Origin of the sequence: Pleurocapsa sp. CCALA 161, from assembly GCF_003003995.1 — a bacterium.
Classification (GTDB): Bacteria; Cyanobacteriota; Cyanobacteriia; order Cyanobacteriales; family Xenococcaceae; genus Waterburya.
The window spans coordinates 1-57,671 of the sequence record NZ_PVWF01000007.1; the positions used below are offsets into that span (position 1 = coordinate 1).

Consider the following 57,671-nt stretch of genomic DNA (forward strand, 5'->3'; position numbering starts at 1 on the left):
TTAGAGCTATATTATTTGCTACTTGCGAACTATACCTTTGGTATTGATTTTTGAGCAAAATCTTCGAGTCACAATATTACTTATGACAGAAGTTGCTAGAGTAAATTTCTCATAACATGTTTAATGTAATCATAAACTAAATATCTTACTGGATGGGGGTTGTACCGTTGTGACCCATTGCCGAAAACCGAAGGAGAGCGAACTGGCAGGTTTTTAGACAGTTTAGACAGTTAAGTTGAGTTAGTTAGGTGTGGAGTTTTTATCGCTTCCTCCACTTAGTTACTACCGAGGGAAGGCGCAACCCTTCATCAAAACGGTCTTAGGTAGTAAACGTACTCTAACTCATATGATCTTACGATCAACAAATACAGATTACATCATGCTTATTCCCTTAGCCTATTCTTGCAAGTAGCCCGAGGTTCTTTTGGGCTACTTGCGCTATTCATTGATTGTTATCTATCGTCTTTAGCACCATCTAAATTAATATCTTTAACATTCCTGGCAATCCGAGAAAGTTCACTTTTCTCATTGATCGAAACACGAGATGGTGAACCACTAATAATTCCCTCATAATTACGAAAGGATTCTTTAATGTAAGGAATTTCTGGAGCATCAGAACTAATTACATATTCTCGAATTCCCTTGTCATGCCATGAACCACGCATTTTAAATACGTTCATTGCCCGTGACATTTCTCCGCGAATTTCGACATACTGCAAGAGAATAATAGTGTCGGTAATGGTGGAAATATGAGATTCCGTAATGGAATTAGCTCCCAAAAATTGATCGGTAGTGTTGGTGAAAAAGCCTGTAATTTCTTCCTGTTTGGCATAACCCGTAACTCCAATCACAAACTGACGAAAGGCATTATTGGTAACCCCTCTAGCCAAGGCAGAAAGAGAATCGATCGCAATTCGTGAGGGTTTAAAATCCGTAATCTCTGACTTAATCATTTGCAGGTGATCTTCTAAACCTGCTGATTCTGGATAGCAGCAGAGCAATTTTAATAGTCCTTTGCGCTCCATTTCCTCAAAATCTACGCCCCAGGAAGAAGCATTACGGGATAGCTGCGCTCTTGATTCTTCATAGGCAAATAATACTGCTTTTTCTCCCTGACGACAGCCTTCTTCTAAAAATTTACTGACCAATAGAGTTTTGCCTGTTCCTGTTGCCCCTGTCGCCAAGATAATCGAATCTTTAAAGAAACCTCCTCCACATAGTTTATCCAGGGTTTTGACCCCAGAAGAACGACGCACGTTAGAAGAGCGCTGAGTAAGACGCATTGCCCCTAAGGGGAAAATATTAATTCCATCATTAGTAATAGTAAAGGGATATTCTCCCTTCATGTGAGTTGTTCCTCGTAGCTTAAGAATCTCAATCGTACGACGGCGACGCTCCCCTTCTAAAACATTACGAATAATAATTACATTGTCGGAAACAAATTCTTCTACGCCAAAACGCGCGATCGCTCCATATTCTTCGACTCTTTCGGTGGTCAAAATCGAGGTGACATCTAGCTGCTTGAGCCTTGCTACCAAACGAAATATTTCGCGTCTTACCACTGAAGCAGCATCGTACTGCTGGAATACTGCTGTGACTGAGTCGATAGAAACCAGCTTGGCTTTATATTTACGGATGGCATATTGAATACGTTCAATTAGCGCAGAAAGATCAAAATTACCAACCACTTCTTGTCCTTCAGGATCGGGAGAAGCATCAAGAATAAATAGCTTACCGCAATCAATTAAATTCTGTAAGTCCCAACCAAAACTAAAGGCGTTCTCAATGATGTCTTTCGGTGATTCTTCGAAGGTAACAAAAATTCCTGGACAATCAAAAAAATCAATGCCGAGATAGAGAAACTGCACCGCCAGCAAAGTTTTTCCTGTACCTGAAGTTCCACTGACCAAAGTAGTTCGCCCAATAGGCAAACCACCATGGGTAATTTCATCAAACCCTTCAATCATCGTACGGGTCTTGCGCACTCCTTGGAAAGCAAGTTCTTCTGGCTGAGGTTGATCGGTGGAATTTGGTGCGTTCATCTAAAACAGGACTAATGATGTTCCATGTTTAAAATTAATTAATAATAACTAATTTTAAACAATATTTAATAATTAGTATAATATTTTACATGTAATCAACCATTTGATTTTACAATCTTTGTTCGCGGATTTCTTCGTAGAGTAAATCTAAACCAATTAGCACTTTTTCGCGATCGCTTAAGTCACCAATAATTTTCCGTACAGGAGGAGGCAAAACCTTTGATAAGGTGGGAGTGGCTAAAATCTTGTCTTCTTCGGCTAATTGAGGATTTTTTAACACATCAATCACTTTGAGAGCGTATACGCCCTGAAAATCTTTCTCTAAAATGTTTTTGAGCATTTTCAAAGCTTTGACTGAATTCGGAGTGTTTCCTGCTACATAGAGCTTCAGTACGTAGGTTTTTCTAAATTGATCCATAATACCTAACAATTTATCAACTATTATCCTAGAGTGATAAATTGAAAAATTTGCTTAAGAAACACTAAAATATTTTAAATAATTAATTTAGCTTAAAATTGAACACTTATTCTACTGTAAATAGCAAATTCATTGAGGCATCCGATTCAGGAATCGAGCGCCGATACATTTCGCATAGATGAGAGATGATATCAATTAAAGGTAAGCGATAGTCTAGCAGAATATCATCATTTCGCCCCTCTATTTTTAACTGGTGTGCAAAGTCATCCATCAAATCCATGTGTATTTCGAGAATTTGCGAAGTGGAAATGTCGGCAAAAAAAGCGCGATCGACAAACTCGTCGATTAATTTATTGATTTCTGTATCATGAGTAAAATAAATTAGTAATATGTGGCGATAGCTTTGACTGATTTTAGCTGCTAATTCTTTTTGCTCTAGTTTAGATAAATTAGGCCAAAATGAATCAGGATTGCGCTTGTAAAAGAAACCTAAATAACCCAGTCTTTCTTTCAACTTGTCCGTTAAACGTCGTTGCTGGGCAATTAAAGATCTTTGTACTTCTGCTTCTTGATGTGGTTTGCAAGCAGAAAGTATTTCAGTTTTACTACCAGGGGTAAGGCTAATAAATTTATTAATCGCCAGATTTATGTAAGAGTTTATTTCTTTAAGCTGTTTGGGATAAAGCTTAATCTCTGCTTGATGGTAAATGTTGCTAGTTTCTAAATCTATCATGCATGCAGCTAAATCATCAGCTTCGGTTTCCCAACTACCCGCTTCTGCTTCTATAACAATTGTCGGTAGCAAAATTTCTGCTTGCCAAAGCCGATTAATTACCAAATCGAGATGCTCATTGAAACTCAACACAAGACAGTCAATCTGCTCGTTATGATCGATCACAAAGTCAGCCAAATCTTCCATCAGATCAATACACTTCAGCTCGTAGCGATCGCCATTCAACAATTTACTAACCCAATCCTGTAGTGGCTGCTGAGTCGCAAACAAGCAGACTTGTAACTTAGTTGGTGTAGTTTCGAGCGAAACATAATTATCTTGATGGTCTAACATTGTAGAAGGCAAAGGTTAATACTTATAAACAAAAAAATTTAATTTGATGCTGAAGTCTAGCAGTAGTCATTGTAGGACAAGCGTTGCGTAAGATGCTTAGGCACGACGACGTAAAAATCAGAACGAAATAACTTTAAAATTTCATTCTTTAATAAAAATTTAACATTTAATGCTAATTTTTGCAGATTGTAATAAAACATTACCAAAGACGAATGCATTTTATTGACAAAAAACACTATTATGTTTCGTATCAACTCAATTTTTGATTAAAGCGAAGTTTAATTTTTAAGAAAATGTTGATTTAAATTAAACAGAATGCTAAATCAAGATGCCAGTTTTTTGTTACTTGAAGCTGTGACTTAAGTTTGAGAGATAAGATAATAAGTGGGAAAAATATTGTCATAAAAGCTTATTAATCATTTCAAAGCTGGCTAAATATAGAATTTTTTTAAATTTGAGCGAATCAATTAAGTTTAAATTCAAGTGAATGCTTATTTAAAGAATTGAACTTGTATTCAAATAATATAAACAATATGTTTTAAGTTTAATTACTTATGTCTAATCATTCTTGCTCTCTAAAAGAATTTATCGATCCGCTGCCGATTTGTCAACCAGATACAGATTTGGGCAATATATTGAGTATTTTTCAGCATTCAAATTGTAAAATGCTGGCAATTTCTCAGGGTAAATTAGGTTGGGGGATAATTAACTCTGAGGATTTATTATCTTTAGTTGCTGAAGTTTGGCTAGGCGGTCGCTTGAGAGTAACTAGTCATCCTCGAAATTATATGCATCAGCAAAACAAGAGCTATCGATTGATTCCAGAGGTAAAAACCTTGATCAAGCCAGCAATGGTATACCAAGCTGATACCAAACTAAACGAGTTTCTGGGTTATTTAAAATACAGCTGTTTACTCACCCAAGAGCAAGTTTGTTTAATTGTTAATCAACAAGGAGAGTTACAGGGAAGACTCAACAAAGACAAAATTATTGAATACTTAGCATCGGCATCTTGGGCAGTGGAGGATAGACAATTATCTCCAAGTCTAGATTACCTAACTACTTTGCTGGAGGCGATCGCTCTACCCAGCAAGATCGAGACACCAGAAGGGCAAGTAATTTATACTAATCGACTTTGGCAACGGTTAATGATAGAGAATCAATCAGCATCCTCTGAAGTTGAGCTAAACGAGATGACACAATGGTTGATCGATAGACAAGAAGACTCCGTAGCAGCCGATCCACAAAATAGTCGATCTAGTTCGATTCGCTTAGATGTGAGTGAAGAATTAGAATCAGACCAAGATTCTTTGAATATTGAAATTACCCAGATATCAAGCTGGAATTACTTAAATATACCTTTGATTAGCGATCGCCCTAAACAACTCCTCAAGGAGAATACTGCTGCGCGAGGTGCAACTAGTCCTTTAGGGCAGATAACTTCGTTTCCTCAAGAATTAACTGGCGCGTCTGGCGAAACAGATCCGCAGGATAGTCACCAGCAGACAGCAACAGAAAAGTCACACAATTTAGTCTTAGCCACTCCTAAGATCAAGTTTGCCTCAACGGCTAATGATTCCACATCTACTCCAGAAATATCTGTATATCAGCTTTTAGCTAACGTGAGTCATGAGCTTAAATCACCGTTAACGGGCATCATAGGTTTGATCGGCTTACTTCAAGGAGAAAAACTCGGCAATCTCAATCAGCGTCAGGCTCGCTATGCAGAATTAATTTACCGTAGTGGCAAAAAAATGATCGGGGTGGTTGATGATCTATTGCAGTTAACCGCTTTAATTACTGATCAGCCAAGAGACTTAGAATTAATTGACTTAGAATCTCTCTGTCGCCAGCTTCACCAAGAAGTTTTAACCAAAGTTCACTCAATGCAGGCAAGATTGAACTCGGCAGTTGATCTTCCTCAACTCAAGTTGAGTATTGAGCTGGGTAGTGAAATAGCGATCCCGAAGGGTACGCGGAGCGTAATCGCCAATAAATTGCTTTTATCCTCTGTACTGTCTCATTTGATGCTGGAAGCAGTGGATGGTAGCGCAACTATTAAGCCATTAAAGATTCAGGTTAAAAGCTTATCCAAACTCACGGCAGTAATGATTACTGGGGAAGCAATTTCCACCACAGCAAACCCAGGTTTAAACTTGATGATTGCCAAATGCTTATCCAAACCACTGGAAGCGAAAGTGACTCATGCTTGCTCGACGACAAGTTGCCAATTTACCTTACTGTTGCCCAAAAAGAAAATTCAACTCTCAGACGAATCTGCTGCCAACAGCACAACAAATCTAACTATTCTCTGTCTTTATCCTGATTTAGAAGTTATCGATTCTCAAGCAAGCCAGAGCTGTAGCTCAAACTTCAATCTCAAGAGTTGGTCAGATAATTATGTAGAGCAAACTGGTTATCAACATCGCATTATTGAAGCCGATAGCTTAGAACAAGCTCATAATCTAGCTCGTATTTGGCAACTTGACGCTATCATTTTAAATGGTTATCAGATTGCACAACCAAGTCTTTACTTGCGATCGCTCCAAAAATCTGAACACCTTGCTAATCTTCCTTTGATCACCCTGGATACGAAAACTACGGAAGCTGCCAACCAAATAAAAGGTCTAAATGTCTATCCTTGTTTAATTTCTGCTCAACAGTGTAATGTTGACGACTTAATCCAGGTCATTCAGATTGCGAGCAAATCTAGATAATGAGAATGAGCAATCAGCAGGGATTAGTCAGCTATGGAGGGTAAAAACTGTAATTTCTGGGCGACTGCCAATTCGCATCGGTAAATTAGTCATACCCAAACCACGATTAGTATAGGTGATAGTATCTTCAACTTGATTTAATCCTACAAAGTATTTTCGACCGCCATAGGGTAATACTAAAGGAGCGAAAAAAGGAATTCTAATCTGTCCTCCATGAGAATGACCCGATAGTTGTAGAGCAAATTTATGAGTCTTGGCACTTGTTTCAATATAATCTGGTTCATGAACTAGAAAGATCGTAGGGACTTGCTCAGGTAGATGGTCGAGAATCTTGTTTAAATTTGGTTTACCCCAATAAGGATCGTCTATTCCTGCAAAAGCTAGTTTTTTTGACCCGCGCTCGACAATATAAACCTGATTATCTAAATTATCGATTTTACTTTGCACCAGAATTCGTTTGAGCAATTTTATTTTTTCAGAATGATCGTGATTTCCCAAAACCGCTACTATGACTGTTTTTGCTTGAAGCTGACTTAACTGCTGCTGTAGCTTCTCTGCCTGAAAACGGCTATGTTTGCTCACAATATCTCCCGTAATAGCGATCGCATCAGGCTGCTGCTGGTTAACTAACTGGATAATTCTGGCAAACCGAGATTCGGGCATATATCTACCACTGTGCAGATCGCTGATTTGAACTACTTTAAATTGGTCAAATGCTGGATCTAAATGAGGAATTGTTAGTTGAATTGGCACAACTTCGATCCAATTAGGCTCTATTTTTATGCCGTAAATGTAGCAGCAAAGAAATAAAATAACGGTTATTAATGCTGATTGTTTAAGCCATCTTTTAATTTTGCGTCGAAATTGAAGATGTTTCATATTCAGCATAATCAAAATATTTAAATATTTTTGAATAAGAGAAAAAGCTCTTCTATAGTATTCTTTCTTTACAAGTTTTGAATTGTAGTAATATTACTGAGCAAACAATCATTGAGTAACTAAGCATAATTATTTGTATATTTTTTGAGAAACTTTATCGGGCGATCGCGAAAGTTCCAAATATAGCAAATACTAGAAAATGTTAGGATGTTTTGTTTAACTGATACCTACTACCTATTTGCGAAGCTTCTTGAAGCAGTCGCTATACTTGGGCAAAGCCCAAGACCGCGCGTGACCGAAGGGAATCCTTTAGGGCTTCGCTTATCCTTTAGGACTACCTTCGAGCGGCTCACCCTGATTATCTATCGCTAATTTTGTACGGCTATAGAAGAATAAGCTTTTTATGATGCATCTCTACTGAGTAATACTACAGTCTGGCAGAGGTTTAAGATCCCTTTCTCGACAGGTTTTGCCGTGACAACTACTTAAATTAATCATGCGTTTAGCATATTCTTTAATTACTTGAGGCTGAATTACATTAGCCAAGTTTTCTAGTTGATAAGGATCTTGTCTGAGGTTGTAGAGTTCTTGCTCACTAGTAGCATATTGAACATAGGTACAGTTTGAACTTCTCAGACCTTTATAGTCAGGGATTATAGGAATCGTTTGACGATTTAATTTATGCTGTAGGAAAAAAACCTGTCGCCATTGAGCAGGTATCGGTATATGGCGGCGAAGCAAGGGAACAAGAGAGCGCCCATCAATAAAATTTGGGGTGTCTGCCCCTGCCAGTTCGGCAAAAGTAGGAGCTAAATCGAGATTTCCCACAATTTGATCTCTAGTTTCCCCCATAGGAACATCTGGCCCTGTGACATATAAAGGTAAATGAATATCCTCTTCATAAGCCGTTTCTTTGTTGGGAGGCAGTCGGTGTTGCCCCAGATGATACCCGTTATCTGAGGTAAAAATAATATAGGTATTATCTAATTGACCGTTGGCTTTAAGCGTGTTTACTAGAGTCACTAATCCTTCATCTACCGCCTGTAGCGATCGCAATCTTTTTTGATAGAGTCGATCAATCCGATTTTTTTGTGCCTGGCTTAATAAAGGAAGTTCGCGGATATATTTGGGCTTATCCTCAACGTCTGCTTCATTAAAGGAGGGCGTGCGCGGAGCAAAAACATCAGGAAATAGCTCACTGTGACGTGGTGCGGGAATTGCTGGTTGGTGAGGGGCGAAATAGGCAAGATAGAGAAAAAAGGGTTGCCGATCCTTGGCTGCTTGATTGATAAACTCTTGAGCTTTACTAGTATAAACATCAGCACTGTAGTCTTCAGGGCGATCGCCATATTCAACGAAAGAGCCATTTTCATTTAAAGTATATTTGTAGCCCATATAGCCACTATCATAAATGGGACTAGACCATTCATCCCAACCCGCAGGTACATAATTTTTCGGGGCTTGGCGAGGATAACCATTAAAGTATTTGCCGATATAAGCATTACGATAGCCTTTTTGCTGTAGCCAAGTGGCTATTGTCGATTTTTCTAACCCATGGCGATAAAAATAGATAAAGCTGCCGTCGCTCTTTTTGTTGCTATAAACCCCTGTATTGTGGGCGTATTGACCACGCAGAATAGTTGCTCTAGAGGGACAGCAAAGGGAAACATTGACAAAATAGTTGTTAAAGCTAACTCCTCCATCAACCATCAACGATTTTACCTGGGGCATATAGTCAACCTCAGCATTATCAAGATCGTCCGTTAGGATCAAGACAATGTTAGGTGAATTGTTTGCCTTAGTAGCAGTTATGTCCCAAGGCATACTAGCAATGAAAATCACAATTATCAAACTGAGACTCAGACTAAGCGAATACTTAAACTTTAATAATTTGGTCAAGATTTTCGTACATGCTCCTTATTCACAAGATGATGTTCAAATAACTGAAAAAATTGCTCATTAAGAAACAATCTTCAGAAATAACTAGTCGAGTAATCAATTTTGCCGAAACATTGTAAAGAACTGGAATTTATGGGGATTAATTTTTATCATTAAAATATTAATGTTCTTCCAAACTTTTAGGTTATCTCACCGCTCTGGCAACTAGAATTCCTATGTAGAGACAAAGAAAACCTAAAATGGCACTTCCTAACCAATAAGCAATTGCCTTTAGTACCCAAAATAGTTTCATTTGCGTTTGCCAGCTAGATCCTCGCAAAAGATTCATAGCATCGAGTTCGTAACTTGAAAAAGTAGTGTAAGAGCCTAAAAAACCAACAGTAATTAATAAACCAATTTCGGGAGAAATCAACAGTGTTCTTTCTGAAATTAATGTTGTGATTAACCCCATCAAGAATGAGCCGGTTAAATTAACCAACATAGTAGCGTAGGGAAAAGCTGTACCCAGAGTTTTAGCTACCCAAATACTTAAATAGTAACGACTTAAAGCCCCTGCAATTGCCCCTAAACTAACGGCAAGTGAATTACGAATTGATGGTTTTTGAAACACTTTGAGAATTGGTATTAGCTACAATTATGAGAAAATTTATGGGCTTTAATAATTAAAATAAGCTTTAATAAGTAGCTGGGGGGAATTAAATATAAAATAACGGATTCTTATTTTTCTCCCCTATCTCCACTACTCCACTACTCCACTACCTCACCTCAGTCTTTAAATTAATCATGCCTGACTACTTATCTATTTTATAATTGTGTATTCGCCATAAAATACCCAAAGTAATTTGTTTGGTTAGCCAATAAAGTACAGTCAAAATAATAAAAGTAATAATTATTACCAGTAAAGGTTTTTTAGTAGTTAAATTGTCGATCGCCGAAACCAAGACAATATCAGGCTTAATCACAAAATCCCAACTATTGAAGCGGAGAAATCTACCTAGATAGATTCCTACAGCACACAGAGCATGAACTAGGATTTCGCTGGCTAAAACAAATTTTTTAGCACCTTGTTTTTCAAGATAACGACTTTGATTGAGCAAAGAAATTACGTAAGCTTCCCAGCCGATAAATATGGCAAATAAATGTAAGGGAATAAAAATCAAAGTAGTGACCCAAATTGAGTAACCTGCGCGAATTGCCTCAATCAAATGTATGATATCAGTCAGCAAATAAGCAGCGTTAGGCAGAAAAGCAATAAAAATAATCAACCCCACCCACCAAAGAGGAGATCGCCGAGCTGTTCTCGCCCCACGTCTGGGAAATCTAGTAAATAACCACAAGCTAAGAGCTAGAGGAATAAAAGCTAAGAATAAGTTCCAAACAATCCAGCCACTATGTTGATTAAATGCTTCAAAGGCATTGGCAAGTATGGATTTCATTTTAATCTTGGGCGAAAAAATAAATTATTCTAGTGTAATACCTTATTTAATTTTAGTAATGTTAATAACTGGTTTTGGGGACGATCAACAATCAGGAATTTTTTTAACCGATCCAGCCTAATAGATTAGGACTTACGCAGTGAAACGAAAAATCAAGTCTTGACAGGGGTAAAGGTTAAAGGACAAAGGGAAAAATAAATCCTTTAACCTTTACCCCTTAACCTTTTCCCAGTCTCAAACGAAAACTGGGTGCGTAAGTCCTATAGATGTAAAATAACCGCGATCGCTCCTCCAGCAATTACTAGCCAGACGGAGTTCATTTTAAAGCGAAATACGGCGATCGCACTGAAAATTGCCAACAATACAGTCAACCAGTCTATAAGTGCAGCGCGTCCTAAAATATAGGTAACTCCAACCATTAATCCCCAGGATGCAGCATTGATACCATCTAAAAATCCTCCAGTCCAAGGAGATTGACGTAATCGACTCACCCAAGGGTTGATTATGCCCACCAGCAAAAAAGCAGGTAAAAAAATTCCTACTGTTCCAGCGATCGCTCCTGCATTTCCTGCTAGTAAATAGCCGACAAAAGTTGCCGTAGTGAATACAGGCCCTGGTGTAATTTGTCCAATCGCCACGGCATCCAAAAGCTGTTGAGATGTGAGCCAATGATTGCGTTCCACTAAATCTTGTTGCAAAAATGCCAGTAAAACATAGCCACTGCCGTAAAGAATACTGCCAATTTTCAGAAAAAACCAAAAAACGCTGCCCCAGCCAATAATTGTCCCTTTTCCTGCTGCCAACATTCCTAAAGGAAGTAATAGTCCGTTGTTTGTCCCCCGATCATAGCGCCAGTTCTTAATTAGCATCACGGCAATGGCGATCGAGAGCAAGCATAAAATTTCGTTAAATCCAGCAAAATAGCTAGCGATCGCGACAATTCCCGCAATTCTAGTGGGATTATCTTTGGCAGCTTTTTTACCCAGTTTCCATAATGCCTGAAGCACGATCGCAATAATTACTGGTTTAATTCCGTAAAGCAACCATTCTACTTGAGGTACAGTTTGATAGCGAACATAAACTATTGCTAGTAACCAGACTAAAGCCGTTGCGGGGAGAATAAAGCAACTTCCTGCCACCAGCAAACCTGCCCAACCTGCGCGTTCGTAGCCAATATGAATTGCTAATTCTGTGGAGTTAGGGCCAGGAAGTAAGTTAGTTACCCCAATTAAATCTAGTAAATTCTCTCGACTCATCCACTGTCGCCGTTTGACCACCTCATCATCCATCATAGCGATATGTGCAGCAGGGCCGCCAAAGGCGATCGCGCCTAGGCGAAGAAACACCTGAGCGAGTTCTTTTAATCGTTGATTTTGTTGATGACGACTCATTATGGGTTACACAGAGAGTTAATTTTTTCCCATAAAATTACTCTATTTCAGCCATCATTTTTTTTCAAGACGATCATCGGATACTGAAAATACTGAACAAAGAAATTAGGAAACTTTTCCTCAAGATTGTATAAAAGAGTAAACATTTTTTCCCCCAGTTTATTATTGGGAATTAAAATTTTTTGGTGATGGGAGTAAAAAGAACGCCAGGGAAATATCTTAACTTCAGCTTCATCCTCAAAGCGATTCCACCAGCTAATTGGATGAGTAAAGCCATATAGTTCTTCTTCTTTAATAGTGGTATTACTTAACTTTTTCCAGATTCGCTTCAGTTGACGCAAGGGGGACACAAAATACTCAATTAAAGTGTGGGGATTTCTATAGACAATAATTATTGGTTGACCTGGTTTGGTGACCGCAATTAGCTTTCTGACCGCTTCTTCTTGCTTTTGTTTGTCTATATGATAGATGGTGTGAAGACTAATAGCACAATCAAATAGGTTCTCTGCTAATTCAAGCTCAAAAAAGCTACCGTGTAAAAATACCCCGCGATCGCCAATTTTTCGTTCTGCATCAGCTAAAGCTTGCGCTGATAAATCTACACAATATCTTTGCTGGAAATTTTGCGAATAATCTAAATATTCTTGATAGGGAATAGGTCCAGATGCCATATCCAGCATCTTATCTCCTTGAGGAGGAATGTGCCTTGCTACTCTTAGTCGGCATTTGTCGTTATATTCTTGAGCTAGTTCGCGCAGATCTTCATATCTTTTGGTGTCTTCGTATATATCTCCTTCTGATTGCCAACCAACCGTGTTGTAAAAATCAGATATGTTCTTTTCGGCACTATTCATGACCAAACCTACACTTTTAACTGAGAAATTTAGTAATTTATTATAGGTTATGTGTCAACCTTGAAGAGTCCTTGACACTCTTCAAGACATAAACTGTATTAAATTTGAAGTACAAAAAGGGTTTAGATGACGTTATTAGTACTTTAGTTAGATTCACTTGGCAGGGCTAACAGATATGTTGCTATAAACGTATAAACAAAGCAGCTTGAAATATTTACTGGTAATTATGAGTGAACAACAAGATCATCAAACATTTGAAGAAGACGGTACTCGTCCAATTGCTAGTGGAGAGATTGAAATAGCCGAGACGTTCGAAGAAGATGGAGTTCGTCCGATCGCCCAAAGCCCAGATTTCTTGCTCACCAACAGCCAAAATGAGGAAGCGCTTTCCACACCTAATAGTAGTTTAGATGCAGATGGAGTAATTGAAGTAGATGGAAAACGCCCTGTTGATAATAGTGAGGTTAAGGTTGTCGATACTTTTGAAGCAGATGGCACTCGTCCCATTATGGCTAATAAATATCAGATAGTTGATACTTTAGATATTGACGGAAATCGTCCTATCACCTCTGAATCAAATTTAAATACATAAACCCAAAGCGATCGCTTCTTAAAAAGGGCGATCGCATAAGTATACCAATTTCTCAAAGTAGCTGGAAAGATCAAAAATATTCTGAGAGCCAATGAACAGGCTTAAATATCCATCTTCACCATTGAAATAGCAGCAGATAGTACTCATGAGTTTATTATCTAACTTGAAGTTAATGAGTCAATACAATCAATGGATGAATCAGAAGATCTATCAAGCTGCTCAACAATTGGGTGACAATAAAATTAAACAAGATCAAGGGACATTTTTTGGCTCGCTCTTTGGTACGCTCAATCATATTTATGTAGCGGATATTATTTGGTTAAGACGATTTGCACAACATCCCCAAAAGTATCCAAGTCTTAATCCATTACCAGAATTATCTAGCTATACAGCGCTAAACCAAACTGTAGCTAATAATCTAGAAACGCTAAATCAATTAAGACAAGAGTTAGACAATATTATTATTAATTGGTGTGAAGAAATAAATTCTCAAGATTTAGAAGATGACCTTTCATACACCGATACTAAAGGTAATTCTTACCAAAAAAACTTTGGTCAATTAATACATCATTTTTTCAATCATCAAACCCACCATCGCGGACAAGCTTCTACATTAATTAGCCAGCAAGGATTAGATCTGGGCGTGACAGACTTATTGAAGATTATTCCTGAGCAATAAGACTTTTAAGTAAGTGCAATCCTAACTTAGGAGATCAGCAAAAATACTTAGTCGCTTTTTTTTCCTCTTTTCTGCCCTCAAAAACTAATAGAAATCTTATTTAGCAGTAGGCTGAAACTTAATGATTTTGGTTAAAGTACTTTAATATATTTTAAAATAAAAAAAGTTATAGCTATTTATTAAACCTATATCTTGATAATGTTTTATTTGAATAAAATAAACAAAAAGACGCTAATTGCTCTAATCACTGGATTTGCCATAGCTGTTAGTACAAATAACTTAGTTTATGCTCAAAGCCCAGGATTTAAAAATATCAGTAGTCAGGCATTAGATAAGACTGCCCAATTCACCATTGCTCAGGTATATCAACAATTAAATTTTGATAACAACTACTATCAAAATTTATCTGAGGCAGATAACTTTTATCGCCAAGGCAATCTTAATCAAGCAAAAGAAATTCAACAGCGCGTCAAGCCTGCATTTAATTCAACAGAAACTTTTCCTTCTGCCTTTGATGACGCGGGCAAGCTAGATGCTAGAGGACAACAATCTTGGCAAAATATTAATACTGCTATAAAAAATGACCCAGAATTACCAGAGCAAGTGACAGCCCAAATTTTTGAGCCATTACAAAGTTTGATTAAAGACAATCCTGGTTTTATTCCTGGTCATATCTTACTTGCAGATACTCACGATTTATATGGCGAAGAGGAACCCGCTTTAGAAGTAATTGAAAAAGCTTCAGAAATGTATCCTGCTAGAGAAGATGTTTTAGATACCAAGATTGATTTGTTATTACTTTATGATCAACCCTTAGAAGCTTCTATTGCAGCGCGAGAATTTGCTTTTAATAATCCTAATCATCCCAACAGTAAAGCTTATCAAGAAGCAGCCAATCAGTATTTTGCTCAGTACAAAAAAAAGCTCAACAGTAAAGTTACTACTTCTGGGATTCTCGGTACTATTGGTCAGGTAGCTACAGGAAACGAATTTGGTGCGTTAGAAATTGGTCAGGTTTTATTGGCAGGAGAAAAAGCAGCAGGACAGTCTTTTGCTCAGAATATTAAGGCTCAATCCCAGATGGTCAATAATAACGAACAACTCAAATATATTAATGATGTTGGGCAAAAATTAGCCAAATTAATGGGTCGAGATGAATTTGATTATGAATTCAATATTATTGAAGACCCCACTCCTAACGCTTTTGCTCTGCCAGGAGGCAAGATATTTTTTCATACAGGAATGCTAGAGTTAATGGATTCTGAGGCGGAATTAGCAGGGGTGTTAGCCCATGAAATAGCTCACTCTGTTTTGTCTCATAGCTATAAGCAGATTGGGGAGAGTGCTTTAACTGGTACAGCTGCTAATTTAATCTCCAGTGTGTTGGGCAACGAGGCAGGTGCAGTGTCTAATGTGGGAGGATTACTTTTAAGTCAGAAATTTAGTCGCGATAAAGAAAAACAGTCCGATATTTTGGGTTTGAGAGTATTAGACGCTGCGGGATATTCAGCCGATGGCTTATATAACGTGATGGCAAAACTCAAGAAAGTATCTGGTGGTGGAGCAACTTTATTGTCCAGTCACCCTGCTTCAGAAGAAAGAATGCGTTATTTAGAAGAGTTGATTCAGACTAATGGTTATAACCGCTATGGTTATGAAGGTGTAGATGCTTATCGCCAGGTATTTCCTCGGTAGGATCTAGGATCTACTATCTAGTTAACCATAACTCAGAGAAACTAAGAGAGGGCGAACAGCAGTTCGCCCCCTCAGAAAATCCTATCCAGATTCAGCTTGACGAATTAAATATTGTTCTCGATTAAATTCTTTTTGTTCCTCAGTTAAGATGCTGTAATTATCAATTGGTGGACGCATATCCCATTGAGTCTCTGCAAACATCAATAAGTTGGCGCTCATTAATAAACCAGTGGCGAGAAATTGCCAGCCTAGACAAAAAGGTAAGATAGCTATTCCCAGAATATGAAATAATCCTGACACAATAAAGGCACGCGATCGCAATCCAATTCCTGTGCAAAAATAACCCATGGCGCTCAAACCTAGCCATAAATGACATAGGTGCATCAAAACTGTCCCAGAACCACAGTAAATGCCAAAATTGGTAATAGCTACACCACCAAGCATCAGGATTATCCAGGCGTATAGAACCCAGCGCAACCGTTCAACTTTGACCCAAAAATGGGTGAGCATAGTCATGCCTGCCGTACCAACTACGGTTAATATAGACCAAAAAGTAGCTTGTGTTACCCAGTCAATCGGCGCAAACTGAGCTGTGAAAAAGATAACTGCGGTGATTAAGCCCCAAACCATAAAAACCTGGTCAATTCTCGTATAAATATTCTGAAATAAAGTCTTATTGCTAATCTGCAATCTTAGTTTTAGTAGTCCTTGACGATCCTGAAAATCTAATGCGTGCTGTTTACGACGGATAATTGGCTTGGCAGAGTTAAACAATGGCATCTAAATTGTAAATTTATGTGGAAGTGAATTGTCTGGCTTTAGTTTGATTCACCTTATTTTCATAATTATATATATATCTAAGGATAGATAACTTATGGTAAATTCGATTGTATATACACAGAGCAAGCTAGGACTATCTTTCTTCAGAAGCGATCGCTTTTTCGCTGGGGATCTTGATTGCTTTCATTGCTTTTGATAGAGGATTTAAGCGGTAAACAAAGAATAGATTGTAAACAATAATCATGTTTAACTTTCATTCGCAGTTTCAAAAGAAATCCCCATGCAACTCAAACCAATTTCCCAACAAGTAGTCGCAATCATTGGAGCTTCTAGTGGTATTGGACGTGAAACAGCAATACAGTTTGCCAGTAAGGGAGCTAAGGTAGTCGTCTCCGCCCGAAATCAACTAGGATTAAATTCTTTAGTGACAGAAATACAGGCTTTTGGCGGCGAGGCTACAGCCATTACGGGTGATGTAGCAGACTTTGAACGAGTACAAGCGATCGCTGATTATACCGTCGAGCAGTATGGCAGGTTGGATACTTGGGTACATTGCGCTGCTAGTGGAATTCTCGCTCCTTTTGCCGAAATTACTCCAGAAGAATTTAAGCGAGTTATTGATGTTACTTTAATGGGACAGGTGTATGGAGCAATGGCAGCACTACCCTATCTCAAGCAATCAGGCAGAGGCGCCATGATTCATATTTCTTCAATGGAAGGGAGACGAGCCTTGCCCCTCCAAAGCCCCTACTCTACAGCCAAACATGGTTTAGAAGGCTTTCTAGAATCCTTGCGGGTAGAACTACAACACGATCAAATACCAATTAGCGTTACTAGTATTAAACCAGCAGTAATTAATACTCCTTTTTACAACCACGTACTAACTAAGTTGGGAGTAAAACCGACAGGATTACCTCCTTACTATTCGCCCAAGCTAGTAGCCCAAGCTATTCTGCACACAGCCGAACATCCTACCCGCGATTTTATCGTTGGTGATGTGGGCAGGATCTTAGATCTTTGCCAAAAGCTTTCACCAGAATTGATGGATGCTATATTGGTTGCTATTGGCTTTTCGGGACAGCGTACCTCAGAACCCAAATCGGCTCATGGTCAAAATAATTTATATGAACCTATGGATGGTTATACTCAAGTTGAAGGAGATTTTCAGAATTTAACCATTCCCAGTCTTTCCGACTGGCTCGTTAAAAAACTCACTTTTAAGTAAGACTTTAATCAAATTGAGGATGATATACTTCTCGAAAGAAGCGTTGATGTTTGGGTGCTAGCTGCTCAATAACTTCTGGTTTGAAGTCTGGCTTATGATGACGTACATTGATATGATTGTAGGCACAGAAAATTGCCACCCGAGGTGATTGAGAATTTTGCCAAAAATCGGCAGAATGGCGCACTGCTTCGGAAAAAATGATTAAAGACCCCGCAGGACAACCATAGCTCTCCCATAATCCTGAATTTCGGGCATCTATACTCTTAACAGGATTGGTGCGTATATTATAGTTGGCTTTATGGCTACCAGGAATAAAACAGGTGCCGCCTTTATTTTCTAAAACTTCATTCAATTCCCAAACCACTCGCACCATACCTGCATAAATCCGTCCATCATGGAAATTGTAGGCATAGTTAGGATTGGTAGTACGTCCCCCCGCATGAGGTCGCCATTCCCCTTCCCCTTGCTGGCGATAGCTCAAAAAAACATTTTCTAAGCGAATTTTTTCGGGATCTGGGTCAATGACGTTTAGTAACACATTCATGACTTCCCGATGATCGATTAGTTGAGCAAAAGGCCCTCCTGGCAAATAACGCTCATGAGGAGATAGGGATTGAGGGTTATTTTTTTGGCGCAGTGTAAACTCTCTAATAACCTCTATTTCATTTTGACTAAGTACGGCGGGTTTAACCAGGTAACCCTTAAGATCGAAAACAACGCGGTCATGATCAGACATATTTACTCTAGAAAAACCGAAACGATGAGAAATTAATTTTGTTGTTTTGAGAACAGCTTTTTTGGATTTAATTTTAAAGTCTTGAAGTTGCATAAATGGCTTATGTTGCTGAACGGCATTATTCAATGCCTTTTCACTCTAGATTCAAAAGTTGGAAAATTTAGCATTACTTTTCTATGACATAGTAATTTTTCTTGGCAATGACTAAGGAGTAAGATACGGCTACATAGATTGCCCAAAAAGAACTATTCATCGTGGTTATAGTACCCTCGGTCAAATTAGAAAGCAAAATATAAGTCAAAAGTAACAAAGGCCAAAACCCTTCTGGAGTATTACTTTTTCTCAGTAATGCTAAAGACTGTCTGCTAGTGATTAAAAAACCTGCCAGGAAAACACTTAAACCAATCAAGCCGATGGAAAGCCAAATGTCTAGAAATCCGTTGTGAGCATAAATTACAGCTATTCTCATTGCCAACTGCACGTAGCCTGAAGGTCCTTCATAACCATTCCAAAAAGCAGCTAGTCCATAACCTAACCAAGGTCGCAATTGAATCTGATCCCAAACATATCCCCAAATATCTGTTCTGCCTGATAAAGTTGAGTCTTTGCCGAGTGAACTAAAGAAAGAATCGGCACCAATATATCCAGCAACCCAAATAAGGGCAATAATACCTATGATAGTGACGGCTAATATTGCTGAAAGCATAACTTCGTATCGCCATCTAAAAATACGATAGATGATGCATAACATTAGCATTACTAAAAAAGTAGCCAAGGCAGTTGTCGATTGAGACATCACCATAGATCCACAGCCAAGAGCCAATAATCCCCAATAAATCCAACTGAGCTTTTCCCCTCGAATCGCATTTAAGAAAAAAACCACACTGCCAAGAGCCATAAAAGCTCCAAATTGATTTTTGTGAGTAAATACACCTCTTAAAGCACCTTCATGAACTCCAGCCATCAATCCATATTGAGGTATAGCAACTACCAGCAAAAGACTGAGAATTAATAATAATCCATAAGTCCAGCCCAGCAAACTTAGTTGTTGGCGGAGAGTATAGCGAATTGCCAAATATAGTCCAAAACTAGTAGTTCCCAGGGCATAAAGAGCAAATCTTAAGGTTTGATCTGGATTTACCGACCAAAAATAAGAAAAACAAATAACTCCCATCAGAATCCAAATCAATTTGTTCCGCGAAAGCACTGACAAAGTCCTTTTCCATCTAACTGTGAGCAACAACCAAGTTGTCAGATAAATTAAAATTGAGATTTTGGCATTAATGGATAAATCGAAGGTACTAATATCCACACCGTCTCCCTCATTGACTCCTTTGGTTAGAATCAAGGGCGTGATAGCATTTGAAATATGAATTAAAGAAAATATTGAAAAAAGTGCTTCAAAGATTCTGAGGGCGTTGCTTTGGCTTTTTGCTGGTAGATATACACTACTCATAAAAATCAAGATCAAATAAATTTAATTGCTGTTGAAGATAAATAATTAAGCTCAAAAAATCTACCTAAGTTTTTTTACTATTTTACTAAAGGTACAATAAGTTCTGGCTATTTTATACCTTCAACAGTAATTTTTAAATAATCAAGACCAACAATAATTTTACTCAGAGAGCGGAGTAGCGATCGCATGACCGACACACCAGTCAATTGTATCGTAAGAGTTTTCTATTTGAGTAACTCGATAGTTTAACTGCTCGAAAAAATTGGCTAATTCTTGATACTTGCGTTCGTAAGCAATGCGATCGCCATCATCGATTTCATAAATCACCGTTTTTGAGATATTGCGTAAATATCTTTTGAATCGGAACTTCGTAAGTACCCAACGCTAATTCAGGACAAGATTCCCCTGTGTTAAACTTTAACCCTTGAGCTATGCCATTTCTCACCGCTACATCTCGCTGTCGTAAACCTGCACTAGCCAGGCGATATTTTAAAGAACTGGGGTTGGAACTAGCTAAACTTTCCAAAACGTTGACGGGGAAAAGGGTTAAAAGACGAAATACTGCTTGTTTAATCATAATTTTGCTCCTGTATTGAGCGTACGACGGAAGATTTCTTGACTTTGAAAGAAACAATTAAGCCACTCTCCATTAGAGACATCTTGAAGTAGCCCCCAACTTGGATCGTCAATTAAACGTTTCATTTGAGTTTGATGTTGAGCCAAAGCAAGCTGTTTTTGTGACTTAATTGACTCAATCCCAACACGGTAATTAAATTCCTGAATTAATTGCCACCCTAGTTTTGCCTTGATACTAGATTTAAGATAGTTAAGATGTGAGTGGCGATCGCTTCGCGTCCAGGGAAAATGATGCCAATACCATACGGGATATTCATAAATGGTAACTTCTGAGTGATAGTTGGTTAATGCAGCCAAGACAATCTGACTAGTGGCTAAATGGTCAGGATGAGTTTCGCGCAGATAGGGAATAAACACCTGCTGAGGCTGGTTTTGAATTAATAATTCCTGAACTTGAGCGATCGCCATCTTTAATGACTGCTGTAATTCCCCATCACGAAAACCCAAAAACACCACATTTTCTGCCTCAACGTTCAGGGTTTGAGCCGCTTGAACTGCCTCTTGCTGGCGCAGCACAATTAATTCGGCTGGGGGAATAAAGCGATCGTGAGAACGACTGCCATCGGTCATAAAGACAATCTTGACTTCAGCCTCCGCTTCCCGTTTACGAATAATCGTTCCCCCACAGCCTAAAGTTTCATCATCCTGGTGAGGTGAAAAGACAATAGCTGAAGCTGCTAAATCTTCTGCTGATAGAGGTTTAAGCTGATTGATTTGCCTAAGATAGCGATCGCGCAACTGCTTTTTGAGTATCATTAGATTCTAGCTCTACGCCAATGGCTGCATAAGTGTCAATTAAATTTTCGGCAATCTTTGACCAAGAATAACGTTGCCAAACTTTTCTTCTACCCGCTGTTCCCATTTCTCTTGCTCGATCGGGATGGGAAATTAATTTCATAGCTGCATCCGCCAAGGCTTGTGGGTTTCCAGGCTCTACCAATAAACCAGTAACACGATTATCCACAATTTCGGGCATTCCGCCTATTTTGGTTGCAACCACGGGAGTCGCCGTAGCCATTGCCTCCACCAAACTCATGCCAAAGGCTTCACTCAAGGAAGGATTAACCACAACATCCGCTTGCTGATAGTAGGGTAATAGCTCTTGTTGATGGAGTGAACCAGTAAAAATCACCTGGGAACTTAAATGAGCGGGAATTTTGCTTTTAAGATGCTCCAGATAATCAATGCTATAAAAGTATTTAAGAGCCTGCACTTCAGGTTCGGGTTGCAAGTCGCACAGCAATGCTTTGGCGACTATCAGATGTGGTCCTGCAATGGTCAAAACAGCCTGGGGGTATTGCTCGGTTATCTTAATAAAAGCATCAATTAAATCATGAACACCTTTTTCTGGAGAAATACGACCAACAAAGAGTAGTTGTGGTGCATTTGTGTCATGCTGGGGGCGATCCTGCGGATTAGGAACAAAATAATTGATATTGACACCATTATTAATGGTCTTACAAATTCCCGCATATTCAGGAAAACGAGTTTTGATTTTATTAGTAATATAGTCGCTACAGCTAATCACTAAATCTGCATGAGCTAAACGAGCAGCGATCGCTTCTCGATCAAGTCGGTTAACCCATTCACAATGAAGGTGCAAAATTATTTTTGCTTCTGGGTTGCGATCGCGAATTGTCGGCACAAACTGGGAAAAGTTGTGAATATGAATAATGTCACATTGACGACGCGCAGTATCTTTAGCAATTTGCCAACCATACCCAAAATTAAACCAAGCAGAACCAAAGTATGGCAGCCTACTCTTAAAATTTATGATACTAACGATTTTTCGGGGAATTTTTAACAATTAGTCACTAGTTTATTATTAACTTTAATTACTTATTTATTCTCGCCTTTAATATTTAGAAATATTACAAATCTTCCTGCTATCTTAAGCATTTTATTAGCAAATTTAACTGGTTTAGCTATGTTTATAGTTAGTGCTAAGGCGTTCATGTCTCAGAACTTGCTCAAGAATTCTTCTTTACTCCAAATTATTAGTACAGTCACAAAATTATTTGCAGCTATATTATTAACAACTTTTGAACAGCCCTCTTTATTAAAGTGGTCTTACTTGTATTTATTGAGTGCGCTAATTACAGCAGTAGTAGGGTTTATTTGGGTAAGTAAAACTTTAGGTTCACCTAAAGCAGCACCAAAAGCCATTCCCACCATGGTTAATGAAGGAGTTTACTTTGCTATCGGCGAATCTGCCTACAACATCAATTCTGATATCGATAAAACCATGCTGGCAAGCATGGCTACTTTAGAAGCAACAGGTATTTATGGCGCAGCCTACCGTTTAATCCAGGTGAGCAGTATTCCTGTTTATGCCGTGTTATCCGCCTCTTATTTGAAATTTTTTCAAGAGGGAGCAAAAGGTATTCAAGGTTGTTTAAATTTAACCAAACGTTTACTACCTTTTATCGCCATTTACGGTGTTTGCTCTTTGGTAGGATTTATATTCTTCGCCCCTTGGATAACTTATATTTTAGGGGATGAATATTACAATGCGATCGCCACAGTACGTTGGTTAGCACCGATGCCGATTATTGGCTCAATCCAGTTGCTGTTAGCAGATACCCTCACAGGGGCTGGTTTTCAGAAAACTCGTAGCGCGATTCAAGTAGCCACTGCTTTAGGAAATGTGGGCTTAAATTTCTGGTTAATTCCTTTATATTCTTGGAAAGGTGCAGTTTGGGCAACATTAAGTTCTGAAAGCTTCCGTGTGATCTGTTTGGCGATCGCTGTCGGCTGGTTTTATAGACAACAAAAGAATAGCGAGAAAAATTAATACCAATTCTCAAAAGTAACTGATGCTAATTTAAAGAGTATTCTTTTGAACGATGTTTGGATGAAGACATAGAGAATGTTATCGCGGTAAACCTTTTAGCACCGATTCGACTGGTTAAATCGTTGTTACCCGTCCTACGTCAAGGAACAAATCCAAAAGTAATTTTTATGGGAGCATTATCGGGTTTAGATAATTTTCCTGCTCAAACTTATGGAAAAATTGCAGAATCTTGCAGGATACAATCACATGGGAAAGCCAAATGCTAGGATCGTCAAATAAATTGCAGGAAGTATAGAAATGACCATTACTACTCAGAAAATGACTCTAGAAGAGTTCCTTGCTTATGATGATGGCACAGATAATTTATATGAACTAGAAAATGGAGAACTAATCTGGATGCCTTCTGAGAGCGAAATCAATCGTCGAATTGCCATGTTTTTGTTAGCATATTTGCTTCAACAAGGTATTCCCTCCTATCGATTGACCATGAAGACAGAGGTAGCAGTTAGTGGGGCAAGAGTATCTGTGCGTTTACCAGATTTACTTGTATTATCCGAGGAATTAGCAACAGTTCTTGAAGGCGCGAGTAGATCGATCGTGTTAATGGATATGCCACCGCCTCTACTTGCTGTAGAAGTTGTCAGTCCTAATCAAGAAAAACGAGACTATCGTTACAAACGCAGTGAATATGCAGCCAGAGGAATTACTGAATATTGGATCGTCGATCCGATTCAACAACAGGTAACGATTTTGGAATTGATCGAAGGTTTTTATGAGGAAAAAGTTTACCGAGGCAGCGATCGCATTTACTCACCCTTATTAACCAAAAATGATTTAACAGCCGAGGAAGTACTACAAAGAAGCTAAGAGATTGATTCTCTATGTAGTAGGACTTATAATCGCTTACTATGATTGAGAAATGAAATGATGTTTATAGAGACAAAAATATTACAATCAGATTGTGTTTGTTTACTTAAGGTTAAGTTTCGTGTATGAATCCAACCTACATTAAATAAAAAACTCATTTGCTAACAATCTAGCTTATTTACTGACCATAAAATCACTAAAGCCGCTACCCGTATCATCGCCCCATTCCCAATTAGCGACAATGCCCAGACGATTAATCTTTAAGGGACTAGCCCAAGGGTAGACATCAGTAAGGGCGCGATACAAAACAGTTTGATGGTTAACCTGTACTGTGTAATTATTACCATCAAAAACAACTCTGAGGGTGTAAGGCTTTCCAAAAGCGATCGCCTGACCAATATTTGACCATACCGCGTCATAGATTTCTTCAAAACCATCAAGACGGAAAAAACAGGAAATAGACTCTCCTGCATAAAAATCATCCAGCCAAGTATTAATAATGATGTAGTTATTTCGATCCTGCATAAAAATCAAACCAGCTCGACCTTTTTCTCCCTGTCCCCGTTCTTTTCCTGGAGGCAAAATGGTTACTGATACATCGGCAATAGGATTGTCCCAAGCTACAGTATAAGCGGTGCGCCCTGGGTTGGGATGCTCAACGCTAGCGTTTACTTGAGCAATGCCAGACTGAATTTTAAACACACCTTTACCGATAGTTTTTTGCCAGAGGCGATCGCCTAATTGGGTAGTTTTACCAGCTAAATCTCCCTGCCCAACTTGAAAGTCATCTTGAATAATTAGCTTTGTTCCTTCATGCCACCAAGGTAATCCTAAATCGAGAGTAGGCAGAGAAACGGTACGAGGATGAGCTTCAAAATTTTGTAGACACAAAGCTGAATTTGCTTCAAATATAGCAATACCAACTCCTGTGGCAGTTGCCAAGCGTTCATCTGTAAAAATGCAATTAGTCTCTGGCTGCACTGTGCGATCGCCAACTAGTTTACCATTAAGATAAATTCTTAACTCTTGTCCGTCATCTAAAATTTGCAGGTATGTAATGCTATTTGAACCAATAAAATCATCCTTACTGACAAATATTTCTTTAGTTTGACCAGCTTCCATTAATTGAAGACAAACTTGTTGGTGATTGAGACGACAACACCAATAATTATCCCGATCTTGAAATCTCCAAATTACGCCTAAATTTGCTGGTTGATCTCCCGCCAAAATTTTGAGATGTAATAGCCCAGAGGTTGTTTGAGGAGCAAGAATAGCTAAACTATGGTTTTCTGTCGCCACCAAACCTTCTTGAGTACGCTCTAGACTACCAGATAAGACTTGCCAGCTTCCGCCTACTTCAGCACTCGTAGTTGTTATATTTTCCAGCCCTAAAAGAGCATCGGCTGCATGAGCGGTTCCATACCAGGAAGCTAAACCTGTAACCGTTTCAGTTTTGACTCCATAAACTCTAGTATCAGCCCGAAAGCCAACTTGACCGAGAACACTTTGATGGATACCTGCATAGACAAATGCTTCAGCATTAACAGCATCGATGGCTACTGGACGTAACTGAGGATAAGCTGGTAAACCACGCACCTGTGGTAAAGAAGCGGCGTAGTAAGCTGCACCCTGTTCCCTTAAAATAACCACATAATATACAGGAACGTTTTGCAGTCCACGAAACACAGATAATAGATTAGTTCCTATATTTCCCACTGAAGCTAACAACTCGCCGTTTTCTGCCCCCGTAGCGCGCACCACGAAACTATTACCTTGAGTCGGGTTGTCAGGAACTACATCGGCAAACCAACCAACTGCTAGATTATCGTCAATTTTCGCTAAAGGAAAAAATTTAGTTACTTCTGCGCAAATCCGCACCCAACCCAATAAACGTCTTACTGTTCCCTGCTTTTGTCTACTATTTAACCAAGCTAAAACTCGTTTGCTCACTGATTCAGTTTCACTGCCCTTTAACCAACGGGGAATTCTTTTATAGAGCCATTCCATAGTTTCGGCTTGAGAAGTATTGTGACCGTTAAGCAAAAGTACCGCTACAGCCAAGCCATTTTGGCGTTGATATGGCCCGTAGGCAATACCCTGTCTTCCCCAGCCTGGCTGAATTAAAGGTTTAAAACGCAAAGCATGATTATCAATGGCGATCGCTTTTTCGCGATCTATTCCTGCTCTTAGAACATTGCTAGTTGTATTAGTTCCAATAGTTTTACCGCTAGAGCAATCGTCTGGAAAAAGATCGGTAAATTGGTTCATTTAAAGATTTAAGATGATATTTGTTATAAAAAAAGCGAGCGCTGACTTTAACCGAGCAATTGAAATCGAACCTAATAATGTCGATGTTTGCAGAATCCGCGGAAGGTCTTACGATCAGCAAGGAAAATCTGAATTAGCGATCGCCAGCTACATTCAAGCAATTGAAATCGACCCTAATTATGCCAAGGCTTACAAAAGTTGTGGGGTTTCTTACGATAAGCTAGACAAAGATGAATTAGCCAGAACTAATTTAGAAAAAGCTAGACAGCTATATCTAGCTCAAGGTAATGCGGGTAGAGCCTTGGCAGCAGAGGTTGATCTCATGTTAAAAAAGCTTCTTGAGAATTTCATTGACTTCAAAGAATTTCCTTTTAAATAAATCAAGTGAGCTAAGTTGTCCTAGCCAAAATTACATTGAAAGCGAGCGTTTATCCTTTAGGGCTTTTTTCTAACCTATCAGACGAAAGGCGATCGCTCTATCCACAAAAATAAAATTAGCAATATTAATAATTATCAATTAATCTAAAAATCACTTTTCTCGATATGACTCCGTACATCATTAAGATCTATATAACGATCTGTAGCGTTACGTAATTCTCTGGCAATCATACCTTCAGTAGAGACTACGGTAATGTGAGTATTTTTAGATCGCAATAGTTCGATCGCCCGTTCAAAATCCCCATCCCCACTAAACAGGATCACGCGGTCATACTGTTCGACAGTGTTAAACATATCTACTACAATTTCTATATCTAAATTAGCTTTCTGAGAATAGCGACCAGAAGCATCATCATAATATTCTTTGAGAATTTTGGTTCTGACGGTATAGCCCAAGCTAATTAGAGCATCTCGAAAACCTCTTTGATCTTGAGCATCTTTTAGTCCTGTATACCAAAAGGCATTGATCATTACCACAGTGGGATCTTTAGTAAAATATTCTAATACTCTTCTGGGATCAAAAAACCAACCATTTTTTTGTTGAGCATAGAACATATTATTGCCGTCTACAAATATCGACAGACGATCTCTTACGAAATTACTATGAGACTCCATATAATTTTTCCTATAAAGACTTAAATATATTTAATTGCTAAAGTTGACAGCGCGATCTACTGCAATAACAGGGATTACGCCATAACAAATTAATGAATAAACCCGCAGTTACGGCTACGACCAAATATTATTTAATAGAGTTCGGACGATAAACAACAATTTATAGAGGGGGTCAGCCCAAATAAAATTTAGTTTAGGTATATTTCACATCTATTCCAGTTTAGGACAAAAAAAACCTCAATAACAATTTAATTTGCTCCATTAAGATTTTTTTACAAATTCTACTGACTTTCAAATAAATAAAAAGTTAATTTGTGGTTAATTAATCGAGCTATATTGATCAGATCGGATTTAAAATAGGAGTTTGACCTTGTGCTAAAGAGCGATCGCTCTTTTTTTTAGCAATTAGAGAAATATAGTTTTTTGATTATGTTAATGATAGTTATTTTCCCCCAAAAGATTACCTTTTTTATTGATGGTAGGTTTTACTGCCTAAATCGAGCTTGAGTCTGACTAAAACAACAAGGACAGTTTTTAGCCAAACTAGAGTTTAGAGTCAAGACCATTACTTCAGCTAAACATTAATTTAATCAAGAAAATAAATCAAAGCTAACGTTTAAATATTACAGGCGATCGCTTCAGTATCTGCTTCAAAACAAACCCAGTCGAGACAGTGAGGATTTTCGCGCAGCAACTTGGCGAGTAACCAACCAGCAACTGTCCAAGTTTGAAACTTACGTGACGATTTACCGATCAAACGACCGTTTTTTCCATCATAATATTCAGCCCAGTCATCCTGAGCTAGTCGTAATTCGGCGATCGCCATTGCCCGATCCCCTAGGTCTTCTCTGCCCATTTTTTGGCAGGCTGCCATCATCGTCCACAGCAATACGGGCCAGCTACCGCCATTATGATAAGACCAAGGAGTATTTTTAGGATCGCAACCTGTCACAATTCTCCATTCCAGCCCAGAGATGGCAGGGTAACAGAGCTTCATTGGCATCTGACCAATCAAATCAGACCAGCGCTGTTCAATGAGCTTGAGAATATCTAAAGATTGTTCTTCGGTAGTTAACGAACCCATAATTGAGACTAAATTACCCAAGGAAAAAAACCGAAAGTCCATTTTTCCAGGACCTAAATTACCTGCTAGATAACCTCCTCGATCGGGCATCCATTCGGTTAACCAATAGGGGATCGATTCAGGATAAATATTAAACTTGTTGACTACTGATTCACCGAACTGTTCAGACTGATAGCGATGAATCTGATTCAGCTTTTTTAAATCTAACCAATAATAGTCTCGTAGGTGGTATACCAAGCTTCCTAAGCGGTTATTAATCTTATCAATTAACACTTCTCCCTCAGTGTTTCTCACCAGCATTTCGCGAGCAGCCCGCAGCGCAATGTAAAATAGTGACTGAATTTCTAGAGGGTGTCCGCTTAATCCCATCGGGCGGTCAATCATGCAAGCACCATCGGGTACAAGTAGGGTTGGTGTCATCTCAAACTGTGGGCCAAGACAGATTTCTAAAATAAACGCTAAAGCCTCCTGAAAATTGTCGCTATGAGCTAGCTCCCGATCCCCTGTTGCCTTAGTATAGACACGGAGCAAAATAATCCACCATAAACAAGAATCAATGGGAGTAACGCGACCGATCGCTTTATCTCCAAAATCTGCATGAAGATATTGTCCATTTTCAGAAGACTCTACTTTAAAACTAGCGGGCATTAAACCTGTAGGTGGCTCATAACAATCAACTCGTCTTTTTTTCTTCTGCAACCCGACGGTTTCGAGGAGAAAGTTATCAACAATATCTGTTTTGCCCTGAATGAGAAATACCAAAGCAGCAGGAATAAAATCACGAATAAAGCACTGATCGTAATTTAAGGCTTCTCTTTCTGAATCTGCTGCTGCTACTGTTCCTACAGGCTTTTGCTGATAGTAAATGATTGATTTTTCTAAAAGTCGATTTGCTTGTTGTTCAATGGTTTCACTGGCGATCGCTATCATAAAAAAATATTGATAATTTATATTGATATATTGGCTAAGTTAGGACAAAAGTATTTAAGACTATACATGTTTATGTTTTATGTGAGCCTTGTTTTTCTTGAACAGCAAGTCATAAAATATAACCATCTTACTGCTAAATCTTAATTCTAGGAGCTTGTCGATACTGTGGTTGTTCAAGGGAAAATAAATTTAAGTGCCGATCGTCGCTATGAATCTCAAACTCAAGTAATTGCTCAAGAATTAATCAAAAGCACCAGAGCCAAGAATAATATCTTTAATCGCGTGCGGGATCAAATGCGCTGGGACGATAAAGTTCTGGAGTGGACAATGGCAAACCCTGGTTTAAGGGTGCAGATGTTTCGCTTTATTGATGCTATTCCCTCCCTTCAGAGTAAGGCTGAGATTGCCAATCATTTTCAGCAATATATGAGCGCGGAGGAGGTAGAGTTACCAGGTGCTTTAAAAGGTATGATTAACTTTAGCGATCCTAATTCTTTTCCCGCCCAAACCGCAGCAGCAACGATCACTAAGGCAGTAGAGACTCTAGCCTATAAATATATTGCGGGAGAAAATATTACCGAGGTGATTAAGACTATAGATCGCCTGCGTAAATCGGGTATGACTTACACGATTGACCTGTTAGGGGAAGCGGTAATTACCGAAGCGGAAGCGACAGACTATCTTCAGCGTTATTTAGATTTAATTGAGCAGCTAACTCAGAAAGCACAAAGTTGGCGACGGCAAGAAGGGATCGATCTGGCAGATGGCGAAGAGATTTCTCAGGTACAGGTATCGGTTAAGCTGACGGCTTTTTATTCTCAATTTGACCCGCTTAATCCTATCGGCAGTAAAACAAAGGTCTGCGATCGCCTGAGAATTTTGTTACGCAAAGCAGCGGAACTTGGCGCAGCAATTCATTTTGACATGGAGCAGTATCGTTACAAAGATCTTACTCTCCAGATTCTCAAAGAGCTATTGATGGAAGATGAATTCCGCACTCGTACTGATTTGGGGATCACTCTTCAGGCTTATTTGCGAGATTCTTACGCAGATTTAGAGGGCATTATTCAATGGGCAAAAGAACGTGGTCATCCTCTGACGGTGAGATTGGTAAAAGGAGCATACTGGGATCAAGAAACCATCAAATCTCTGCAAAATCATTGGGAGCAGCCTGTATATAACCAAAAAGAGGCAACAGACCTCAATTATGAACGTATGACCCAACTGCTATTGGAGAATCACGAATATCTTTATGCAGCTATTGGTAGCCATAACGTGCGCTCTCAGGCTTTGGCTTGTGCGATCGCCGAAACTCTCAAAATTCCTCCTCGTCGCTTTGAAATGCAGGTGCTTTACGGGATGGGAGATAAACTGGCTCAGGCATTAGTGAAACGGGGTCATCGGGTGCGAGTCTATTCTCCCTATGGTAATTTATTGCCAGGGATGGCTTACTTAATCCGTCGCTTACTAGAAAATACGGCAAATAGCTCCTTTATTCGGCAAAATGACGAGGAAAAACCCATCGAAGAACTAATTGCACCTCCTGTTGTTGATGAAAGTAGGGGCGTTTCCCTAAAGGACTCGCTTCGCATCGAGCGAAATGCCCCTACGGAGAATACCCAATTTATTTATGCCCCTGATACCGATTACGCTGATACGAACCTAAGACTTAAGGCAGAACAGGCATTAGCCCAGGTTAAACAAGAATTAGGCAAAACCTACCAGCCTTTAATAAATGGTGAATATATTGAAGCAGATAATTATCTCGACTCCGTGAATCCTTGCAGAGCGAGTGAGTTGGTGGGTAAAGTGGGGCAAATCTCGGTAGAACAAGCTCAACAGGCAATGGAGGCAGCCAAAGCAGCATTTAAGTCTTGGAAAAATACTCCTGCTAGCGTAAGGGCTAATATCCTGCGTAAAGCTGCCGATCTAATGGAGCAGCGCCGACACGAATTAAATGCCTGGATCTGTTTAGAAGTAGGTAAAATTATTCCTCAGGCTGACGGTGAGGTGTCAGAAGCAATTGATTTTTGTCGCTATTACGCAGCGGAAATGGAAAGACTGGATGCGGGCAAAAACTATGACATTGCAGGGGAAAACAACCGCTACTTCTATCAGCCTAAAGGTATTGCTGTGGTCATTTCTCCCTGGAACTTTCCGTTTGCGATCGCCACTGGAATGACTGTTGCTGCATTAGTTACAGGTAACTGCACTCTGTTAAAACCTGCTGCCACTTCGGCGATCATTGCTGCCAAACTCACAGAAATTTTAGTTGAGGCGGGCATTCCTGCGGGGGTATTCCAATATGTTCCAGGCAAAGGTTCGCAAGTTGGTACATATTTAGTACAACATAAAGACACCCACGTCATTGCTTTTACAGGTTCGAGGGAAGTTGGCTGTCAAATATATGCAGAAGCTGCCAAACGAGCGCCAGGACAAAAGCACCTCAAACGCGTCATTGCCGAAATGGGCGGTAAAAATGCCATTATCGTCGATGAAAGTGCAGATCTTGACCAAGCTGTTGCTGGAGTGGTACAGTCCGCCTTTGGCTACAGTGGTCAAAAATGTTCTGCCTGTTCGCGGGTGATTGTAGCAGCATCTGTCCATGATGCCTTCTTGGCTAGATTAGTTGAAGCAACTAAATCTTTAAACGTTGGTGCAGCCGACGATCCCAATGTTCAAGTCGGTTCTGTAATTGATGCAACCGCACGGGATCGCATTCTAGAATACATTGCTCAAGGGAAACAGCAAAGCGAACTAACTTTAACTATGGCTACTCCTGACGGTGGGTATTATATTTCCCCCACTATCTTTAGTGGAGTCGATCCAGATCATACTATTGCCCAAGAGGAAATTTTTGGTCCAGTTTTGGCAGTTATGAAGGCAGACAACTTTAACCACGCTTTAGAAATGGCAAACGGTACAGACTATGCCCTGACTGGCGGTTTATATTCCCGTACACCTGGTCACATTGAACAGGCATCTCGCGAATTTGAAGTTGGTAATCTTTATATCAACCGTAACATTACAGGAGCGATCGTTGCTCGGCAGCCGTTTGGGGGGTTTAAGCTTTCAGGGGTTGGTTCAAAAGCAGGAGGGCCCGATTATCTCTTGCAGTTCCTAGATCCCCGTGTCGTCACGGAAAATATTCAGCGTCAAGGCTTTGCGCCAATTGAAGGAATGGAGTAACCCAGGGGTAAATGGGGCGTATTGATTAATCTTGAAGAAATTATGCAAAAATTAAGCAGTATGGGGTATATCTATGTAATGTAGTTAATCCAACCAATGCTCTATAAAAACGGCTGTGAAGTTAAAACTAATTATCTCTAACCTCTGGTGTTTCGCAGTCGTAATTTCTTTGCTATGGCTAACAGGATGTTCCACTACCGTTACGCAAAATGTTCATCTTAAATATGGTAATCCTAGTAATGCTAACGCTAGCGAAAATAATTATTTAATCGTTAAGCCTGAATATGCTTTGTCATATAACTGTGAGACAGGAATTGCTAATTGGGTCAGTTGGCAGCTCGATCGCACTTGGCTTGGCAGTACCGAACGTTCCGATTATTTTGTGCCTAATGTTGAGCTACCAGCAGATTGTTATGTCGTTAGACCTAGCGACTATATTGGCACTGGTTACGATCGCGGTCATCTTGTTCCTAGTGGCGATCGCACCCATAGCAGGCTAGAAAACGAAAGTACCTTTATTATGACTAATATAATTCCCCAGTCTCCCAGCAACAATCGGGAAGTTTGGCGTGAATTAGAGGAATATAGTCGAGAATTGGCTTTGCAAGGCAAAGAACTCTACTTAGTGGCAGGAGGAGAAGGCATTGCCAAGAAAATTGCTAATAGCCAGGTTGTTGTTCCTGAATATATCTGGAAAGTTATTTTAGTTTTAGATGACCCAACTAGTGAGATCACCGCCGAGAATGCCAAAACTATAGCGGTTTGGATGCCTAATTCAGAAGAGGTTATTGATACAGATTGGCAAGACTATATTGTGTCTGTAGATCAAGTTGAAAAGAATACAGGATACGATTTTTTTGCAGCTTTGCCCAAAAGAGTAGAGCGTAAGATTGAAAAAAATATTGGTGTTGGTGGTTAAATGTAGCTATCAGCTATCAATAAATGTTTCGCCGAAAATCTTTGTAGCTGCGATCGCGATAAACTAGCTGAAGCCACTAATAACTCTGAGGTCGAAGCTGCGATCGCTGTAACTTCAAACTCGCTGGACAATGGTATTTTAAATCTGCCGATACATTCTCCATATTCGTCAAGTATAATCATTTTGCCTTGGCGATCGCTGATTAGATATCCTTGAGGACAAGGTTGCATTACCATTGGCGCGATCTCCAGCGAGATTCGTTTAAGGTGAAATTTTTTTAAGGTAATCAAGATCACCATATTAGGATTATCTACTTCAGTTGCCAATAAGCGATAGGGAAATAGCGGATGATAAATTATGGAGTCGAGTCGAATTTGAACATTAAAATTAGCAAGCAAGTTGCCACGACGATTAAAAAGCTGAAATGTGGTGTTTTGTGGCTGAGTTTGGTGTATGCCCAAACCATATCTAGAATCTAAAGCGATCGCACTTTGGCAAACTCGATCCCTTATCAGCGATCGCTGTAGCTGGCAATCAGGTAATTTGTAAATTTCTACCCGAAACTTGCCAGAATTTTCGCTATTATGAGCAACACCCAGCCAAAATCCTTGAGGGTCGATAGTGGCAATTAACTGGTTACTTTCAGTGGGAAAGGGGTGTAAATTATTATCCTGGGATAAATAATAGAGCGAAGATACAGTTGTAATCAGGCAGCCTGTAGAACTAAACTGTAAGCTTTGAATTGACTGATTTAAAGTTATTTCTCGATCTGCTACAATTTCCCTCGACAAATTAGGGTTTTGATGGCGCTGAATTACCAAGCGATCGCCACTGACTAAATAAACTTGCTCGGTCGCGCTTAGGCTTTGTCTACGCGAGGGTATCGCCAAATGAGAAATTGGAGCGTCTAGAATAGATTGATCAGCAGGAACTAAATCGGCAAAGTTAGATTTAACCCTAATAGGAGTTTGAGGATTGGGATCTACTTCTAAAATTGCCTGCACTAACTCAAGGGATTCCAGCATTTCCGCAGCAGTTTGATAGCGACGGCTAGGCAGTTTTTCCAATGATTTAGAGATCGCCAAGCGCAACAGCAGAGGTATATCAGAGGAGATTTTCACTGCTTGACTTAGATGCGCTGCCAACAGTTCTTTGGGCATTCCCGAAAACGGACGATTCCCTGTTACCAGTTCATATAAAATTATTCCCACTCCATAAAGATCACAATTATAGGAATACTCTCCATAAAATTGTTCGGGAGCCATATAGGCAGGCGAGCCTGTATTACCTAAGATATTTTGTGAATCAACTTCTTGTTTGAGTTTAGCAATGCCAAAATCAGCAATGTGAGCCGTGTAAGAGCGATCGCTGGTTTTTAGCAAAATGTTTTCAGGCTTAAGATCGCGGTGAATAATGCCTTGTTCGTGAGCAAACTTCAAACCAGAGAGAATATCAATCACTAACTTCAAGCTTTGATTTAAAGTTAGGGGGATAGAATTATTTAAAAGAGTGCGTAAAGTTCCTCCTTCACAATAATCCATGACAATATAGCGTTGATTCTGTCCGTGTTCTAACGCTTTACAGGTAACCAGATTAAAATGGTCAAGAGTAACTAAAAAAGTTAATTCTCGTAAAAAACTGCTGGTAGATAACTGCTTAGTTTTTAACTCTTTTAAGGCGACCAAAGCACCACTATTTAGTTCAACAGCAGCAAATACTTTCCCAAACTGTCCTTGACCAATTAAATCTAAAATTTTGTAGTTCGATTGATGTCTCAGCAAATTTATCTTGGGCTAATTTTCTTCAGTCATATCTCAGGCTAACTAACTAAAGTGATAAATCAATTGAAAGTTTTTGCTGAGTACCAAGCCTAACCTTAACTAAGTTTAATTACAGCCGTTTTCAGTTGAATAGACTCCATATAGTCTATTCAATTAAAAACTGCTGTGAATCTAACCAAAAAGATTGCTGACCGCCACTGACTCAAATTGTTCTTTTTTCGTAGTAGCTTCACTAGTTTTACTAGTTTCACTGATACTAGCATCGGCAGACTGATTAAAGTGAATTTCCAGGCTAAGATCTCTGGTTTTACGGTATTGTTCTAGGTCGCCTTTCCCAATATAGTATTGTGATGCTCGACGCAAATCAATAATTGCCTTTTGAGGATCGGTAATTTCCAAATAGAGTAAACCGCGTTGATGATAAGCATCTGCATGATCGTTACGTAATTCGATCGCTTTAGTAAAGTCTTCGATCGCTAGTTCGATACTGCCAGTAAGCTGATAGGAACAACCTCTTTGATAGTAGGCTTCAACTGCATTAGAGTCATTGTTGATAATTTGGGTAAATTTTTCAATCGCTTTTAGCTGTATAGCCAATTTACGGGTTTCAGTTTGTTCTTGCTCTAGCTGTTGAGTGAGCTGATCTAGTTTGGTCAGAGAAGTTTGTAGAGTCTGTAACTCTTGAGTTGTCATCTCTAAGTTGGTCTTTTGTTGTTGGTCTAATCGCGTTAGTCCTGTGGAGGCTGTATCACTAGCTTTTTTTAATTCAGTCAATTCAACGTCGTGATCCCAATGCTGTTTTTCTGATTGCTGTTTAAGCTGGCTAACTTTGGCTTGATTGTCTTGAATTAACAAAGTCATTGCTTCTCGCTCAGCAGCAATCATTCGCTTAAGTCGTTGATGGTTAACCACCGCCAGTCCAGCAGTTACAGAAAGAGGAATTGTTACCCACAGAAATTGCTTGAAGACAACACTAGTTATCGACCCGCCGATAGAACCAACAACAGCAGATGTTTCGGCAATATCTAACCAATGATTTTTATTAGGAGTAGATGATTTCATGTTGATTTAAATAAATAATGAGCTTGACGTTTAAAAATATAATTAAGACTAGTTAATTAGCTAATACTGTTTGATTTAAGATCAAAATCGGCTTAACGAAAGCATATTCTTCAGGGGTGAGGAACTGCTCCACAATTTCTGGCATGGTGGCATGAGCCAAAGCTGCAATGTGTTTAACCTGAAAAGCCTTGACAATAGTTCGCTGCCATAGCAAGATATTTTCGCGCAAACGGTCTAAATCCTCAATCAGCATTGCCGCCATAGCAATTCGCAAGACTATTTTGGTATCTCTTTGATACATAGCCGTAACGTCTTTGTCACCCATTTGAAAAATATTGGGCTGTTTTTCCCGCATCCTAGCTTCTACTTTCTCAATCATCTCTGCTTCGCGATCCCGCAGTTTTTGATAGACGCTCAGGCGTACATTGACAGTGGGAAAATAATCTTTGAGCAACTGTAGTTCTTGTTCTGTTGCGTAACGACCTTCTGCTGCCAAGCTTAATTGGTTTAATTGATTTAACATAATATTTTGAGGTTTATATAGACTCGCTTTTACTTAAAAAATCTTTAACCTGACTCTGGGTTGTTTGAAGTTGAGCAATCACAGAACGGGTAATGAGCTTGCCCTCTTCCACCAGCACTTGACCAGACAGAGGATGGAGTAGATTAGACTGCGCTCGGCGACCAATTAAATCTTCAATATCATCATCTTGACTGATATACATCCCCGCAGGTAGCTCAACGATCACTCCCTCCCCGATGACTCTTGCCTGACAAGCCAAACGCGAGTTGACATTACAGCTAGTGATTGAACCTAAGGTACGTTGTTCCCGTTTGGTTAGAGGAGAAAGACTATCTTCCCCTTGCCTGATATAGACATGACAAGTAGCACAGATTCCTCTCCCACCGCATTCTTGGGTGACTTCAACATCATTTTTCATTAACACCGACAACAAGTTAGTGTTAGTGGCGATCGCCGTATTCGTTCCAAATGGATCTAGTCGAACAGTTTTAACCATGATCTCCTGTTGTTAAATAATCTTCAAATTATCTTTACTAATTAGCTGTCAGACTTTGCAGAATGGCAGTGTGAGTCTGTCCCTTCTCTACCATCACTGATACTGATTCCAGTCTTTTCTTTAAACCTAAAATAAACAAGTTAGAACTTGCTCCCAAAGACTCGCAGGTTGTTTGTACGCAGTGCAGGTCGGTTTCCGCTAATTCTGAAAAGAAAGCACTCAATAAACCAGCCTCAATAAAACAGCTTGGTTGCTCAGCAGCGGTGATTTCATTGACAAAGCCAGAATTGGTGATCTCGACGACTAAAAACCCCTGTTGATAGTGGTCAAAGTTTGGCTCAATTATGCCCCAGCCATGGGCTTTCCAGCATTGCTTTAAACATTGGACAAGTTCGATCATTTCCATGGTTGCAACAGGCTGCCGATAATAGCTGCCAACTTCTTCGCTAAAGCGACGAAAAAAGTTTTTCCCCCATTTACGACCACAATTATAAAGAACCAGACCAGTGGCAGAGCCAAGTTCAGCGAATAGACCGCTATAAAGACCCCTAATTAAAGTTTCGGGTAAGGCTAGCAAACGTCCACCTTGACGATTTTCAATTAAACCAGATTCAAAATCTCCCTGTAGATAGGTATTAGGAGCAAAATAGTTACCTGGTATATTGGACTCGGAAATTAAATCAGCAACGTTGATCATGATTTGATATAAAATTCTCTAGAGGGTTAATTAATAAGTGTCTATGCTGGTTTTAATGCTGCTTTTGGATTCAACAAAACATTTTTAGACTGCTCTAAATATGGCTGCAAGACCGAAAATTGCTCATTTTCTAAACTTTTTTTGAGGCGCTTGTATAAATAGCCATACAGGTTTTGCTCTAGATCTTGCATGTGCTGGGCTGCAATCTGTTCTGGCAACCATTCTAAAATTCGCTGCTCAAGATATTGTGAATCATTAGCTAACATTGCCATGCTGCAATAGCGCAAAATCATCATCCAACGTTTGACGGCTCGCTTGACTTTAGACTCAGGCTCATCAGGAAAGTTATTGACTATCTGATTAATCACATGCTGAAAAATTTCTGTTTCTTGATCGCGAATCTGTTCATATATTTTCAATCGTTCTGACAAGTATAAAATTTGACTTTTAAAAATTCCTAAATCCTTTTGTGCTAAATACTCAGCTTCTGCTTGATAGATCAAAGAGTCAATTTCAGTAATCATGGGAATAATTTAGATCTATTTAGAATAGTTAAAATAGTTGAGATAAATCGTTGAGGGTAAATTCTTCAACTTCGGCGATCGCTTCTTTGGTTTGTTCGAGTATTTGCTCAATCTTTTGTGGTGCGGGAGTTTCTTTTACTCCTGACCAATTAAAGCACTGCCAAAACTGACCCGATGGCAAAGTTATGTCAAAAACAACTTTTCTGCTTAAGTGATCTAAGTCATCAACAGGATCGAGGGAAATTCTTGTTCCTGACCAATTACTCAAAGCAAAAAAATCTTGAGTTGTTAGACACTGCCAAGATGCCAAGGATTTTCTACTTTGACTTATAGATACAGATGTAGCTGATGCTGGCAGCGCAGTATTTTCCCAGTTGCATTGGCTGATGAATTCTTGAACATATAGACATTGCCAAGCAGCAATAGTACTCACTTGAGATACTCCCCGTTATGCAGTTTTTTCTGAATATCGCGCGCGGTTGCGCCTTCGTTATGCCAAAAAGATGCTGCATCAATGCGATCTTTTTTCCCAAGTAAAAACTTACAGTAAGTTTCTCCCATCGCATAACACTGAATTTCAATACAGCCGAGATCTTTATTGATCAAATCACTAAAGAAACCTGCAAACAAACCTGCATAAATATGACAGACGGGTTTACCTACATCACCTAAAGTTCTGGCTACGGCGGAGTCAAAAATATTGATAAACATAAAGCCATTTTTTTGATCGCTCATGTCTACTTCCCAGTTACCCCAACCCTGAGCAATAAATGGCCACCACCAAGCTTCGAGAACGTACATTAAATTAAGCTGGCTAAAGTCTTCATAGCCATATTCTTGCAAAAACCAATTACGGAAAAATTTGGCATCTTCTTGACCCCATTGTTGACCAATGTTGTACATTAAAACCCCAGAAGCATCGCCAACCTCTTCTTCCAAACCAGCAATCAAACCGACAATAAAATTTTCGCTGACCAAGAGATTACGGCATTCATTCCAATCGTCAATCGTGCCAGTATTGGTTTGGAACGAAAAAAAATCTTTGAGACTATAGTGAAAGTGTCTTTGAGGATATTTTTGTTTAAGCAGATGATTAGCTGGTAACCTCAGATCTGTTGACGTACCTATCGTGTTAACTTGAGCTAAAGACATTTATTTTGTTTTATTTGGAGAAATTTTCACTAAACTTGTGCTTAGATTCTATTGCCCTAGCTACAAAAAAAGTTCCGTAATTATCTCTATCTTCTAGATAAGTTATGTTAAGTAATCTCAGTGAAATTGCTATTTGTATTTCTTGAAGAATTATTAGCAAAAGCTTGTGAGTTTATTTAGATTAAATAACTTAAATTAACTACAGAAAAAAGTTAAGATTGGCTATGTCTAATTGTTAGGCGATCGCCATTGAAATTATTAGTTACATAATGCCTAAGCTAAGTCTAGGGGCGCGTTTATTTATCTCACACTTATTAGTCATGATGGTGGGATTAGGCAGTTTTGTCATCATTGCTAAAGTATCGTCCCCCAGGATGTTTGTCTTCCGTCTAGAACAGTTAGAAAAGCGCGGTCTTTTTACTGTCCGCTCGGCTCGAACCTATTTGGTTGATGGATTCCAAAATGCCTGGAATCGGAGTGCAATCTTGTCGGTAATTGTTGGTTCAGGTGCAGCAGGTGCAGTCAGCTATGTCTCTTCTAAACGCATTACCCAGCCTGTAACGCAAATGAGGCGTATTACCCAAAAATTTGCCGCAGGAGACTTAGAAGAAAGAGTTCCTGGTAGCGATATTTCTGAACTTAATCAACTGAGCGTTAGTTTTAACTCCATGGCTAGCAGCATTGGTAATGTGGAGCAAAGACGAAGAGAGTTGATTAGCGATCTCACCCATGAACTGCGCACTCCTTTAACTGTGATGCGGGGATATCTAGAAGAACTGGCTGAGGGCAGAATTGAAGGCAGTCCTCAACTTTACCTTCGTTTAATTAAAGAAACTAGACGTTTAGAGCGTCTCATTCACGATCTACAGGAGCTTTCTAAAGCAGAAGCAGGATACTTATCAATTGACTCTAAACCATTAAATTTATATCCTTTACTAACTTCCCTCGTAGAACGATTTGCCGATCAGCTATTAGAAGATGGTCCAAGTTTAGAACTAAAATGCCCTAAAGATCTTCCTGCTGTCTTGGCCGATCGCGATCGCACTGAACAAATTCTGGTCAATTTACTTGGTAATGCGATCCGCTACACCGAAACAGGCTCAATCACCGTTGAAGCTAAAAAAATCAATCGTCAGATTTGGATCTCCGTTACTGACACAGGAATTGGCATCGCCGAAGAGGATTTACCCTTTCTCTTTGAGCGTTTTTGGCGAGCCGATCCCTCTCGTTCTAGTCATTCGGGGGGAACGGGAATTGGTCTGGCGATCGCTCTTAGGCTGGTGGAATTACAAGGTGGTCGAATTGAAGTGGAAAGTGAATTAGGTACAGGCAGTACTTTCCGTTTTTGTCTGCCACTTGCCTAGTAATCAGTTAGAGGCGATTCGCGTCATAATAGTAATATTTGCAATTCTTCACAATTATCAATTTACTAATTATGACAACCTCCAAAAATCAATACGAAATTCAAAAAACCGAACAGGAGTGGAAAGAAAGCCTGACTCCAGAAGAGTTTAAAGTGCTACGTAAACACGGTACAGAGCGAGCAGGGACAAGTCCTTTGGATAAAGTTTATGACGAGGGTACTTATGTTTGTAAAGGCTGTGGTCAACCGCTATTTACTTCCGACACCAAATTCAATAGTGGGACAGGATGGCCTAGTTTTTATCAGCCTTTAGAGGGTGCGATCGCGACTACAGTTGATCGCACCTTATTTATGACCAGAACAGAAGTACATTGTAGTCGCTGTGGTGGTCATTTAGGTCATGTCTTTAATGATGGACCTAAACCCACGGGACAACGTTACTGTATGAATGGTGTATCCCTCAAGTTTGTTCCTGAAAACTAGAAATTGCCAACTATCATTTCATCATTTAGTGATTTAAACTAGATTGGCTAAGGAAAATTCAGGGTATATTTTTGAACGCCATTAATCTTAATCTCTTAAAGCTATTAGGGATCATGCTGAGTTGGCAAATTGTCTTACTTAGCGTTGCCAACTTAGTCAATGCTCAAGCCACAAATTCAACTAGATCAACCGATGATATAAGAGACAGACACAACAGACAAAACACGCCAAACATCCCAGATCGCGTACTTGAAGAAAGCCCTACTTTACAACGTTGGCTGAAGGAAGCACCCGACTTATTGGAAGATATTCGCTATGATCCTAGTTTTCGTACTCGCTTACGCTTAGGTTTCACGACTTTTCCGAGTACGGATAATACAGGAGGAATCAATGTTGGCATTGAAGATATATTTATTGAACGAACTGGTTTAACCATTAGTGCCGATTACCAGTCTGCTTTTAATGGCGATCGCAATGCCTACGGTGCAGACTTGCATTATTTTGTCTTGCCTTTGGGCAACTATTTTAATCTCGCTCCTTTAATTGGTTATCGTTATGTTCAAAGCAATGACTTTAATACCGATGGATTGCACCTAGGTTTAAGACTCATGCTGGCTTTTTCCCGCACTGGTGGGGGAGATATCTCTCTATCTCAAAGCTACATTTCTCCAGGAGGTAGTGAGGAAGTGGGCATAACTTCCCTCTCGGTTGGCTATGCTGTTACTTCTAAGTTGCGCCTGTCTACGGATTTAGAATGGCAAAATTCTCTTGAGGATCATGATAGTCGTGCGGGAATTAATTTAGAGTTTTTATTTTAGGTTACAGCAGTTCAACAATGAACAGTGAACAATGAGCAATTACTTCTCCTTCTCTTAATGCTTTATTTTTAGTTCCTAGCTTACTAAAAAGTAGCTACTTTACTTTGGTAACTAAAAGAATTTAAGGTCTAGCTAAGTTTAATTGAAATTCTGGGAGTAGGTGAATATGAGAAATCAAGTTTGGTATGTGGCATTATTGATCGGCTTAATGTGTCTGATTCGCTTTGGTTTGAGTATCTTTGGGTACGCAGCACCTCATATGTTCATGGCAGAAACAGGAATATCTTTAGCTTCTAATCCTCAAATGCCTTATGCTATTCGCGCCTGGGCAATTAGAGATATGGCGATCGCGGTATTAATTGCCATAGCAGATAAAACCCAAGTCAAAATGCTCTTGATTGGTTGCGTTGTTATCGATTTGACCGACATCATTTCTGCTTATTTAAGTGTCAAAGACGGATTATTTAATACCGCAGATGTGGGATTAATCCAGCTTAGCTCAACGGCGATCGCTGCATTGATTTTAGAATTAGTCGCGATCGCCATACTTAGCAGCAAAACATTAGAAAATACTGATTAATTTGCTTTGAGCCAGTACAACATTACAATATCTAGATTTTTTCCCTTATCTTTTGATTCTCAATTGGCGATACGCTTGCATAGGCGGATAAGCTAGTACTTTAGTGAATACTTTAGGGAAGCCTAATCGCCTGATTTCGTGTAAAAGATCTATTCTTAACCCGAACTAAAGTTAGTTGATTACTACTGCCATTCTTTTAAAGCAGGAGTTTCTCCAAGTGCTTTACTCAATTCGCCATGAATCAAGCCATTAGTTGCCAAGATCCGACCAGAAGCAATGTCTAGAGGACTACCATCATATGCAGTTACTTTACCTCCTGCTTCCCGTAAAATGACGATTCCTGCTGCCATATCCCAGGGTTGAATTCCTCGTTCCCAATAGCCGTCTAGTCTACCGCAGGCTACTCCTGCCAAATCCATCGAAGCGCATCCCAAGCGACGCACTCCTTGAGTTAAATGAGTGAGATGACAAAACTCTGCATAATTATTGTCTTTGGTTTCCCGTCGATCATAGGCAAATCCAGTAATCAAAAGGCTTTTACTTAATGCTTGAGTTGCCGAAACTTTAATCGGACGACGATTACAGGTTGCACCTAAGCCTGTTGCTGCTTGAAATAGCTCATCGCTAAAAGGATTATATACTGCACCCACTGCGGGGACTCCATTAATCATTAAGCCAACAGAGGTTGCTGCTAAAGGTAAGCCATGGGCGTAGTTTGTAGTACCGTCCAAAGGATCGATCGCCCAGAGATATTCACTATCAGTATTACCCAATGCTCCCGATTCTTCTGCCAAAATTTGATGTTCAGGAAGATGGCGTTTCAAGACTTTAAGAACTTCTGCCTCTGCTAGCTTGTCCGCCTCGGTGACCAAATCGCCAGGACGACCCTTTTCTTGAATATTATTGAATTTACCCCAGCGTTCTTTCAAGACTGCTCCGGCGGCCATAACTGATGCGGTAGCGACATCGAGAAAAATCTGTAGTTGTTCGGTGGCAGGTTGAGTCATGGTTTATTCATTGAACGAAATTGACTAGGAGTGTAGCGCATTGCCTGCTGTGGATTCCAAATTCCGTAACCCAGTAAGCGTGCATATTCTTGAGACTCCATAAGCAGCTTACTATAGGAATGGGGATATCTATCGTTTACCAGCACACATCCTGATTTAATTAATTCTTGACTGACTAAAGTTTGTTCCTGCCAGAGATGTCCTTGAATTCGATTATAGCGATCGCGGAGCATACCTGGAGAGCTTGCACTCGAATGGTTGTAATCGCGTACCAGATTTTCTGCCTCAATTTTGATTGGTTTTCCCAGAACTAATTCTGTCAGCTTTTGCTTGGCTGTTTCTCCCCAAGGAGACTGTCGCCAGTCGGGAGCATCAATACCTTCAATCCTCAGCTTGACCACCTCAGACGTACCTGTCAAGATAACTTCTACTGCTTGACCACTAACTACCCGCGTAACTTCTGCTGAAAACAAGTTTTTCTTTTCAGGGGTAGCATTACAGCCAAATAACAATATTAAACAGCAGCATACAATCACAGCGTTAATCTTCATGACCCTTTTGTATGGGAGAACGGCCGTTCCCTCCTATCTTGATTACTGATTATTCTCGGCGGTCAACTTCAAATTGATGATCGAAAGTCCTAAAATACCTAAAAACAGAACTAAACCAATGGTGCAGGCATAGCTAATATCTAAATCTTGAAATGCTCGTTCATAAAGATAGTAAACTACGGTTTTAGAGCTATTGCCAGGGCCTCCTTGAGTCATAATAAATATTTCTTCAAAGACTTTAGTTGCCGAAATTGCCGAGATTACGCCGACTAAAAATAGATAAGGACGCATCAGAGGAAGAGTAATATCTAGATGCTTTTGCCAGCTATCTGAGCCATCAATCGCCGCAGCTTCATAAAGTTCAGGAGAGATTGACTGTAAGCCAGCTAAATAAATCACCATATAGTAGCCTAAGCCTTTCCAGATCGTCACTAGCATTACACTCCAAAGAGCTAGTTGAGGATCGGTTAACCAGGGTATACCTTCGGTAAATCCTAGCTGCTTGAGAAATTGATTTAATAAGCCATTTTGAGTATAGAGAGCCTTCCAGGTAATGCCTGCCACCACTATGGAAATTACTACAGGAGTATAAAAGGCAGTCCGAAACCAGTTAATTCCCCGTAGTTTTTGATTGACAATGATGGCTAAACCTAAAGGTGCAATGACTAAAATTGGCACTACGCCAATTAAATATAGCAAGGTATTTTTAATAGTTTGCCAAAACACCTCATCTTGCCAAAGCCTGTTAAAATTTTCCAGCCCAATCCACTCTGGAGGCTGGGTAATATCGTATTCATAGCGAGTAAAACTGAGGGCAAATGCTTGGAACGCTGGGAAGAATACGGTTAATCCTAATAAAGCGATCGCTGGCAATAAAAATAAATAAGGAGTTAGCTTTTGCTGATTCATATGGTAGGTAATCTCTTGGCGATCGGCATCCGCCAGCCAGTACCAAAGGCGCGATCGGTGATCTTAATCCCTGGAGGTGCTTGACGGCGTTTAAATTCTGCACGAGTAACTAACGCCCTTACTTTACTCACTATGGAGCGATCGTGTCCACTGGCGACTATTTCTGCTGAGGATTGATGCTGACAAATTAGGCGATCGAGTATGTCGTCTAAGATTTCATAAGGCGGTAATGAATCAGAGTCTTTTTGCTCTGGTTTCAACTCGGCACTAGGAGGTTTGGTAATAATATTGGCAGGGATGACTTCTTGGTGACGATTCAACCAGCGACACAATTCAAATACCCTGGTTTTTGGCACATCAGCAATTACCGCTAACCCGCCGTTCATATCACCATACAGAGTACAGTAACCTACCGCCATCTCTGATTTGTTTCCTGTAGAGAGTAGCAAATAGTTAAACTTATTGGCGATCGCCATTAATAAATTACCCCGTATCCGCGATTGAATATTCTCCTCGGCAATTCCCAACTCTGTCCCTGCAAACATCGGCTGGAGTAGGCGATCATATACCTCCATTGCTGCTTTGATTTCCAGCTTCTGGCTTTTGATCCCCAAGCTATTTACTAAATCCATCGCATCACTGACAGAATGCGCTGAACTATAGGGAGATGGCATCAGCACCCCCAGAACATTCTCTGCACCCAATGCTGCTGAAGCGATCGCTGCTACTAAAGCAGAATCAATCCCCCCACTTAAGCCTAAGATCGCCTGGCTAAAACCACACTTCCTGGCGTAGTCTTTCACTCCCAAGATTAAGGCACTGTATACTTCTTGATTAGCTTCCTCAATTCCCTCCTGATTAAGGGGATTCTCCAACTTGAAGCGATCGCCGTGGGTTAGGGGAGATTTAGAGTTAGCAAACAACTCAGCCGATTCCACTATGACCACATCCGTATCAAAACCTTGAGCGCGATCGACTATTTCCCCCGCACCATTAAATGCCAGACTGTTACCATCAAATACCAGATCATCATTTCCTCCCACTTGATTGACATATAAAATTGGCTTTTGATAAACAGTCGCTGCGTGGTGCAGCATCGCCTCTCTTAATTGCTGTTTGCCTACCGTATAGGGAGAAGCCGACAGATTAACAATCACATCTACACCTAATTGTGCCAATTCTTCTATCGGGTTGACTTCATAGCTACGTTTACCCCAAAACTGTTCATCATTCCATAAATCTTCGCAGATACTTACCCCAAACTTGATCCCATCGACGGTAAGACAATTAGCCTCATATCCAGGTTCAAAATAACGATCCTCATCAAATACGTCATAAGTAGGCAATAAGCGCTTATGAAAGACTTGTTTAACTTCTCCCCCATCTAATAGCGCCATACTGTTATACAGTGATTTTTGTCCTTTGGAAGCTGCGTGGGGATTAGTTTCTACTGTGCCGATCAACACTGCTACATTTTTCGGTAGCTGAGATGCGATCGCCTGTAATTCTTGATTCATGGACTCGACAAAGCCTGGATCGAGCAGTAAATCTCTAGGAGGATAGCCACAAAGAGATAATTCAGGGGTTAGTAATAAACGAACATTTTCTTGGGCTACATTTCTAGCAGCAGTAAGTATCTGCTGGGCATTATTGGTAATGTCGCCGATAGTTGGGTTTAGTTGGGCGATCGCTATTTTCATGGTGAATAATTTTTGGAATAAAACAATTGTATTAATGATGAATTATTGATTATATGTATAACTAAAAAAATTTAAGGAAGTCAAAATTATATTAATATTTTAGTGATTTATTTAGAATGAAGAAAAATAGTTTTTTATACTATGTGTTGGTTGCATTGTTTTTATCGCCAGCTATATGTTTATTTGGCGTTATTTTTTTCGTTATTTTTAGCGTTATATTCCCCTCAAGTCCTAATAAGAATGAAGCAATAGAATTAACTGCTATTATATCTCATGATTATTTACCAGAATCATTTGAATTAGTTTATTCCAAACAGTATATGGAAGTATTATCAAGCAATATGTGTTTTGTCTTTCATTATCCAGATGGATATTATCCTGCATCTAAGAGTAAATTTAATTACTTAAATCAAAACCCAAATCTAGATAACGAAGATTTTTTATTCGATTTTCGACGGGAGGTAGAGTCAAAAGAAGGATGTGCTAAATTTATTTCCAAGCTTAATAATGAAGATGCAAAGTTATTTACGGATCACGGTTTTCATCATGAGTATGGAAGAGGTTCAAAAATTTTCATTAATGATCAAGATAACTTGATTATGTTTGAGGGTTATATATATGATTGATCAATTTCAAGTTTTACGATGCTTCATTGGAAAAATATTTTCATCTTTATTTTATTATTAATTAATTTTAAATAAATAACAAAGGTTTATCTTTTAAGGGTGCAAAAGCTTCTGAATCAAACTTGTATAAACTAGCTGGACGACCAGCGCCACGGCATACTTTTTTTCCTGTATCTGACAAAAACCCTAATTTTAATAAGCGAGAACGAAAATTGGAATAATCAGAAAAATGTTCGCCTAAAATTGTGCAGTAGAGTTGGTAAACTTCGTTTAAAGTAAACTCTGGTGGTAAGACATCAAAAGCAATAGGACTATATTGCAGCTTATTTTTTAGTCGATTCCAGCCATAATTAAGAATCTCATCATGATCAAAAGCTAGGGGGGGAATTTCAGTTACTTTATACCAAGAAATATCATAATTTTTTTTATTGATGATTTTGGCTGCTTGATATCTTACTAAAGCAAAGTAACTAACAGATAGATATCTGACTCCGAAACTACTAGGATTTTCTCTGGGATCTCTGCCAGGATCGCCAAAAGAATATAGCTGTTCTAAATATAGATTATCTACTTGAATTTTCTCAGCTAAGGTACGATAGGCAGCATCTGTCAATGATTCTCCTTGACGGACTAAAGTTCCTGGCAAACTCCAATAATGGTTAAAAGGATCTTCATTTCTTTTTCTTAAGAGAACTAGTACGCGGTTATAAGCCGTATCTACTGAAAAGATTACATTATCAACACCAACTTTAAAATCAGCTAGCTTTTTTAATTGACTATTATTTTTAGCTATGGTCTGAGAATTAATTTTCATATAAATTTTAAAATAAATATTTCACAAGGAAAAAAGAATAATATCTTAGTTTAAAAGCGATCGCTTTAGTTGAAGAAGATTAATAGCATCTTTTAATTATTGACCAGTAATTGTTGATTGATAGTAGACAAGGGTACTTGATAAAAATATTGCTGTTGAAAATTTTCTTCTTGGATTATTGATAAAAAAGAATCAAGACTATTATTTGAATTTATATCAATGTTGTTAGTAATTAAATCAAAGTAATATTGATTTCCTTGTAATTTAGCTGTTAATCCTACATCAGATAATGCTTTTAACCCTAAATCAAAAGCGCGATCGCTTAAGTTTAATTTTGCCTGTATTTGTGATTTGGTTACTGATTTCTGGGTGCGACTAAGATATTTGGCAATACCCACTAGCTGCTGCCAAATAGCCATAGCATCTATTGAAGCTGCTTCATAAGCCAAAACCAAAGAGCGATCGCCTTTTAAAGCCTGTTGATACTCTCGGCAAATCTTGCCCCAGTTATCAGGACACTGTTGTAAAAAGCTAGCTTGTTCTGGGGGAACTTCTAAATTGTCTAATACTTGAGGAGTCGAACGGCGATCGATTAACTGATGTGTCTGATTTAATGCTGAATTCCTGCTAGAATCATTCGCTGCTAAACCGAGAGTAACTAAGCGGATTTCATAGCGTTTACTAAAGGTATTAAAGTCTAATTCGGCGATCGCATCCCACTTTCCTGTTACAGGAATTTCATCTTTATAATGTCCCCACCATAGTCCAGGAAATCCTTGATTACTGGAGTCATCCCCAATCTGAAACGTGGTTTTGATATATTCAATTTTTTGACCGCGATTATCTTGAATATTTTTATTCCAAGGGTTTTTAAACCAGCAGTCTTTAATTAGCAGTTTAGGGACAGGATTACCCATGCCATAGGGTTCAAGCTGTCTTAACTCCTTGAATAAATCTTCCCCCAGATCTGCCACAGTAACCACTAGATCAATATCTATCTGGGGCATCATCTCAGCTATATTAGTCTGTTGTCGTAGTTGTTGATTTATTCCCTCTCTAAATAAATCTAGATTTGCCAAAGGTAAACTTAACCCCGCAGCAAAGGGATGTCCTCCAAAACGATGCAGTAAATTGGATTGGGATTTAACTAGTTGATAGAGATCGATGCCGTTAACGGATCTTGCAGATCCCCGTGCCATGATTTCATGAGGAGTAGGGGCGTTTCGCGCGATGCCAAGCGAGTCTTTTAGGGAAACGTCCCTACTCAACAACACCGTTGGGCGACCATATTCTTGGGCAATTTGTCCCGCAGCCAAACCCAATACCCCACCCTGCCATTGAGGATCTTCGAGGACAATGACCGAGGTAGTCGATAAATCTAGCTGTTCTAACTTTTTCGTGACTTGCTTAATAGTGTCTTTCTGTAATGATTTACGACGAGCATTAGCCAATTCTGCTTCTTCGGCTAGATAATTACAGCGCTGCTCATCCTTACTAGTAAGTAACTCTACACAAAAACTAGCATCACCGTGAATCCGACTGACAGCATTAATTCTTGGCCCTAAACCAAAAGAAATATCCGTCGGGCGATCGCCATTGCGTTTACATAAATCTAATAACTTAGCTACTCCAGGGCGAGTCATCGTCGCAGGATTCACCTGTTTTCTAAGCTGCTGAATTCCTACCTGTGCCAGATAACGACAGTCTCCTTTTAACTCCACCAGATCGGCAATCAAACCAATCGCCACTAAATCTAATAAATTCTCAATCGGCTGAAGAGGCAGATCGGGCAATGCCTCATACAGCGCCTCAACTAACTTGTAGGCGACTGCTACCCCAGAAAGATTATACAGAGGATGAGATTGCTCAAAATAACGAGGATTAATAATTGCCGTAACTTCAGGACGAGTATCAGGCAGAGTATGATGATCGGTGATAATAATCTCAATACCTAATGACCTAGCGTAGGCAATCTCTTCTAAATTGGTGCTACCCGTATCGCAAGTAACAATTAACTTGGTTTCCGCCGAACCTAATCTAGCTATTCCTGGACAATTCAAGCCATGGGATTCCGTCATTCGATTGGGAATATAGTAGTCAAGCTGCAAATGCTGAGGGAAAAACTGTCCTAAACCATCCCATAAAACACTAGTAGAAGTAATCCCATCCGCATCAAAATCTCCCCAAATCGTGACTTTCTCAGCGCGATCTCGTGCCTGTTTTAATCGAGCGATCGCCCATTCCATCTCCATCCCAAACGCAGAAGCATTAGTAGGTTGATATAAAGCCGCATCTAAAAACCCTGGCAACTGATCTAAATCTCTAATTCCTCTTTGCCATAGCAGTTGGGCGCAATATTTACTATCTCTGCCTGTAATTTGCTGCACTCCTTGAACAAACTCCCAAGGCGCTATTGATGTCGGTAAATGCCACTTCTCTTTCATTAGTTACTAATTATCAAGTTATTCACCAGCGATCGCTAAACCTAGAATGTTGATCTTAACGGCTGTATATATCAAATTACCCTAGATATATAGAAATTAATCATTTAAAACCGCTTCGCGGTTAGCTCTAAGCCGTAAGCTGTCAGCTAACATAGTAGGGGATTTAACCTCCACTATGTCTTATTCCACTTAAATTTGTGGAGAAATTAAACTAGGCTTATAGCTTTGTTAAACCTCGATCAATTGAGCGATTTGATGGCGAGCGTTGGCGATCGACTCTGCTAGTTTTTTCCCACCAAACTCATCATTCTCAACATTAACGAAGGTGATGTCAGTAATGCCAATAAATCCGAAGATCGTTCTTAAATAAGGATTTTGATATATTCATTTCCTCGTTGCGCTCACCAGGTTCAAATCCAGCATCACCTCGCGCTGTGATAATATACATTTTCTTCCCCAATACTAGCGGTTTATGAGGATTTGCAGAATCCTCTGGTTCAAACGCAAAGGTTCGCCCTACTCTCACTAGTTGGTCGATGTAAGCCTTAAACGTACTGGGAACGCTGAAATTGTCCATAGGAACACCAATGACGTAGATGTCGGCAGCTAAAAATTCATCGACCAAGCGATCGCTTGGCAAGCCTCCATATCAATACTTACTCCAACAACGCATCGAACGAGCAAAGCAGTTGTTAAAGCAAACAGACAAATCAATTGTAAATATTGCCTTTACCTGTGGTTTTAGCAGTCACAGCCATCTAAGCAAACAATTTCGTCAACTTACAGGCATGACACCCAAAGCCTTCAGAACAACCTACTAAAACGCCGTCAGCAAGCATAAAATCAAAACCTCGCTCCATTCAACTACTGCGCCATAAGTATCCCCTGTATGCCCTCCTAGCTGCCTGTAAAACCAATAGCCTGTTAACAGGGCGATCGCGATATTCCCCCCAACAATCAAACCTATTTGCCACCAGGATAAGTAATCTACCGTCAGCCACAAGCCACTAAAACAAAGTAAAACCACCAAGCCTAATAAAATATCTTGGGGTAAGCGCAAATTCTCTTGATGAAATGAACCCTTGCCTGTAGCTCTAAGGTAAGGATAAAAAGCGATCGCGCAAACTTGTCCCCATCTCGCCCAACCTGTCGCCGAAAGTAATACCAACCACAAAGGCAAAGACATCTCACTCAGAGTTACGGTTTTAAGCAAGAGAATAATTATGGCGGCGATCGCCCCGAAAGCTCCTGTAGCACTATCCTTCATCACCTCCAAACGACGTTCAGGACTAGTTACCGACAAACCATCTGCGGTATCCATCGCCCCATCAAGATGTAGCCCGCCTGTAACCCAAACCCAAACCGCTACAGTTAAGGCATTACAAGTTAAATCAGGTATCCTCATTTTGATTGTGCTGACAAAAAGAAACAGGATTAAGCCAATCACCAATCCCACCAGCGGACACCAACGAGCAATCCTAGACCAGTTATTCGTCCATTTAGCTGGCAATGGTATAACTGTATAAAATATTACTCCACTGGCAAATGACGTGATTACGTCTGTAAGATACGACCAAATGTTATTAATAGGTATTTTGAACAAGAAAAAATATTTGCTTAAAATTTGATTAAATATGTGGGGAATGTTGGGCTAATATTGTTTCATAAGCTACTTTATTTTTACGGCATATTTCTTACAACAAAATATTTAGCTAGGTAATTTGACACTTCAAATATACTTCTTATGAGCAAACATCAAGCCATGGAATCGCTACCCGCTCCCTGTATTGTAGATGAAGGCATTGTCATCAACCAAGATGATATGAAACGCTTATTGACTGATTTATGTCATGTTCAATATATCCATAAAATTAGTGGTCAAAAAACTAGTCAAGGCAAAGGATATATTCAAGAAATATTTAGCGACTACAATCAGTCTACATTGATTGCTAATCAAAAAATCTATATCAATATTCAGAGTTTTGATTATCTTCATCTCAGTAAATCTACTGATGGCGAAGCTTGTTTTAATTTAGTCCAAGACAATCGCCAACTTAGTCTAATTCCCATTTGCCGTAACACTCAACCTCAAGCGATCGCCAAAAATATTGATGCCGATACCATAGAGGCGATGGTAACGGACGTTTTAACTGCTCGTTTAGATGTTCAGCTTGATGATGATGACTTTTAGGGTGGCTATAAGCTGTAAGCTATAGGCTATAAGCTAAGAAAAAAGGTTAATCGTGGGATTTTCATTTGCATGTCAGGCTAACTGTAGCCATACTCAAGCGCGGGCGGGAGTATTTCATACTCCTCATGGGATTGTTGAGACACCAAGATTTATGCCTGTTGGCACTTTAGCTACGGTTAAGGGCGTAATCCCGCAACAGCTTGAGGCTGCTAATTCGCAAATGATTTTGGCTAATACCTACCATCTTCATCTTCAGCCAGGGGAAGATATAGTCAGAGAAGCGGGAGGGTTACATCGTTTTATGGCGTGGAATAAACCTATTCTCACCGATTCAGGAGGGTTTCAGGTTTTTAGCTTGAGCGAAATGCGTAAAGTAAGCGAAGAAGGAGTTATTTTTAAGTCTCCTCGTGACGGTAGCACGATCAACATTACCCCAGAGCGTTCAATTCAGATTCAGAATGCTTTGGGGGCAGACGTGATTATGGCGTTTGATGAATGTCCCCCAGCGGATGCGACTAAAGAACAGGTTCAGGCTGCAACAGATCGTAGTTATCGGTGGTTAAAAAGATGTGTTGCCCAACATCAAAATACGGCTCGCCAAGCTTTATTTGGCATTGTTCAGGGAGGAATACATTTAGATCTTCGGCAAAAAGCCGTCGAACAGCTAGCTGAATTGGATCTACCTGGTTATGCTATTGGTGGGGTGAGCGTCGGCGAAGATCCGCAATTGATCAACGCCACGGTGCGCCATACTGCTCCTTTATTACCTGCCAATAAACCCCGCTATCTAATGGGGGTGGGAACCTATCGAGAAATGGCTCAGGCGATCGCCTCAGGGATAGATTTATTTGACTGTGTGATTCCTACTCGTTTAGGTCGTCATGGTGCTGCTTTAATTCGCGGTAAACGGACTAATATCAAAAATGCCACCTATAAGCGAGACTATCGACCCCTGGATGAAACCTGCTCTTGTTATGCCTGTCAGAATTTTAGCCGTGCTTATCTTAACCATATGCTGCGATCGCAAGAAATGGTAGGCTACATTATGCTCTCTCTCCACAACATTACGGAATTAATTCGTTTTACCCAAGAAATTCGCGAGGCTATTTTCAAGGGAACTTTTGCCACCGATTTTGCTCATTGGCTTAATGATGAAGCTGATAACTAATCTCGGTATGAAGCGCGAAAAAGCACGAAACTTGGCGCTACTACCTACTACCTACTACCTACTACCTACTACCTATTTGCGAAGCTTATCCTTTAGGACTACCTACTACCTACTACCTATTTCCCAAATGCTCAACAATCTTTTGCACTAGTTCATCAGCATCAACGGTTTTACGTAAAAAGTCGGATGAGCCGGCCATTCTTGCTCTGAAGCGATCGATTAGTCCTGAATTGCTAGTTAGAAAAATAATTGGTGTTTGGGCAAATTCTGGATATTGTCGCAGTTTGGCGCATAAATCATATCCGCTAATTGTAGGCATAACAATATCTAAAAAAATCAGATCTGGTTGACTACTGATTAAAACCCTAGCTGCATCACGAGGATCGTTAACTGCCAAAAAGCGATAGCCAGCCATACCAATAATTTGCTCCATCAAATGAGAAACCATCGGACTATCATCAACACAAGCAATTAAAGGACGATCTTGATGCTCATAATTCTCTTGGTGAGGACTGATTATTTCTAGCAAGTCGGGAATATCAACTAAACCGAAAATACCTGACTGAATATACGGCAAGAGAGAGCAGATTACTTGTAAGGGGGAAGTTCTTAACTGAACAGATAAATCTCTTAGAGTCCTATTACCATTGAGTAGTTTACACAGACTTTGATAAGCAGAAATCGAAGTTTTTTCTTGAAGCTGTTTGGGTTGAAGGATTACAGGAGCCATGTTGGGCAGACGATCTGTCACTTGAGCCTCTTGCCAGCACGACCAAACTTGCTCTAGTTGAGTGATTACACTCTGGGGTTGAATTAATTCTAAAGTTGGTACTAAAACATTGTCTTGGTTAAGACGACAAATAACTTGTTTTGCTTGGGTTAGATCAAAAATAATCTCACTAACGACAAAAGCGATCGCATTTTTAGCCTGCTGAGGGGTAATCGTTTGCCGATCAACCCAGTCGGCTAGTTGCTCATATTCCCAAATATTATCACTTAAGTCTGCTCTGCGCTGCGTAAGTTCTGCTTGTAGATTTGAAAGCTGAAAAGGAACTTGCGGCAAGTTTAAAATTAGATTCCGTTGCCACCGTCGAATTGGATGGACACCTCCTGTGGCGTAGACAATATCTCCTAAATAAAGATAAACGTGCCATTCCTGTTCTTTGAGAGGATCGCTAAAGGTTAACTTTCCACTCAGATGTGCCTCTTGCAGGGAAATAAACAGTTTGATCTGCTTGGCAACAGTAAATTCACGAATGATTAAATTGTTAGAAGTATTTTTGGGACTCATTTGCTTATGCCCCTTTGCTGAAGAAGATTGATTATTTGGATATTGGCTGAAGGAAATTGGTATTGATTCATTTGGGCAGGTTTTACCCATTGAATCTCTTCGCACTCCAGAGTTTTTGCTTGACCGCTTAAATATTGGCAGTCATGAACATATAAGGTCACATTAAAAGTTTTATAGGTATGAGTAATTGTTGTCAAGCGATCGCCTACTGCAATCTCAATATCTAATTCTTCTTTAACTTCACGCTGAATACATTCTTCAACGGTTTCTCCTAGCTCAATTTTGCCCCCAGGAAACTCCCATAATCCACCCATTTCTCCTGATTGTTTTCGCCGATCTATCAGAATTTTTCCCTGCTGATTCTTGATTACAGCTACTCCAATCTGTTTGTTTGTCAGAGGAAGTGAGGTTAATGGCATACAACGCTTGCTATTTTTGCTATTTTTTGTCGGAATTATAAGTTAATTTAAAAATGTCAAAATTGTAAATAGTGCAAAGCAACCTTAACTTAGTTAAGGTTGCTAATTATTACATATATATCCACATATATTAGTTTAAATTGATGTTGGCAGGTCTTAATTATCGATCCCAGTTCCCATCAAGGATTGCTCAAAGCCCATCCTCTGTTCAGCATTGCGTAAGAAATAACCACTAATCATGGCAGATGCCAATAATCGCCCTAAACTCTGGCGATTGGTATTAATTTGCATCTGAAATTCTTCCTGGGGCATACTGCCTAACAAGCCAGTAATATTTTGTTCGATGATTTCAAACACCTCTGGCGATTCAGGCTGGGAGAGATGAGTGATGGTTTCAGGACTCAAAGATTGAACATAATGCCATAGTGAGTTTTCATTTTCGCTACGCTTGAAAGTACTCTGAGAAATATCTTTATTGCTCACTTTTAGCCTCCTGACTAGGATTAATAGAACTACGACTGATACTAAATCCGCTCAAGCCTTCGTCCTTTAGGACTCATTACTCAATTTTTTAAATAACCTATATCCTATATATATATGCAAGGGATTTAGTATGATGTACCAATCTAGTTGTCTGCCATTTTATTAAAACACCCTGCTATTGATCTTAGGTTACGTAGAACCGAACTCTCGACAGAGAGTTTTCCGATCAATAGCAAAATATTCGACTCTTAGCTAGCAAGATACTCTCTAATTGCCATTTTACGCTTACGGAGCTTAGATAAAGCTTCTCGCTCGATTTGGCGCACCCTTTCTCGGCTAATACTGAGGCACTCACCAATCTTGGCTAATGTCATCGGTTTACCATCGGCCAAACCAAATCGCAAACTAATTACTTCTTTTTGCTGGGGGGTTAAATCTCCCATTAGTTTGTCCAAGTCTCTTTTTAAGGAAGAAGAGGTGGCGAAGTCTTCAGGGGATTGTCCTGAATCTTCCAGCATATCGCCAAGTTCAGTATCGTTGTTATCTCCAACTCTTACGTCGAGGGAAATTGGCTGGCGAGACTTTTCTAGATAATCACGTACCTGTTTGGGAGTAAGCTCTAGCTCTTGAGCCAGTTCGGCAATAGTCGCCGTTCTTCCTTTTTGCTGGGCTAACTGTCTTTGAGCTTTCTTAATCTTGTTGAGCTTTTCGGTAATATGAATTGGTAGCCGAATGGTACGACCTTTTTCAGCGATCGCTCTAGTGATTGCCTGGCGAATCCACCAGTAGGCATAGGTACTAAAACGATATCCTTTGGTGGGGTCGAATTTTTCTACTCCTCGCTGCATCCCAATTGTTCCCTCCTGAATCAAATCCAAGAGATCCAAATTACGCTTTAAATACTTTTTTGCTACAGAAACTACTAGTCGCAGGTTTGCTTCCACCATTTTTCTTTTAGCAGACTCCCCTGACTCGATCGCTGTC

General features: G+C 39.6%; 55 protein-coding genes and 3 pseudogenes (1 of these 58 running past the window's edge). 19 read left to right on the top strand and 39 right to left on the bottom strand.

Annotated features, from left to right (window positions below; translation table 11 throughout):
- Positions 1–452: 452 nt before the first annotated feature.
- The 3 genes from kaiC to C7B62_RS03055 form a co-directional block, all read right to left on the bottom strand.
- Positions 453–2,042: a circadian clock protein KaiC gene (kaiC, locus tag C7B62_RS03045; RefSeq protein WP_106233140.1), complete on the bottom strand. Its 1,590-nt coding sequence runs from the start codon at positions 2,040–2,042 to the stop codon at positions 453–455.
- Positions 2,043–2,151: 109 nt separating this feature from the next.
- Entirely contained in the window at positions 2,152–2,460 is a 309-nt protein-coding gene (kaiB, locus tag C7B62_RS03050; RefSeq protein WP_106233141.1) for a circadian clock protein KaiB, read from the bottom strand.
- 106 nt (positions 2,461–2,566) lie between these two features.
- On the bottom strand, positions 2,567–3,526 hold the full coding sequence (locus C7B62_RS03055; RefSeq protein WP_106233142.1) for a circadian clock protein KaiA: 960 nt from the start codon (positions 3,524–3,526) through the stop codon (positions 2,567–2,569).
- A gap of 554 nt (positions 3,527–4,080) precedes the next feature.
- On the opposite strand from C7B62_RS03055, the gene C7B62_RS03060 reads away from it, so the two are divergent.
- Positions 4,081–6,243, top strand: coding sequence for a histidine kinase dimerization/phospho-acceptor domain-containing protein (locus C7B62_RS03060; RefSeq protein ID WP_106233143.1), 2,163 nt, complete (start codon positions 4,081–4,083; stop codon positions 6,241–6,243).
- Positions 6,244–6,270: 27 nt separating this feature from the next.
- Here the strand turns inward: C7B62_RS03060 and C7B62_RS03065 are convergent, their stop codons facing one another.
- From C7B62_RS03065 to C7B62_RS03090, 6 genes are all read right to left on the bottom strand, one after another.
- On the bottom strand, positions 6,271–7,122 hold the full coding sequence (locus C7B62_RS03065) for a metallophosphoesterase (RefSeq protein WP_158260617.1): 852 nt from the start codon (positions 7,120–7,122) through the stop codon (positions 6,271–6,273).
- A 414-nt stretch (positions 7,123–7,536) separates the two neighbouring features.
- Positions 7,537–8,964 (bottom strand): sulfatase, encoded by a 1,428-nt coding sequence (locus C7B62_RS03070; protein WP_199194040.1) that lies wholly within the window; start codon positions 8,962–8,964, stop codon positions 7,537–7,539.
- A 241-nt stretch (positions 8,965–9,205) separates the two neighbouring features.
- Positions 9,206–9,631, bottom strand: coding sequence for a fluoride efflux transporter CrcB (gene crcB, locus C7B62_RS03075; protein ID WP_199194041.1), 426 nt, complete (start codon positions 9,629–9,631; stop codon positions 9,206–9,208).
- Positions 9,632–9,812: 181 nt separating this feature from the next.
- On the bottom strand, positions 9,813–10,457 hold the full coding sequence (locus tag C7B62_RS03080) for a DUF1361 domain-containing protein (protein WP_106233147.1): 645 nt from the start codon (positions 10,455–10,457) through the stop codon (positions 9,813–9,815).
- 260 nt (positions 10,458–10,717) lie between these two features.
- Positions 10,718–11,848: a chromate transporter gene (locus C7B62_RS03085; protein WP_106233148.1), complete on the bottom strand. Its 1,131-nt coding sequence runs from the start codon at positions 11,846–11,848 to the stop codon at positions 10,718–10,720.
- Between the two features lie 47 nt (positions 11,849–11,895).
- Entirely contained in the window at positions 11,896–12,702 is an 807-nt protein-coding gene (locus C7B62_RS03090) for a class I SAM-dependent methyltransferase (protein WP_106233149.1), read from the bottom strand.
- Between the two features lie 226 nt (positions 12,703–12,928).
- Here C7B62_RS03090 and C7B62_RS03095 point away from each other — a divergent pair, with 226 nt between their 5' ends.
- The 3 genes from C7B62_RS03095 to C7B62_RS03105 all read left to right on the top strand — a co-directional run bounded on the left by C7B62_RS03095 (position 12,929) and on the right by C7B62_RS03105 (position 15,668).
- Entirely contained in the window at positions 12,929–13,294 is a 366-nt protein-coding gene (locus tag C7B62_RS03095; RefSeq protein WP_106233150.1) for a hypothetical protein, read from the top strand.
- A gap of 145 nt (positions 13,295–13,439) precedes the next feature.
- Entirely contained in the window at positions 13,440–13,973 is a 534-nt protein-coding gene (locus C7B62_RS03100) for a DinB family protein (RefSeq protein WP_106233151.1), read from the top strand.
- 207 nt (positions 13,974–14,180) lie between these two features.
- A complete protein-coding gene (locus C7B62_RS03105; RefSeq protein ID WP_158260618.1) occupies positions 14,181–15,668 on the top strand; it encodes a M48 family metallopeptidase in 1,488 nt (495 codons plus the stop codon).
- An 81-nt stretch (positions 15,669–15,749) separates the two neighbouring features.
- Here C7B62_RS03105 and C7B62_RS03110 read toward each other — a convergent pair whose 3' ends face one another.
- Positions 15,750–16,448, bottom strand: a complete 699-nt coding sequence (locus C7B62_RS03110; RefSeq protein ID WP_106233153.1) for a hypothetical protein — start codon at positions 16,446–16,448, stop codon at positions 15,750–15,752.
- 280 nt (positions 16,449–16,728) lie between these two features.
- On the opposite strand from C7B62_RS03110, the gene C7B62_RS03115 reads away from it, so the two are divergent.
- The gene (locus C7B62_RS03115) at positions 16,729–17,673 is read left to right on the top strand and encodes an SDR family oxidoreductase (RefSeq protein ID WP_106233154.1); all 945 of its coding nucleotides are present in this window, start codon (positions 16,729–16,731) and stop codon (positions 17,671–17,673) included.
- A gap of 4 nt (positions 17,674–17,677) precedes the next feature.
- Here the strand turns inward: C7B62_RS03115 and C7B62_RS03120 are convergent, their stop codons facing one another.
- From C7B62_RS03120 to C7B62_RS03140, 6 genes are all read right to left on the bottom strand, one after another.
- Complete coding sequence (locus tag C7B62_RS03120) at positions 17,678–18,409, bottom strand: phytanoyl-CoA dioxygenase family protein (protein WP_233219788.1); 732 nt, start codon at positions 18,407–18,409, stop codon at positions 17,678–17,680.
- 166 nt (positions 18,410–18,575) lie between these two features.
- On the bottom strand, positions 18,576–19,865 hold the full coding sequence (locus tag C7B62_RS03125; RefSeq protein ID WP_106233156.1) for an O-antigen ligase: 1,290 nt from the start codon (positions 19,863–19,865) through the stop codon (positions 18,576–18,578).
- A 159-nt stretch (positions 19,866–20,024) separates the two neighbouring features.
- On the bottom strand, positions 20,025–20,192 hold the full coding sequence (locus C7B62_RS25575; protein WP_158260619.1) for a hypothetical protein: 168 nt from the start codon (positions 20,190–20,192) through the stop codon (positions 20,025–20,027).
- Positions 20,182–20,442, bottom strand: a complete 261-nt coding sequence (locus tag C7B62_RS03130) for a hypothetical protein (protein ID WP_106233157.1) — start codon at positions 20,440–20,442, stop codon at positions 20,182–20,184. Before C7B62_RS03130 ends, C7B62_RS25575 begins: the two co-directional genes overlap by 11 nt.
- Positions 20,439–21,257 (bottom strand): PIG-L deacetylase family protein, encoded by an 819-nt coding sequence (locus tag C7B62_RS03135; RefSeq protein WP_106233158.1) that lies wholly within the window; start codon positions 21,255–21,257, stop codon positions 20,439–20,441. The genes C7B62_RS03130 and C7B62_RS03135 overlap by 4 nt, the downstream gene beginning before the upstream one ends.
- Positions 21,220–22,308 carry a glycosyltransferase family 4 protein gene (locus tag C7B62_RS03140; RefSeq protein ID WP_106233159.1) on the bottom strand — a complete coding sequence of 363 codons (1,089 nt, stop codon included), beginning with the start codon at positions 22,306–22,308 and terminating at the stop codon, positions 21,220–21,222. Before C7B62_RS03140 ends, C7B62_RS03135 begins: the two co-directional genes overlap by 38 nt.
- A 15-nt stretch (positions 22,309–22,323) precedes the next feature.
- Here C7B62_RS03140 and C7B62_RS26780 point away from each other — a divergent pair.
- The 3 genes and pseudogenes from C7B62_RS26780 to C7B62_RS03155 all read left to right on the top strand — a co-directional run.
- A pseudogene (locus tag C7B62_RS26780) lies at positions 22,324–22,833 on the top strand (oligosaccharide flippase family protein); the annotation flags it as partial.
- 3 nt (positions 22,834–22,836) lie between these two features.
- Positions 22,837–23,295, top strand: a complete 459-nt coding sequence (locus C7B62_RS26785) for a lipopolysaccharide biosynthesis protein (RefSeq protein ID WP_255413983.1) — start codon at positions 22,837–22,839, stop codon at positions 23,293–23,295.
- A gap of 297 nt (positions 23,296–23,592) precedes the next feature.
- Positions 23,593–24,162: a Uma2 family endonuclease gene (locus C7B62_RS03155; RefSeq protein WP_106233161.1), complete on the top strand. Its 570-nt coding sequence runs from the start codon at positions 23,593–23,595 to the stop codon at positions 24,160–24,162.
- A gap of 174 nt (positions 24,163–24,336) precedes the next feature.
- On the opposite strand, the gene C7B62_RS03160 is transcribed toward C7B62_RS03155, so the two are convergent.
- Positions 24,337–26,430 carry a nucleotide-binding protein gene (locus C7B62_RS03160; protein WP_106233162.1) on the bottom strand — a complete coding sequence of 698 codons (2,094 nt, stop codon included), beginning with the start codon at positions 26,428–26,430 and terminating at the stop codon, positions 24,337–24,339.
- A 13-nt stretch (positions 26,431–26,443) separates the two neighbouring features.
- Between C7B62_RS03160 and C7B62_RS03165 the strand changes: the two genes are divergently transcribed.
- Entirely contained in the window at positions 26,444–26,809 is a 366-nt protein-coding gene (locus C7B62_RS03165) for a tetratricopeptide repeat protein (protein ID WP_106233163.1), read from the top strand.
- Between the two features lie 143 nt (positions 26,810–26,952).
- Here the strand turns inward: C7B62_RS03165 and C7B62_RS03170 are convergent, their stop codons facing one another.
- Together C7B62_RS03170 and C7B62_RS03175 are read right to left on the bottom strand one after the other, a co-directional pair.
- Positions 26,953–27,483: an NYN domain-containing protein gene (locus C7B62_RS03170; protein ID WP_106233164.1), complete on the bottom strand. Its 531-nt coding sequence runs from the start codon at positions 27,481–27,483 to the stop codon at positions 26,953–26,955.
- Between the two features lie 616 nt (positions 27,484–28,099).
- Positions 28,100–29,497, bottom strand: a complete 1,398-nt coding sequence (locus tag C7B62_RS03175; protein WP_199194042.1) for a glycoside hydrolase 100 family protein — start codon at positions 29,495–29,497, stop codon at positions 28,100–28,102.
- Positions 29,498–29,662: 165 nt separating this feature from the next.
- On the opposite strand from C7B62_RS03175, the gene pruA reads away from it, so the two are divergent.
- Positions 29,663–32,686 (top strand): L-glutamate gamma-semialdehyde dehydrogenase, encoded by a 3,024-nt coding sequence (gene pruA, locus C7B62_RS03180; RefSeq protein ID WP_106233165.1) that lies wholly within the window; start codon positions 29,663–29,665, stop codon positions 32,684–32,686.
- A 115-nt stretch (positions 32,687–32,801) separates the two neighbouring features.
- Entirely contained in the window at positions 32,802–33,605 is an 804-nt protein-coding gene (locus tag C7B62_RS03185) for a DNA/RNA non-specific endonuclease (protein WP_106233166.1), read from the top strand.
- On the opposite strand, the gene C7B62_RS03190 is transcribed toward C7B62_RS03185, so the two are convergent.
- From C7B62_RS03190 to C7B62_RS03225, 8 genes are all read right to left on the bottom strand, one after another.
- Positions 33,602–35,386: a serine/threonine-protein kinase gene (locus tag C7B62_RS03190; RefSeq protein ID WP_158260620.1), complete on the bottom strand. Its 1,785-nt coding sequence runs from the start codon at positions 35,384–35,386 to the stop codon at positions 33,602–33,604. The two genes, C7B62_RS03185 and C7B62_RS03190, sit on opposite strands and share 4 nt — an antisense overlap.
- A gap of 171 nt (positions 35,387–35,557) precedes the next feature.
- Positions 35,558–36,448, bottom strand: a complete 891-nt coding sequence (locus tag C7B62_RS03195) for a tetratricopeptide repeat protein (protein ID WP_106233168.1) — start codon at positions 36,446–36,448, stop codon at positions 35,558–35,560.
- A 52-nt stretch (positions 36,449–36,500) separates the two neighbouring features.
- Positions 36,501–36,971 carry an allophycocyanin gene (locus C7B62_RS03200; RefSeq protein WP_106233169.1) on the bottom strand — a complete coding sequence of 157 codons (471 nt, stop codon included), beginning with the start codon at positions 36,969–36,971 and terminating at the stop codon, positions 36,501–36,503.
- A gap of 13 nt (positions 36,972–36,984) precedes the next feature.
- Positions 36,985–37,467: a 2Fe-2S iron-sulfur cluster-binding protein gene (locus C7B62_RS03205; RefSeq protein ID WP_106233170.1), complete on the bottom strand. Its 483-nt coding sequence runs from the start codon at positions 37,465–37,467 to the stop codon at positions 36,985–36,987.
- Between the two features lie 37 nt (positions 37,468–37,504).
- Positions 37,505–38,164, bottom strand: a complete 660-nt coding sequence (locus C7B62_RS03210; protein ID WP_106233171.1) for a V4R domain-containing protein — start codon at positions 38,162–38,164, stop codon at positions 37,505–37,507.
- Positions 38,165–38,205: 41 nt separating this feature from the next.
- Entirely contained in the window at positions 38,206–38,688 is a 483-nt protein-coding gene (locus tag C7B62_RS03215; RefSeq protein WP_106233172.1) for a phycobilisome protein, read from the bottom strand.
- A 28-nt stretch (positions 38,689–38,716) separates the two neighbouring features.
- Positions 38,717–39,121 carry a hypothetical protein gene (locus C7B62_RS03220; RefSeq protein WP_106233173.1) on the bottom strand — a complete coding sequence of 135 codons (405 nt, stop codon included), beginning with the start codon at positions 39,119–39,121 and terminating at the stop codon, positions 38,717–38,719.
- Positions 39,118–39,840 (bottom strand): V4R domain-containing protein, encoded by a 723-nt coding sequence (locus C7B62_RS03225; RefSeq protein ID WP_106233174.1) that lies wholly within the window; start codon positions 39,838–39,840, stop codon positions 39,118–39,120. The genes C7B62_RS03220 and C7B62_RS03225 overlap by 4 nt, the downstream gene beginning before the upstream one ends.
- Positions 39,841–40,109: 269 nt before the next feature.
- Between C7B62_RS03225 and C7B62_RS03230 the strand changes: the two genes are divergently transcribed.
- From C7B62_RS03230 to C7B62_RS03245, 4 genes are all read left to right on the top strand, one after another.
- Positions 40,110–41,204 carry a cell wall metabolism sensor histidine kinase WalK gene (locus tag C7B62_RS03230; RefSeq protein WP_106233175.1) on the top strand — a complete coding sequence of 365 codons (1,095 nt, stop codon included), beginning with the start codon at positions 40,110–40,112 and terminating at the stop codon, positions 41,202–41,204.
- A 71-nt stretch (positions 41,205–41,275) separates the two neighbouring features.
- On the top strand, positions 41,276–41,686 hold the full coding sequence (gene msrB, locus C7B62_RS03235; protein WP_106233176.1) for a peptide-methionine (R)-S-oxide reductase MsrB: 411 nt from the start codon (positions 41,276–41,278) through the stop codon (positions 41,684–41,686).
- A 71-nt stretch (positions 41,687–41,757) separates the two neighbouring features.
- Positions 41,758–42,504, top strand: coding sequence for a hypothetical protein (locus tag C7B62_RS03240; protein WP_233219789.1), 747 nt, complete (start codon positions 41,758–41,760; stop codon positions 42,502–42,504).
- A 166-nt stretch (positions 42,505–42,670) separates the two neighbouring features.
- Positions 42,671–43,084, top strand: a complete 414-nt coding sequence (locus C7B62_RS03245; protein WP_106233178.1) for a hypothetical protein — start codon at positions 42,671–42,673, stop codon at positions 43,082–43,084.
- A gap of 182 nt (positions 43,085–43,266) precedes the next feature.
- Here C7B62_RS03245 and C7B62_RS03250 read toward each other — a convergent pair whose 3' ends face one another.
- The 4 genes from C7B62_RS03250 to C7B62_RS03265 are packed head-to-tail and all read right to left on the bottom strand — an operon-like array spanning position 43,267 to position 47,251.
- Positions 43,267–44,091, bottom strand: a complete 825-nt coding sequence (locus C7B62_RS03250; protein ID WP_106233179.1) for an inositol monophosphatase family protein — start codon at positions 44,089–44,091, stop codon at positions 43,267–43,269.
- On the bottom strand, positions 44,088–44,642 hold the full coding sequence (locus C7B62_RS03255; RefSeq protein ID WP_106233180.1) for a thermonuclease family protein: 555 nt from the start codon (positions 44,640–44,642) through the stop codon (positions 44,088–44,090). The genes C7B62_RS03250 and C7B62_RS03255 overlap by 4 nt, the downstream gene beginning before the upstream one ends.
- Positions 44,643–44,684: 42 nt before the next feature.
- A complete protein-coding gene (locus C7B62_RS03260; RefSeq protein ID WP_106233181.1) occupies positions 44,685–45,551 on the bottom strand; it encodes a carbohydrate ABC transporter permease in 867 nt (288 codons plus the stop codon).
- Complete coding sequence (locus C7B62_RS03265) at positions 45,548–47,251, bottom strand: NAD+ synthase (RefSeq protein ID WP_106233182.1); 1,704 nt, start codon at positions 47,249–47,251, stop codon at positions 45,548–45,550. The genes C7B62_RS03260 and C7B62_RS03265 overlap by 4 nt, the downstream gene beginning before the upstream one ends.
- A gap of 116 nt (positions 47,252–47,367) precedes the next feature.
- Between C7B62_RS03265 and C7B62_RS03270 the strand changes: the two genes are divergently transcribed.
- Positions 47,368–47,877, top strand: a complete 510-nt coding sequence (locus C7B62_RS03270) for a hypothetical protein (protein WP_106233183.1) — start codon at positions 47,368–47,370, stop codon at positions 47,875–47,877.
- Between the two features lie 67 nt (positions 47,878–47,944).
- Here C7B62_RS03270 and C7B62_RS03275 read toward each other — a convergent pair whose 3' ends face one another.
- The 3 genes and pseudogenes from C7B62_RS03275 to C7B62_RS27050 all read right to left on the bottom strand — a co-directional run.
- Positions 47,945–48,691 (bottom strand): NUDIX domain-containing protein, encoded by a 747-nt coding sequence (locus C7B62_RS03275; protein WP_106233184.1) that lies wholly within the window; start codon positions 48,689–48,691, stop codon positions 47,945–47,947.
- 92 nt (positions 48,692–48,783) lie between these two features.
- A complete protein-coding gene (recJ, locus tag C7B62_RS03280; RefSeq protein ID WP_106233185.1) occupies positions 48,784–51,135 on the bottom strand; it encodes a single-stranded-DNA-specific exonuclease RecJ in 2,352 nt (783 codons plus the stop codon).
- A 228-nt stretch (positions 51,136–51,363) separates the two neighbouring features.
- Positions 51,364–51,769 (bottom strand): annotated as a pseudogene (locus C7B62_RS27050) (FMN-dependent NADH-azoreductase); the annotation flags it as partial.
- Between C7B62_RS27050 and C7B62_RS03290 the strand changes: the two are divergent.
- A pseudogene (locus C7B62_RS03290) lies at positions 51,759–51,956 on the top strand (helix-turn-helix domain-containing protein); the annotation flags it as partial. The pseudogenes C7B62_RS27050 and C7B62_RS03290 sit on opposite strands and share 11 nt — an antisense overlap.
- Here C7B62_RS03290 and cobS read toward each other — a convergent pair.
- Positions 51,953–52,738, bottom strand: coding sequence for an adenosylcobinamide-GDP ribazoletransferase (gene cobS / locus C7B62_RS03295; RefSeq protein WP_106233186.1), 786 nt, complete (start codon positions 52,736–52,738; stop codon positions 51,953–51,955). The pseudogene C7B62_RS03290 and the gene cobS overlap by 4 nt on opposite strands.
- A 141-nt stretch (positions 52,739–52,879) precedes the next feature.
- On the opposite strand from cobS, the gene C7B62_RS03300 reads away from it, so the two are divergent.
- Both C7B62_RS03300 and tgt read left to right on the top strand, forming a co-directional pair.
- Complete coding sequence (locus tag C7B62_RS03300) at positions 52,880–53,326, top strand: hypothetical protein (RefSeq protein ID WP_106233187.1); 447 nt, start codon at positions 52,880–52,882, stop codon at positions 53,324–53,326.
- 52 nt (positions 53,327–53,378) lie between these two features.
- Entirely contained in the window at positions 53,379–54,494 is a 1,116-nt protein-coding gene (tgt, locus tag C7B62_RS03305) for a tRNA guanosine(34) transglycosylase Tgt (protein WP_106233188.1), read from the top strand.
- Positions 54,495–54,606: 112 nt separating this feature from the next.
- On the opposite strand, the gene C7B62_RS03310 is transcribed toward tgt, so the two are convergent.
- From C7B62_RS03310 to C7B62_RS03325, 4 genes are all read right to left on the bottom strand, one after another.
- The gene (locus tag C7B62_RS03310) at positions 54,607–55,785 is read right to left on the bottom strand and encodes a PleD family two-component system response regulator (protein WP_158260621.1); all 1,179 of its coding nucleotides are present in this window, start codon (positions 55,783–55,785) and stop codon (positions 54,607–54,609) included.
- Positions 55,782–56,204, bottom strand: a complete 423-nt coding sequence (gene mutT, locus C7B62_RS03315) for an 8-oxo-dGTP diphosphatase MutT (protein WP_106233190.1) — start codon at positions 56,202–56,204, stop codon at positions 55,782–55,784. The genes C7B62_RS03310 and mutT overlap by 4 nt, the downstream gene beginning before the upstream one ends.
- 156 nt (positions 56,205–56,360) lie before the next feature.
- Entirely contained in the window at positions 56,361–56,687 is a 327-nt protein-coding gene (locus C7B62_RS03320) for a DUF760 domain-containing protein (RefSeq protein WP_106233191.1), read from the bottom strand.
- Positions 56,688–56,935: 248 nt separating this feature from the next.
- Positions 56,936–57,671, bottom strand: partial view of an RNA polymerase sigma factor, RpoD/SigA family gene (locus C7B62_RS03325; RefSeq protein WP_106233192.1) — the 3' portion only. 221 nt of this gene lie beyond the right edge of the window; only the last 736 of its 957 coding nucleotides appear in the window; its start codon lies off the right edge, out of view; its stop codon occupies positions 56,936–56,938.

Excerpts from the sequence above, each read along its gene's own strand:
- C7B62_RS03095 (WP_106233150.1), top strand. The coding sequence starts at position 12,929 with ATGAGTGAACAACAAGATCATCAAACATTTGAAGAAGACGGTACTCGT.
- C7B62_RS03110 (WP_106233153.1), bottom strand. The coding sequence starts at position 16,448 with ATGCCATTGTTTAACTCTGCCAAGCCAATTATCCGTCGTAAACAGCAC.
- C7B62_RS03115 (WP_106233154.1), top strand. The coding sequence starts at position 16,729 with ATGCAACTCAAACCAATTTCCCAACAAGTAGTCGCAATCATTGGAGCT.
- C7B62_RS03170 (WP_106233164.1), bottom strand. The coding sequence starts at position 27,483 with ATGGAGTCTCATAGTAATTTCGTAAGAGATCGTCTGTCGATATTTGTA.
- C7B62_RS03065 (WP_158260617.1), bottom strand. The coding sequence starts at position 7,122 with ATGAAACATCTTCAATTTCGACGCAAAATTAAAAGATGGCTTAAACAA.
- C7B62_RS03300 (WP_106233187.1), top strand. The coding sequence starts at position 52,880 with ATGAGCAAACATCAAGCCATGGAATCGCTACCCGCTCCCTGTATTGTA.
- C7B62_RS03195 (WP_106233168.1), bottom strand. The coding sequence starts at position 36,448 with ATGAAATCATCTACTCCTAATAAAAATCATTGGTTAGATATTGCCGAA.
- C7B62_RS03085 (WP_106233148.1), bottom strand. The coding sequence starts at position 11,848 with ATGAGTCGTCATCAACAAAATCAACGATTAAAAGAACTCGCTCAGGTG.
- C7B62_RS03135 (WP_106233158.1), bottom strand. The coding sequence starts at position 21,257 with ATGATACTCAAAAAGCAGTTGCGCGATCGCTATCTTAGGCAAATCAAT.
- C7B62_RS03160 (WP_106233162.1), bottom strand. The coding sequence starts at position 26,430 with ATGAACCAATTTACCGATCTTTTTCCAGACGATTGCTCTAGCGGTAAA.
- C7B62_RS03120 (WP_233219788.1), bottom strand. The coding sequence starts at position 18,409 with ATGTCTGATCATGACCGCGTTGTTTTCGATCTTAAGGGTTACCTGGTT.
- kaiB (WP_106233141.1), bottom strand. The coding sequence starts at position 2,460 with ATGGATCAATTTAGAAAAACCTACGTACTGAAGCTCTATGTAGCAGGA.
- kaiC (WP_106233140.1), bottom strand. The coding sequence starts at position 2,042 with ATGAACGCACCAAATTCCACCGATCAACCTCAGCCAGAAGAACTTGCT.
- C7B62_RS03130 (WP_106233157.1), bottom strand. The coding sequence starts at position 20,442 with ATGATTAAACAAGCAGTATTTCGTCTTTTAACCCTTTTCCCCGTCAAC.
- mutT (WP_106233190.1), bottom strand. The coding sequence starts at position 56,204 with ATGCCATTAACCTCACTTCCTCTGACAAACAAACAGATTGGAGTAGCT.
- C7B62_RS03090 (WP_106233149.1), bottom strand. The coding sequence starts at position 12,702 with ATGAATAGTGCCGAAAAGAACATATCTGATTTTTACAACACGGTTGGT.
- C7B62_RS03225 (WP_106233174.1), bottom strand. The coding sequence starts at position 39,840 with ATGTCTTTAGCTCAAGTTAACACGATAGGTACGTCAACAGATCTGAGG.
- C7B62_RS03125 (WP_106233156.1), bottom strand. The coding sequence starts at position 19,865 with ATGAGTAGTGTATATCTACCAGCAAAAAGCCAAAGCAACGCCCTCAGA.
- C7B62_RS03210 (WP_106233171.1), bottom strand. The coding sequence starts at position 38,164 with ATGATCAACGTTGCTGATTTAATTTCCGAGTCCAATATACCAGGTAAC.
- C7B62_RS03260 (WP_106233181.1), bottom strand. The coding sequence starts at position 45,551 with ATGAATCAGCAAAAGCTAACTCCTTATTTATTTTTATTGCCAGCGATC.
- msrB (WP_106233176.1), top strand. The coding sequence starts at position 41,276 with ATGACAACCTCCAAAAATCAATACGAAATTCAAAAAACCGAACAGGAG.
- C7B62_RS03255 (WP_106233180.1), bottom strand. The coding sequence starts at position 44,642 with ATGAAGATTAACGCTGTGATTGTATGCTGCTGTTTAATATTGTTATTT.
- C7B62_RS03060 (WP_106233143.1), top strand. The coding sequence starts at position 4,081 with ATGTCTAATCATTCTTGCTCTCTAAAAGAATTTATCGATCCGCTGCCG.
- C7B62_RS03230 (WP_106233175.1), top strand. The coding sequence starts at position 40,110 with ATGCCTAAGCTAAGTCTAGGGGCGCGTTTATTTATCTCACACTTATTA.
- C7B62_RS03165 (WP_106233163.1), top strand. The coding sequence starts at position 26,444 with ATGATATTTGTTATAAAAAAAGCGAGCGCTGACTTTAACCGAGCAATT.
- C7B62_RS03265 (WP_106233182.1), bottom strand. The coding sequence starts at position 47,251 with ATGAAAATAGCGATCGCCCAACTAAACCCAACTATCGGCGACATTACC.
- recJ (WP_106233185.1), bottom strand. The coding sequence starts at position 51,135 with ATGAAAGAGAAGTGGCATTTACCGACATCAATAGCGCCTTGGGAGTTT.
- C7B62_RS03080 (WP_106233147.1), bottom strand. The coding sequence starts at position 10,457 with ATGAAATCCATACTTGCCAATGCCTTTGAAGCATTTAATCAACATAGT.
- C7B62_RS03250 (WP_106233179.1), bottom strand. The coding sequence starts at position 44,091 with ATGACTCAACCTGCCACCGAACAACTACAGATTTTTCTCGATGTCGCT.
- C7B62_RS03245 (WP_106233178.1), top strand. The coding sequence starts at position 42,671 with ATGAGAAATCAAGTTTGGTATGTGGCATTATTGATCGGCTTAATGTGT.
- C7B62_RS03270 (WP_106233183.1), top strand. The coding sequence starts at position 47,368 with ATGAAGAAAAATAGTTTTTTATACTATGTGTTGGTTGCATTGTTTTTA.
- C7B62_RS03200 (WP_106233169.1), bottom strand. The coding sequence starts at position 36,971 with ATGTTAAATCAATTAAACCAATTAAGCTTGGCAGCAGAAGGTCGTTAC.
- C7B62_RS03205 (WP_106233170.1), bottom strand. The coding sequence starts at position 37,467 with ATGGTTAAAACTGTTCGACTAGATCCATTTGGAACGAATACGGCGATC.
- C7B62_RS03215 (WP_106233172.1), bottom strand. The coding sequence starts at position 38,688 with ATGATTACTGAAATTGACTCTTTGATCTATCAAGCAGAAGCTGAGTAT.
- C7B62_RS03275 (WP_106233184.1), bottom strand. The coding sequence starts at position 48,691 with ATGAAAATTAATTCTCAGACCATAGCTAAAAATAATAGTCAATTAAAA.
- C7B62_RS03100 (WP_106233151.1), top strand. The coding sequence starts at position 13,440 with ATGAGTTTATTATCTAACTTGAAGTTAATGAGTCAATACAATCAATGG.
- C7B62_RS03310 (WP_158260621.1), bottom strand. The coding sequence starts at position 55,785 with ATGAGTCCCAAAAATACTTCTAACAATTTAATCATTCGTGAATTTACT.
- C7B62_RS03055 (WP_106233142.1), bottom strand. The coding sequence starts at position 3,526 with ATGTTAGACCATCAAGATAATTATGTTTCGCTCGAAACTACACCAACT.
- C7B62_RS03155 (WP_106233161.1), top strand. The coding sequence starts at position 23,593 with ATGACCATTACTACTCAGAAAATGACTCTAGAAGAGTTCCTTGCTTAT.
- C7B62_RS03175 (WP_199194042.1), bottom strand. The coding sequence starts at position 29,497 with ATGATAGCGATCGCCAGTGAAACCATTGAACAACAAGCAAATCGACTT.